Raw genomic sequence first — 57,671 nt, 5'->3', positions numbered from 1 at the left:
GCCTTGACTGTATCGATGATGAGCTGGAAAGAGAAAAAGTAACAGAAACGATTAAAGGTTCAGGAAAAGAAATTATTGAAATTTCTGAAGAGCAGATGCAGCAGTTTGCAGGAAATATGCTTCAGGTTCAAAACAAAGAAGGCGAGAAGTTCCTGGTGATGAGCCAGACAGCTTATCAGTCCTTATCTTCAGAACAGGTAGCTGCTATTGAAAAATACTGCGAAATCATCTATTCTGACTTGAATACCATTGAAGTAAATGGTGGAGGAAGCGCAAGATGTATGCTTGCTGAGGTTTTTCTTCCAAAAAAATAATATATTTACGAAAAAATTAATTGAACCCATTATCAAGTAAAGGTTTACATATTCTTCTGACTTTGGAAACAGAGTCAGAAGATTTGTTATTAGACAGCAAAGGTTTTCTGGCGTTTACAGAAGAAATTCTGAAAACTAAAGAGGTAGAAATTGTAGGAGTAACCAATCATATTTTTGAGAATGAGAGTTTTACTTCCGCAGTAATCCTGAAAGAGTCTCACCTTTGTATCCACACGTGGCCGGAATTTAAACAGCTTACTTTTGATGTTTTTCTTTGTAATTATACACAGGATAATACCTCAAAAGTAGAGCAGATTGCAGATGAAGTAGTTCAGTATTTTAAAGCTAAAACCATTCAGAAACACAAAATTTACAGATAAAAAATGCACTATGTCTGCCCAGCATGCGAATCAGAAAATACATTAGATCTCAATTTTCCTATCGAGGAATATGTTTGTAAAACCTGCTCTCATCTCATTGATGTAGCAGGAAATAAAAAGACTAAACATTTAAAAGTACCGACAGAAAACGTTGTCTTGGACGTCGGACAGAAAGGAAATATTGACGGTGTAGAATATACCGTTGTATCAATTGTTGTCAGAAAATACGGAAACAGTATTTTCTGGCGGGAATATTCTTTAAAAGACAGCAAAGAAAATGATGCTTTCCTGAGTGAGAGCGATGGGCATTGGGTTTTTCTGATCTCTATGCTTCCTGATGATTTTAAAGGTAAAGATTCTAAATTACCAACCTATCTTGGGAGAACTTATCGCTGGTACGAAAACACTCCATGCAGTATTGATGCTGCTGCCGGTTTTTTTGATGAACACCTGGATTTCAGCGTTGCAACCTATAAAGAATATGTCAACGGAACCCGTATGATCTCTCAGGAAAAGACGGCTAAGAAAAGCCAGTATTTCTACGGCGTTCACATTTCAAAGCATGATGTTAAAAGAGCTTTTAAAATAGCTCACATGCCGTATTATACAGGAGTTGGAATTGTTCAGCCTTATTATTTTGATATGAAACAGGCAGTAAACATTTTTTGTGTGGGCGCATTAATGATATGTCTGCTTCAGCTCTATGTGTATATCTCACGAACCAACGAAACCGTTTTTGCGGAGACCATCAATTTTGCTGATGTAAAAGACAAAGAAATGGTCAGTAAAAGTTTTACCCTTTCAGGAGGCTCAGCACCATTAAAAGTGAATGCATTTTCAGGTGTTGATAATTCCTGGGCTAATGTTCAGTTGAGTCTTGTGAATGAAAAGACTAACGAAATTGTCTATACATCAAAAGATATCGAACAATATCATGGTTACGAAGATGGGGAAAGCTGGTCAGAAGGAAGTCAGTCTGAAGAATTTAACCTTTGTGGAGTAAGTTCGGGACAATATCACTTTCTTATTTCAGCAGAAAAAGAAGGATCTTTATTACCTGCGTTTTCTGGTCTTCAGTCACCGGATTCAAGGATATTAATCTCCAGGGATAAATCAGGAACGGTAGAGGTAACCGATATCTATAAAGGACAGCCTATCACTTTCATAGACGGAAAGACTTTAGAAAAAGATACAACAGAATTGGGTAAACTGGTGAAAACATCTTTCGGAACTTCAAAAATAGACTCTCTGATTAATGTTGAGGGGCTAAGACTTACAACAGATGTTATTGCATCCAATAACGATATTAAGATTAAGGCAACCTGGCTTCCCGTTTCATTCTGGAACTTCGGATTCATTTTATTCATAATGATTGTACTCTTTATCGCAATGTGGATAGGAAGACATTTCTTTAATGTGAATAAATGGAAGAATAGTTCAAACACCCCATATGCCACATCATGATAACTAATATTTTACATTACATAAGACAAAACTGGATACTCTGTTTAATCGGAGGATTTTTCATGACCTGGTTTGTATACCTTACCTATCAGGGAAATCAGGTCTGCGATTGTGCCAAAACGGAAACATACCGGGACGGAACCACAAGAAGTCATTCCAGAGTAGGATTCTACAGATACTATCACAAATAAAAATATAAAAACTATGGACAACATCAATTTCTTACCAATACTAAACTCGGTTCTTTATTCATTTTTAGGAATCGCTATTTTGCTGGTGTGCTATTTCGTTATTGAAAAGCTTACTCCGGAGAAAACATGGCACGAGATCGCTCAGAACAAAAACATAGCACTGGCTATTGTATTCGGGGCATTTATCATCGGAATTTCAATGATTATAAGCGCGGCAATTCATGGATAAGAAGAGGATTCCTCTTGAGCTGCTTTTATTGTTTTCAGTATTCGTCATTGCTACATGTGGATTGATTTATGAGCTGGTGGCCGGAGCCCTGGCGAGCTATCTTTTAGGAGACTCTGTAAAGCAGTTTTCTTTCATTATCGGGGTATATCTCTTTTCAATGGGAGTAGGTTCCTATCTTGCGAAATTCATCAAAGGAAATCTTATTGATAAATTCATTGAGATCGAAATTCTGGTAGGAATCGTAGGCGGAATCAGCTCTGTTGTGCTGTTTATTTTATTTAATACACTCGCACATTTTGAAAGCGTTTTATACCTTTTTGTCTTTTTCACAGGCTGTCTTGTCGGAGTAGAAATTCCGCTTCTGATGAATATTCTGAAAGACAGAGTTCAGTTTAAAGATTTAGTTTCAAATGTCTTTGCATTCGATTATATCGGAGCTTTACTGGCATCGATTCTTTTTCCATTGGTTTTGATTCCAAAGCTTGGGATTGTAAAGACACCTTTGTTTTTCGGATTGATCAATATCTCTATTGCGATATTCCTGTGCTATTATCTTACAAAAGAATTGTCAAAACCGTTATCCCTCAAAGTAAAATCTATCGCGGCATTTACATTCTTGCTGGGACTTTTCTTTTTCTCTGATACGATTCTGTCTTATTCTGAAGAAAAACTATATGGCGAAAATGTGGTTTATACCAAAAGTTCACCCTATCAAAGAATCGTTTTAACGAGAAATACACACGAATTCCGTTTATATTTAAATAACAACTTACAGTTTTCTTCCACCGATGAATACCGTTATCATGAAGCTTTAGTACATCCTGCAATGTCTATGGCAAAGAATATTGATAATGTCCTGATTTTGGGAGGTGGTGATGGTTTTGCAGCCAGAGAAGTATTGAAATACAAAGACGTTAAAAAAGTAACTCTTGTGGATCTTGATGGGGAAATGACTCAGTTTTTCAAGACGAATGAAACCATGCGCAGGCTCAACCAAAATTCTTTTTCCAATCCAAAAGTAGAGATCATCAATAAAGACGCTTATATTTGGGTAAAAGACAGCAAAAAGAAATTTGATGTCATTATCATCGACTTTCCGGATCCGTCCAACTATAGCTTAGGAAAACTATATTCCTTACAGTTTTATAAAGAACTGGAGAAGCTGACAACACTTGATACTAAAATTGTGGTTCAGACCACATCTCCGTATTTTGCTCCGAAATCTTTCTGGTGTATTGAGAAAACAATCAATCAGATTTTTCCATTCACAGCTGCATATCATACCTATGTTCCGTCTTTTGGAGAATGGGGATTCTCAATGGCTTCATTTGAGCCCATCAACAACAGAGTCTACAGAAAGCTTCCCGGCTTAAAATACTATGATTACAACTTTTCACAGATGTCTTATTTTAATAAAGATATGAAAGTGAAAGATGTAGAAGTTAACCGTCTGGATAACCAGATATTAGTCCGTTATTTCGATGAAGAGTGGGGGAAAGTACAGTAGAAAGGATTTTCTTAAAACTATATTTTTAGGTAGCCTTATGCTTCCCTTTTTGCAGTATTGCGGAAAGAAAGTAAAAGCTTTGTTATTGAAAATTACCGGGACAAACCATGTTCTTGGCCATAAGTTATGGGCAAAAGATTTTCCACAGTTTTCAGAAGTTATCCACACAAAATATCTTATCGTAGGTGGTGGGATTTCCGGACTTTCGGCATGCAGATTCTTCAGTCAGAATAATGAACAGGATTATCTTCTCCTTGAAATGGAAAACCATCTGGGAGGAAACTCTTCCAACGGGCAGAATTCATTTTCAAAATTCCCTTTAGGAGCACATTATTTACCCTTGCCTAATAAAGAAAACCTAGAAATAATAGATTTCCTGAAAGAATGCAAAATCTGTCTGGGAATAGAAGAAAACGGAGAACCCATTCTTGATGAATACCAAATGACTTTCCCACAGCAGGAAAGACTTTTTTATAAAAACTCCTGGCAAAATGATATTGTGCCTCAAAGAGGAATTTCGGCAGAAACACAACAGGAGCTTAGTCGCTTTTTCAAGCTGATGGATGATTTTCGCGTAAAGAAAGATCCACAGGGGAAATACTGGTTTGCCATTCCCGTACATGATTCCAGCAGAGAAGATGAGGTTGTAAAACTTGAAAAAGTAATATTCAAAGATTGGCTTAAGGAAAATAACTACCAGTCGGAAGAACTTCTCTGGTTGCTGGATTATTCCTGCAGAGACGATTTTGGTTTAGGAATAGACTATGTTTCAGCTTGGGCAGGTATTCATTATTTTGCCGGAAGAAAAAACAACTGGAGCACGAAATATAAAGATCAGGTTTTCACATGGCCGGAAGGAAATGCAAGACTGGCAAAACATTTTTCAAAATACACAGAGGGAAAGCATATGCCCGGAAATCTTGTTTTTGATGTAAAAATCAATGATAAAGTTGAAGTATTGAGTTTTGATAATGCTCAAAAGAAAACCAAAAAGATCATTGCAGATAAAGTATTGTTTGCATCACCTCAGTTTGTGAATGAAAGAATTTTTAATCAAAAAAGAGCATCATCATTTCACTATGTGCCGTGGCTTTTAACAACGATTACGTTAAAGAATGAATTTGGCGGAGATGAAGAACTGGCCTGGGATAATGTGATCTACGGTACTTCCGGATTGGGTTATATCTTTGACCAACATCAGAATCTGAACCAGATTATAGGTGAAAAAGTAATTACTCATTACAAGAGTTTCTCAACGGCAGATTGCAAAAAAGCGAGGAAAAAACTGTATGCTATGAAAGAATCTGAACTTAAAACTTTAGTTTTGGATGATTTGAAGAAAGCCCATCCATTGATAGAAGATTTCATCCTGGAAATGCAGTTTCATAAAATAGGACATGCGATGATTGCTCCGGTTCCCAATCAGATTTTTGGTGAAGAAACCAAAGCTGCGAAAGAACCTGTAGAAGGAAAAATTTTCTTCGCTCATTCCGACCTTTCCGGAATATCTATTTTTGAAGAAGCCTTTTATCAGGGAATCCGGACAGCAGGACAAATGATACAATAATACAATGAAACAGCCGTGGATACATAATGCAAAAACAGACTGGTGGTTTATTTTATCACCACCTTTCCTTGTATTGCTTGTTATTTTTCTTTTTCAGAAACAGATTCAGGAGCTGGAAAATCATTATTCCTTTTACACATGGCTTTTCCTGATCGTTTTTGTGGATGTAGCTCATGTATATTCTACGCTGTTCAAAACGTATTTCGTAAAGGGAGAAATACAGAAAAATAGACTGCTTTATCTCGGAATTCCTGCGATAAGCTGGATTTTGGGCATCATCCTGTTTCAATTTGGGAGTCTGACCTTCTGGTCGGTACTGGCATTGATAGCTGTTTTTCATTTTATACGCCAGCAGTATGGCTTTATGAGAATCTATGCCCGGTTTGAACCGAATAACTGGAGCAAAAGAATAGATGAGGTGGCTGTTTATTCTGCCACTATTTATCCGATGTTGTACTGGTTTAAAACTCCTCGTGCCTTTACCTGGTTTGTCAACAACGAGTTTGACTGGCTTCAAAATCTTCCGGACTACGTTCCTTTAATTACTGTAATCTATTTTACCATTCTGATTATTTGGATTATTAAAACTGTTGTCGAAGCTTTTAAAACAAAAAATATTAACATTCCAAAAACAGCACTGATCACCGGAACTTTCCTTTCCTGGTATTTTGGGATTATCTACTTTAATAATGATCTTCTGTTTACTTTTCTGAATGTGGTTTCTCATGGAATTCCCTATATCGCATTGATCTACATCCGGGAAATACAACAAAAAGAAAATCATCAGATGAATTGGATGCTGATTTTTAAATCTTTTTCAGGAATCCTTTTGTTCATAGGCGTTCTTTTAAGCTTTGCTTTCCTGGAAGAATTTTTATGGGAAACTCTGGTGTGGAATGAACATTTTTCCCTGAATATAATTGTTTCAGAAAAATGGATTCAATTTCTGATTCCGTTGTTAGTTGTTCCGCAACTCACTCACTATTTGCTGGATGGCTTTATTTGGAGAAAACCCAAAAAAGTTACCTAACTTTGTCTCAATCTTTAAAATCTAAAAATGAGACAATATTTTCTGTCACTGGCAATCTTTCTCGGAATGATTGTGGGTGCTCAGCAGAAAACATTCTGCAATCCCATCAATATCGATTATGGTTATACCCCTTTTGAAGTTTTTTCCAAACAAGGGAAACATCGTGCTACAGCAGATCCGGTGATTGTTAATTTTAAGAATAAACTGTTTCTTTTTTCTACCAATCAGGAAGGATACTGGTACAGTGATGATATGCTGGACTGGAAGTTTGTGAAAAGGAAGTTTTTAAGAGATAATAAATATATCCATGATCTTAATGCTCCGGCGGTATGGGCAATGAAAGATACTCTGTACGTCTATGGTTCTACCTGGGAACAGGATTTTCCGATCTGGAAAAGTACAAACCCCACCAAAGATGACTGGAAAATTGCAGTGGATACTTTAAAAGTAGGAGCGTGGGATCCGGCATTCCATTATGATGAAGATAAAAATAAACTCTATTTGTACTGGGGTTCAAGTAATGAATGGCCATTACTGGGAACAGAAGTGAAAGTAAAAAATCTTCAGTCCGAAGGTTTTGTAAAGCCAATTATTAAACTAAAACCTGAGGATCACGGATGGGAACGTTTCGGGGAATACAATGATAATGTTTTTCTTCAGCCTTTTGTAGAAGGGGCGTGGATGACGAAACACAACGGGAAATACTATATGCAGTATGGCGCTCCGGCAACAGAATTCAGTGGATATTCTGATGGAGTATACGTAAGCAAAAGTCCTTTGGAAGGTTTCGAATATCAGCAGCATAATCCATTCTCTTATAAACCGGGAGGTTTTGCCAGAGGAGCAGGACACGGAGCAACATTTGAAGACAATTATAAAAACTGGTGGCATATTTCCACCATTTTTATCTCTACCAAAAATAATTTTGAAAGAAGGCTGGGAATCTGGCCTGCAGGGTTTGATAAAGACGATGTGATGTACTGTAACACGGCTTATGGAGATTATCCTACTTATCTTCCGCAGTATGCACAGGGGAAAGATTTTACAAAAGGTCTTTTTGCCGGATGGATGCTGTTGAATTATAATAAACCGGTTCAGGTTTCATCTACATTGGGTGGTTATCAGCCCAACTATGCTGTAGATGAAGATATCAAAACGTATTGGAGTGCCAAAACAGGAAACTCCGGAGAGTGGTTTCAGACGGATCTTGGAGAAGTGTCTACGATCAATGCCATTCAGATCAATTATGCAGATCAGGATGCGGAGTTCATGGGAAAAACCTTTGGAAAAATGCATCAGTATAAAATCTATGGTTCTAACGATGGAAAGAAATGGAATGTGATTGTGGATAAAAGCAAAAACACAAAAGACGTTCCTCATGATTATGTAGAACTTGAACAACCAGCAAAAGCCCGTTTCCTTAAAATGGAAAATCTGAAAATGCCTACCGGAAAATTTGCATTAAGTGGTTTCAGAGTGTTTGGAAAAGGAGCAGGGAAACAGCCAGCAAAAGTAGAAGGTTTTGTGCCTTTAAGAGCTGATCCGAAAAAGTATGGTGAAAGAAGAAGTATCTGGATGAAATGGCAGCAGAATCCTGAAGCAGATGGCTATGTAATCTATTTCGGAAAAACTCCCGATAAATTGTATGGAAGCATTATGGTCTACGGAAAGAATGAATATTTCTTTACTGGGGCAGACAGAACAGATGCCTACTACTTTCAGATTGAAGCTTTCAATGCGAATGGTGTTTCTGAAAGAACAGCTGTTGCAAAATCAGAATAAATCAAATTAAAATATAAAAAAATGACACGTTTTGAAAAATCAGGACGTGTTATTTTTTATAAAATTATCTTCTAAATAAAAAAATCCGCTGAAAATAATCAGCGGATACCGTAAGAATAATTGAATATGAAGAAAGATAATTCTTTACTTTGTTCTGCTTTTAATAGCATCTGAGGCACCTTCGATGTCTCTTACCTTTTTCACTTTCTGGTTTCCGAAATTATAGGTAAGACTTACTGTTAAGCTTCGTGGATATTGATTTTGGTGGATGTAATTGTAATTTCCATTAGACTGATAATCTTCAATGTCAACAATGTTTGTTCTTAAAACATCAGTCACATTCACAGCGAAGGTCCAGTCATTCCATGTTTTTTTTACGCTTAGGTCCAAACTGGCTAAACTTTTAACCAATCCTAACTCAACCTGTTGTTTGTCTATGAAGAAAAAGTTAACACCAAGAAACCACGTTTTATTTTTATCAAGACGAACCGTATTATTGGTTTGAATTAAAAGACTTGTAGATCTTCTGTTATTACTATATTCTACGAGCTCTCCTTTATCATTTTTGAATCTATCTCCGGTGGTTGGATCTACTCCCAAACTTCCATTGTTGATATTGTGCTGAACACCGATATTGAAGTTTGTTGTCCAGTATTGTTTAAAAAGTGTTTTCTGGATTCCTACCAATGCAGACATTTCCTGTTTATTCCCGAAATTAGTACTGATATATCTTAATTCGTTTTTAGGCTTTGTATTTCCTTCCGGATCTACAGGATATCCCTGCAAAGGAACCTGGGTGATAACATCTTTAAAGAAGGTGTGATTTAAAATCAGGAAATAAGAGTTTTTATACATATAGGTTAGTTCCTGATTATAAGTAGAAGAGGCTTTTACAAAAGGATTATTTTGGGTATAATTTTCATCTGTCAGAATGCTCTTTACGGGGTTGATCTGCCAAAAAGTAGGTCTCATCATCCGGCTTGAAAAGGAATAGGAAATATTGTTTTTATCATTAATGCTGTAATTGAAACTTGCATAGGGAAGGAAGTTATTATAATTCCTTTTAATTCTTTGAAGTTCTGGGGTGGGAGCATTGTCGGAAGTTCCTAAACTATTGGTGATCTCATATCTGGCACCAATTTTTCCAGAGAATTTGTCAGAAAGTTTTTTTTCTGCTGTTACATAAAATCCGTAGATGTTCTCATCATAGATAAAGTGATTGGGTGCAGATTTGAATATTGGCGAAGGATCATAAATATAAGTATCATTTTTAGTGTCGTTATCGGTCTTGGTTTTATTATAATTCCCTCCCACCGAAAGTGTCAGATCGTTATTAAATTTCTGAATATAATCTACCGTTCCGGAGAAGTTATTGATAAGCTGAGGCAGATCTTGAAATACTTGTGACGTTCTTTTACCTATCTCTCTGTTTATATTGGAAGCAAAAGTTTGATTATCAATAAACTGAAATTTTTTATAATTCAGATAAGCGGCATTGACATTTAATTTACTTCCTAATGAATCTGTTTTTAATTCATAATTTAAATTTACAGAATTGTTATAGGATCTTGTATCCTTATTATTTTTTGACCAACTGTATTTTATCCCATTTTCATTGGTGATGGTATTAAACAGTTCTGCTGTAGAATTATAACCTTTATTAGCCCATGTATTCCAGGATAATGCCAGATTACTGTTATCTGTCAGCTGATAATCGAGATTTAGATATCCTCCTATATTTTTGTTGGGATTGTCGATATCTCCTGTTGATATATTTGAAGATTTGCTGTTACCGTTTTTTAAGGTATAAGTTTGGGCATTTATATTTTCACCTCCACTCAGGTTAGCACTTATTCCCAATTTCCCTTTTCTGTAATTAGCAGAAAAGCTTGCCTGGCTGGCATTATACTTACTTTGTGTATTAGACATTCTCATATTTCCATTGAGACCATCACTCATTTTTTTCTTTAAAATGATATTGATAATTCCATCAGATGATTCTGCCTGATACTCACTTCCCGGAACTGTAATCACTTCAATTTTCTGGATGTTTTCTGCCGGTGTATTTTTCAGAAACTGAACTAAAGATTCAGCGTCCATATTACTTTTTCTTCCGTTGATATAGATCAGCGCATTATTTTTTCCTGCGATTTTCAATGTTTTATCATCTGTAGAAGATAATAACGGAGTCTGCTTTAATAGATCAAAAGTGGTATTTCCTTTCGCCACAGGAGATGCTGCCACATCATATACAAAACGATCGCTTTGCTTTTTGAAAACCTGTTTTGTGATGGTAACTCCTTCTATATTTTTTGTTTTTGCCGTATCCGCTTTCTTTTCCTGAGCAAATGCACAAGTACCGAATACGATGGCCATTGACAAAATTATACGTTTCATGTTGTTTTTATTTAAGAGTGGATTGAGTGTATAAGTTTTATAGTTAGGTTCTTGATTTTACAGCATCGTTAGCTGATTTCATTTCCCTTGCTTTTTTCAGTTTCTGATTTCCGAAATTATAAGTAACTCCGATGCTCATTAACCTTGGATAATTGAAGTTGGTGATATTATTATATTTTCCATTAGGTTGTACTCCTTTAATGCTGTAGAAACTTTGATTAAATAAGTCACTCACTTCAGCTACAATCGTCCAGTCTCCTGCAATTTTTTTCAGACTTAAATCGAAACTTTGTCTTGCTCCTATTATTCCTCCTTCCATGGCGGTCTGGCTGGCAAAGAAGTAATTAATACCTAAGAACCAGTCTTTTTTAGAAGAAAGTCTGATGACATTATTGAGGGTTGCAGACATATTGTAGTTTTTAACATCAATGATGTAAGGATCTACCACTTCAGTTTCTCCCGGAACGGGCATAGAAGTTGGGTCTTCAAATACTCCGCCTTTGTAGGTAACATATCCTAAATTGACAGAATAGTTGGTCGTCCATATGTCTTTGAACCAGGATTTGTTCATTCCAAGAGTTAGGGCAATCTCCCTGTTTTTACCATAATTGGTTCTGATATATCTTAAGAATCTGGTAGTTTCCATAATTGGATTTCCTTTGATATCCTTTATGATTTTCCCCTCAGAATCTTTTTTAGGAGCTGTTACAGTTCCCTGCAATGGAATCAGGTCTGAAGCGGCTGCATCTTCTACCATGTTAAAACTAAGGTTGGCATAAAATGCATTTTTATACATATAATTCAGCTCTTGGTTATAATATTTAGAAGCCAGGATAAAGGGATTGTTCTGCGTATAATTGGTAGGAGTAAAGTAAGTTCTTGATGGATTCAGTTCCCAGAATCTTGGTCTTCTGATTCTGCTGGAAAAAGTATAGCTCAAATTATGGTCTGAACTGATGGCATAATTTAAATTCAGGTAAGGCAGAAGGTTGTTGTAATTTCTTTCAAATCCTGTTTTATCTACAATATCACCTGTACTTCTGGTCATTTCGTAACGCGCTCCTATTTTTCCGGATATCTTCTCAGTTAATTTTCTTTCATAGTTCAGGTAAATTCCGAGAATATTTTCTTTATAAATGAAGTGATTGGTTTGGTTGGGATCGATGATAAATTCCCCTTTTACTAGTTTATCCTGTTTGGTGTCGTTATCCGTGTTAGTGTGGTTATAGCTTATTCCCATCAGCCATGTAGCTCCTTTAGCTGTCTTTTTCAGATAATCAATATTGGCGGCGTAGTTATTAATGATTTGGGGTACAGCCTGATGCAATGCTGAATATTTATTGATCGTATCATTTGTTAAAGGAAAACTTTCATTGAAACTCACTTTATCTCTGTTGAACCATAGGTAAGAAACGTTTGATGTAAGTTTACTGCCCAGAGAATCTGTTTTCATCTCATAATTCAAATTGAAAGAATGATTTCTGGTCTGTGCATCCTCGTTATTGACCGTTCTGTTGTTTAATACTCCGTTTTGCCAGTTGGTAATATCCAGTACAGAATTGAAACTTTTGTTGTATCTCATGTTGTAAGAAAATCCAAGGCTGTGTTTTTTATTGATTTCATAATCAACATTGAAGCCTCCTCCAAAATTTTTGTTAGGATCATCATTGAACCCAAATGACTCATTTCTGAAAGTAGGATCACCGTTAGACAGCGTATATCTTTGTCTGTCTGTCCAGCTTCCCGTTCTGAAATTTGAGTTGCCAGACCATTTTCCCTGTCTGAAATTAAAAGAAGCTCCTGCATTGGGGTTATTGTAATATGCCTGCTCGTTCTGCATTTTCAACGTTCCGTTGTAGCCGTTGTTTTTGCTTTTTTTCATCACAATATTAATTACCCCTTCTTTAGATTCAACCTGGAATTCACTTCCGGGAACTGTAATGACTTCTATTTTCTGGATATCCTCAGAGGGAGTAGATTTCAGCATTTCAATCAATGCCTCAGAGTCCATATTGGTTTTCTTATTATTGATATAAATCACGGCATCATTTTTTCCCAAAATCTTCAGCGTTTTTCCATCAATACTGGAAATCATCGGAGTTTGCTTTAAAAGATTAAAGGTGTTGGTCCCTTTTGCGATAGATGAAGAAGCGACATCATACACCAAACGGTCACCTTGCTTTTTGAAAACCTGCTTCTTGATATTCACTGCATCAATAGCATTTACTTTCATACTGTCTTTTTTCTGCTGGGCAGTGATAAGTCCACCGAAAAATAGTGCTGCAATAAGAATTTGAGTCTTCATGATTATTCTTTTTTAATTAATAGCTTGTATGGTTTGTTATTTAACATTGCAAAGATATATAATAAATTTAGTATCATGCAATACAAAGTACTGAAAAATATTTTTAATTAAATTTAATTGATTGATTATCAGTTAATAAAAATTTAGTTAAAAATAATGATTGCTTGACCTTTCTGTATAATAAGACAAATAACAGATGTTAAATGTTACATGGAAGAAAGAAATTAATGAAGAATTTTAATTAAAAAAAAGAGAAAAACAATAAAATGTGCTGGTGATAGACTTTTATTATTAATTTAGTGAAAACTAAAAACTAATACCATATGCGAAAATTTTATCTATTATTTTTGTTGTCTATGTTGTTATTTTCATGTAAGAATGAATCTTTGCTAGAAATAGAAGACAACACTTCCAATTCAACATCCAATTATAATTTTGGAGCTACTACACAAAGAAATTTCCAGGGAGTTGTTCTTGATACAAACGGAATCCCGGTTTCCGGAGCAACAGTTACAATCGGAACAAGTACTGTTACCACCAATCTTAAAGGTTTGTTCACATTTAAAAATGCTTCGGTAAAAGAAAATTTTGCCCATGTAAAAGTGACAAAACCTGGCTTTGTAAATGCATCAAGAGTTTTAGTTCCTACCAACGGAATAAACAGAGTGAATATCATGATGATTCCGGCGACAACAACCTCTACAATTGCTACTGGTTCAACCTCTACAGTTTCACTACCCAACGGAACGAAAGTAAAATTCGATGGTAGCTTCAAAGATGCCAACGGAAATCCCTATTCAGGAAGTGTGAGCGTTGGAGTTTTTCACTTAACATCATCCGACCCCTATCTTAATGAGTTAATGCCAGGATCTTTTTTGGCAACCAACTCGGGAGGAAATGCCAGAATAATGGAAACTTTTGGAATGCTGCATGTACAATTAACAGGAAGTTCCGGACAGAATCTTCAGATTGCCAACGGTCATACTGCAGAAATTACAGTTCCAATAGATGCTGCACAGACTTCCAGCTCACCAGCCACAATCCCCTTATGGTCATATAATGAAGAGACCGGAATGTGGAAAGAAGAAGGGGCTGCAACAAAGATTGGAAATACCTATGTAGGAACAGTAAGCCATTTTTCGTGGTGGAATTGTGATGCACAGTTTCCACAGGCAACAATGAAAGTAACGGTGAAAAATTCCGCAGGACAGGTTTTACCTAATATTAAAGTAACTTTAAAGAGAAGCTCTCAATCCTATGAAACTTATGGAATCACAGATAATACAGGAACAGTGTCTGGAATTGTTCCGGCAGGGGAGATTCTTGCTTTAAATGTTTATGATGCCTGCAATAATGTAATGTATACTTCTAACGTTGGACCTTTTACGGCTGGAATGATAACAACTATTACAGATATTACAGTAAATCCTTCTACATCTACCAATTTTACGATTCAGGGAAGTCTCAAAACCTGTGCGAATACTGATGTTACTGATGGTTATGTAATATTGAGATCTGCTTTAAACACCAACTATTTCCAGTATTTATCAGTACCTGTAAACAGTACCGGAGGCTTTACATTCAATACGTATGCATGTACTGCAAATCCTCAGTTTACCTATGAGGGATTTGATGCCCTTAATTTACAAAGTACCAATGAAGTCACTTTCACGGCTCCATCTACCACAGTAAATTTGGGGAATATCATGGTTTGTAATTCTGTGAGTGAATTGATCAGTTATAAAATTGATAATCAGCCAACCGTTAATATAGTGGGATTGTTCAATGCACAATGGACAGGTCTTATACCTTCACCCATTATATCACCTAAACAATTGAGAATAAGTTCGCTGAATGCTGCAGGGCCATTTTTTTCTATGACTCAGAATAATATGTTGGGAGTTGCTGCAAGTTTTACTTCTAATTATGGGCTTGAATTTTCTGGAGGGGCTATTACAACCAATAATGGAAACCTCGTTGTCAATGTAAGTTCTTTTGGAGCGGTAGGAGACTATATTGATTTTACAGTTAATGGTACCTATACCGATAATTCAGGAAATCACACCTTCACGGCAACAGGGCATGTAAAACGGGATTTGTAATCACCATAAAAATAAAAAGGACCGAAATGGTCCTTTTTTTATGCAGTATATTTATTCTCTATCGAATCGTGCTAGTTTTTTATCTACCCAAACTGTTGCGAAAGGAAAGAATGCCGATAATAAGGCAAAAACAAAATCTTCATCATCCCAGTTATAAATTTTTCTTGCAGGAAGGCAAAGTAAAAGATAAAGGGTGAAAAATAATCCATGTAAGCTGCCAATAACGCTGATGAAGATAATAGAATATAAATTTTCATCATATCGGATCCAGATCATCGCAACACAGTACAGCAAAAGACATGAAACAGCTTCGGCAAGACAAATCTGCTTAAACCATTTGATAATTTTTTCCTGAGAATATTTTGAGAATATTTTTTCGATGAAGTCCATTTCTTAAATTATGAGGTGAGAGATAAAAGGTAAGAGTCTTTCTCTTGCTTTTAGTTTTAGCCTCTCATTTCTGATGTGCAAAATTACTTATAAAAACTACTACCATCCAAATATTCAAAAACTTCAGGTGGCAGCATTGGTCTTACATTTTTACCATTCTTAACCATATTCCGGATTTCCGTAGCAGAAAGTTCTATTACCGGAGCCTTGATCAGAGAGATATTTTCATGTTGTAAATATTCGGAATCTTTTTTCTCTCCTTCAAATACTCTTGGATACACAATAATATGATGATTTTTGATCAGCGTATCAGAGTTTTTCCATTTGTGAAGACTCTTAAGATTGTCTTCGCCCATGATCAGACTGAAAGAATAATCAGGATATTTTTCATGAAGATAAGTTAGTGTATCAATAGTATAGCTTGGCTTCGGAAGGGAAAACTCCACATTGGAAGCTCTCATATTAGGATAGTTCTTTACGGCAAGCTGTACCATATCAAGCCTGTTATGGTCATTCAGTAAAGATTTTTTGTCTTTAAAAGGATTTTGAGGACTTACTACAAACCAAAGTTCATCCATGTCAGAATTTTCCAGAATATAATTAGCCAGAATAAGATGCCCGATATGAATAGGATTGAATGATCCGAAAAATAAACCGATTTTTTTCATTTTTTGTTAGCTAATAGGTAGCGGATAGCAGGTAGCAGTAGTTTAGAATATCAATATTTTGATCAGAACTTTATATTTGTTCAGGCTTTTATTACCTGCAACCTAAATCCTGCAACTTGACTTACTCTCTAAATTTTACATCCTTAATATTAAGATAATGAGTTACATTGCCTTTCCAGTGATTTTCTTCCAGGGTAAAAGCAAGGTCGAAACTTTTATTTTTAAAATCCTCAACAAACTGTCCCAGCTTGAATCCGACACATTCAATATTTCGTCCTGTAGATTCCTGTCTGATATAAAACTTCAGGTGATTATTATCTTTTCCCATGGTTTTTACATACCCGGAAAGTTTCTGATCCGTTAACGTAAAAATAGGTTTCATATTATGAGGTCCAAATGGAGCCAGTTTTCTGTGGAAATTGATAAACTCTCTGTTGATTTCATCTACTTTAATCTCTGTATCAATCGTAATAGAAGGTTCTTTTTGATGATCCTTGATTTTTTCAGAAACAATTCTTTCAAATTTTTCCTTGAAAGCATCAAACTTATCCTTCTCCATCGAAAGTCCGGCCGCGGCATGATGTCCTCCGAATTTAAGGAAATATTCAGAACATAAATCAAGGGCTTCATGCACATCAAAATCAGAAACAGATCTTGCAGAAGCTACCATTTCCCCATTATTACCATCGGTAAAAACAAGCGTAGGTTTATAATAGGTTTCAATAAGCCTTGAGGCTACAATACCAATTACTCCTTTATTCCATTCGGGATGATAAACGATCGTAGTATGCTTGGTTTCCTGCTGGGATTCTATGATCTGATTCAGGGCAGAAAGAGTGGAATTCATATCCAGCTCACGCCTTTCATCATTAAGGTTCATGATATCATTCACAATCTGATTAGCATGTTTCAGATTGTCAGAAACCATAAGCTCTACAGCTGCTTTACCATGAGAAATTCTTCCGGCAGCATTAATTTTAGGAGCGATTTCAAAAACAATATTGGAAATTTCAAAATGAGAGAGTTTATCCTCAGGAATCAATAATCTTAAACCAAGATTTCTGGTCTTTCTGAGGGTTTTTAATCCCATTTTAGCCAGAACTCTGTTTTCTCCTGTCATCGAAACAATATCTGCAGCAATGGAGATCGCCAGAAGGTCTGTCAGTTCAAATAATTCTGCTTCCGGTAATTTATAAATGGTATTAAGTCCCTGGCAAAGCTTAAAACCTACACCACATCCTGACAATTCTTTGAAAGGATATCGGCAGTCGCTTCTTTTGGGGTCAAGTACAGCCGCAGCATTAGGAATCTCTTCACCCGGAAGGTGATGGTCGCAAATAATAAAATCGATGTCCAGATTGCTGGCATAGTTGATCATATCAAGGGCTTTGATTCCGCAGTCCAGAGCAATGATTAATGAAAAACCATTTTCTTTGGCAAAATCAATTCCTTCTGTGGAAATTCCATATCCTTCAGAATTTCTGTCAGGAATATAATAATCCAGATATTTTTTCTCAACAATTTTGCTGAGATAAAGGTACATCAAAGCAACAGCTGTGGTTCCGTCCACATCATAGTCACCGTATACCAATATTTTTTCTCCATTTTCAATAGCGGTAGCAATACGTTCTACAGCTTTTTGCATGTCTGCCATTAAAAACGGATTGTGTATATCGTTAAGGTTGGGTTTGAAGAATTCTCTGGCCTTTTGATAATTGTCAATTCCCCTTAGAACGAGGATTTTAGATTCAAAAGTACCAAAACCAAGTGACGAACTTAGTCTGTCAACAACTTCCTCATCGGGTTCAGGCTTGTAAATCCATTTTTGACTCATTTCACAAAAATAGGGAAAAAAGTTCTAAAAGCGTCTTTAAAAATCAGCAAATTAGATTTTAAAATGGATGGCATAAGTATGAGCAAAATTTATACTTGTTAGTTTAATTGATCATAGGAATTATATTTTTATTCATTTTAAAAATGATCTTTACAGGAAAATTATACTCTTTCAAACTATATGTATCACGCGTTTTTATGCTTGTTTTGTTTAAAATAAGCAGTAAGAACTTTCGGGTTTCTTTTCAATAATAAAAAAATAACATTCAAGACAGATATAGGAGAATTTTTGACTTAATAATTGTTAAAAAAGGTTATCTTCGTGCTCCAAATTTTAAATGACTATGAAAAAAATTACGCTAAGCCTTATGTTATTTGGGGCAATGTATTCGATCAATGCACAGAAAATTAACCTCGGAAAAGCTGCCGGAATGGTTTCAAATGGTGCAAAAGCCTTAACATTTACCAACGAAGATGCTATTAAATTATCCAAAGAATCAGTAGATTGGATGGATAAAAACAATCCTGTAGCAGGACCTAAAGACCCATACACTGTGAGACTGAACAAATTGTTCGGAAAACACAAATCTCAGGATGGTCTGAACTTGAATTATAAAGTTTATAAAGTAAAAGATATCAATGCGTTTGCCTGTGCAGACGGAAGTGTACGCGTATTCTCTTCATTAATGGATATCATGACTGATAATGAGTTGCTTGCTGTAATCGGACACGAAATCGGCCACGTAAAGAATCAGGATACCAAAGATGCTATGAAATCAGCTTACCTGAAAGCGGCTGCATTAGATGCTGCATCATCGGCTTCGTCAGCTGTAGCTACCCTTAATGAAAGTCAGGTAGGAAAAATGGCGAATGCTTTTTTAGACGCTTCACACAGTAAAAAGCAGGAGTCTGAAGCAGATACGTATTCATATGATTTTATGAAAGCTAATAAATATGATGTTGTGGGTGCTTATACAGCTTTTAAAAAGTTAGCTTTACTTTCAGAAGGAAGTACACAGACTAATTTTGAAAAGATGTTCAATTCTCACCCCGACAGCAATAAAAGAGCAGAATCTATCAAAAAGAAGGCAGAGAAAGAAGGTTTATGGAAGGATCCGGGAACTGTAGCTTTACCTACTGCTAAATTGACGAAATAATTATTTTATTTATTGTTTAAACGAAAATACCTCAAAGCATTGCTTTGAGGTATTTTTATATAGATTTTAATGTTGTTCAGATTATGAATACATTTTTTCTCTTAATTCTTTTACCTTTTTATCAGCAAGGTATTCGTCATAAGTCATTTCTCTGTCGATGATTCCGGTAGGAGTCAGTTCAATGATTCTGTTACAGACTGTTGAAAGCATTTCGTGGTCATGAGATGCCAGTAAAAGATTTCCTTTGAAGTTAGATAAAGAGTTGTTCAAAGTTGTGATACTCTCAAGGTCTAAGTGGTTGGTAGGTTCATCTAATAAAAGAACATTCGCTTTTTGAAGCATCATTCTACTGAACATACATCTCATTTTTTCACCTCCTGAAAGTACTTTACAAGATTTCAAAGCTTCATCTCCTGAGAATAGCATTCTTCCTAAGAATCCTCTTACAAATTCTTCGTGACGCTCTTCATCATTCTTTGTAAACTGTCTCAACCAGTCAACCAAACTTAGGTCTTCCTGGAAGAAGTTGGTATTATCCAACGGCATGTGAGACTGATTGGTAGTAACTCCCCATGCAACCGTACCTTTGTCCGCTTCTACATTTCCAGCCAGAATTTCGAAGAATTCTGTAATGGCCAAAGAGTTTTTGGAAAGTACAGCTACTTTATCTCCTTTTTTAAGATTTAAATCAACATTAGAGAATAATAATTCTCCGTCTTTCGTTTTTTCAAGACCTTTTACATCAAGGATCTGATCTCCAGCTTCTCTCTCCATTTCGAAAATAATAGCAGGATATCTTCTTGAAGAAGGCTTAATATCGTCAATATTTAATTTGTCGATCATTTTCTTTCTTGCAGTCGCCTGTTTAGCTTTCGCTACGTTAGAACTGAAACGTGCAATGAAGTCCTGAAGTTCTTTTTTCTTCTCTTCAGCTTTCTTGTTGGCCTGAGCTCTTTGTCTTGTTGCCAATTGAGAAGCCTGATACCAGAAAGAGTAGTTACCTGTATATAGGTTAAGTTTAGAATAATCAAGGTCACCGATGTGTGTACAAACCGTATCAAGGAAGTGACGGTCGTGAGATACAACAATTACCGTATTTTCATAATCAGCAAGGAAGTCTTCCAACCATGAGATGGTGTCAATGTCAAGGTCGTTGGTAGGCTCATCCAGAATCAATACATCAGGGTTCCCGAAAAGTGCCTGAGCCAAAAGAACTTTTACTTTGTCTTTGTTCTCAAGTTCACTCATCAACTGCCAGTGCATATCATCCGTGATTCCTACGTTAGAAAGCATAGTCTGAGCATCAGATTCTGCAGTCCAGCCACCCATTTCATCATAAATTACACCTAGTTCACCGGCTTTAATACCGTCTTCGTCAGAGAAATCTTCTTTTGCGTATAACGCATCCATTTCCTCTTTTATCTCAAATAATTTCTTATTACCTCTTAAAACAGCTTCAAGAACAGTAAACTGATCGTAAGCAAAGTGATCCTGCTCCAAAACTGACATTCTTTTCCCTGGTTCCAGAGATACATGCCCTGTTGTAGGATCCTGCTTTCCTGTTAGTATTTTCAGGAATGTAGACTTTCCCGCACCGTTTGCTCCGATGATCCCGTAGCAGTTTCCTTTGGTAAACATAATATTTACCTCGTCAAAAAGAACTCTTTTCCCGAATTGTAAAGATAAGTTAGATACTGTTAACATATAGTTTTGTAAATTTGGCGCAAAAATACGAAAAGAATTTGGGTATTTTGTAATAATATAATAGTCAAGTTTTTAAATGTATGGTATTTTTTATATATTTCATTAACGAAATTTTAAAATGATGAAGATTGAGAAAACAGTTAGCATATTAAATAAAAGAGCCCGTTTTGAATATGAAATTCTAGAAGAATACGAAGCCGGAATGGTTTTGACGGGTACGGAAATAAAATCTTTACGTTCATCCAAAGCATCCATTACAGAATCCTTCTGTCAGTTTATTGATGGGGAATTGTACATCATCAACATGATGATTGATGAGTATAAATTGGGAACTTTTTACAATCACAAAACAAAAAGGGAACGGAAATTGCTCTTGCACAAAAAAGAATTACAAAAACTTGAAAAAAAGTTAAAGGATGCTGGGAACACCATAATACCTTTAAAATTATATATCACTGACCGAGGGAAAGCAAAGGTGCTGATAGCGCTTGGTAGAGGGAAAAAACTTTTCGATAAAAGAGAGGCGATAAAAGATAGAGAAAATAAACGGAACCTCGACAGAATATTAAAGAAAAGTTAAAAATCATTTGAAAAACTTTGTATATAAAGAAAAATTATATTTATTTTGCATTATCAATTATTTAATCATTTAATTCTATGAAAAATCTAAAATTAGGAATTTCAGCATTGGCGCTTACTGTTGCCTCTACTGTTTTCGCACAGACTACCAACAATCCGTGGTTAATCGGAGTTGGTGCTCATGCTGAAAACCACGTAGCAGCAAGAGGTAACTTCAGTAATACGTTCTCTGCTAACAATTTGACAAAAAGTATGTTCAATGTGAACAACTTTTCTATTACACCTCCACTATCTAAGTTAACAGTTGCTAGAAACGTTGGAAAAGGTTTAGTAATTGACTGGCAAACTTCTGTTGGAAATGTTGAAAACAAAAGATTCAACATGGGGAAAGAATTTTTCCTAATGACAGGTCTTGGTTTCCAGGCTCACGCTGCAGGTCTTTTATGGAACGAAGAATCTTGGTTTGATCCATATTTAAGAGTTGGTGCTAACTACTTAAGACATGACTATACAGCTATTACTTTCCCTAGAACATCTGTTGACGCTAACGGTAATCCAATCGAAAACGTAACTAATGGTAAGGATGGTAACGAAAACGGTAAAGCTAATCACTTTACTGTAGCTACAGGTGCTGGTGCTAACTTCTGGGTAACTAAGAACTTCGGTCTTGGTGTTCAAGGAGATTATGTATCAACTCCAGGTGACAAATCTACTGTTGCTAACTTCTGGCAAGCTTCTGCTTCTATCTTATTCAGATTTGGAAACAGAGACAGAGATAAGGATGGTATCCTAGATAAAGATGACCTTTGTCCAGATACTCCAGGTTTACCAGAATTCCAAGGATGTCCTGATACTGACGGTGACGGAGTTCCAGATAAAGATGATCAATGTCCAGAAGTGGCTGGTCCAGTTGAAAACAACGGATGCCCTTGGCCAGATACAGACGGCGATGGTGTAATCGACAAAGATGATGCTTGTCCTACAGTAGCAGGTCCTGCTGAAAACAACGGTTGTCCTTGGCCAGATACAGACGGTGATGGTATCTTAGATAAAGATGATGCTTGTCCTACTGTTCCAGGTCTTCCTGAATACAACGGATGTCCAGCTCCTAAGAAGCCAACTGCTGTTGTAGCTACTGAAGCTCTTAAAGATATCTTATTTGATTTCAACAAAGCTACAATCAGACCTCAGTCTAACGATAAATTAGACAGTGCTGCTAAGATCATCAAAGATGCTCCAGCTGAAAACTTCGTAGTAGTAGGTATGACAGATGCTAAAGGTGCTGCTGCTTACAACTTGAAACTTTCTAAACAAAGAGCTGCTGCTGTAGTAGGTGCTTTAGAAGCTAGAGGTGTAAACCCTGCAACATTGAAATCTATCGGTATCGGTTCTCAGGAAGCTACTGTTCCTGCAACTGCAAGTGATGCTGAAAGACAACAAGACAGAAAAGTTATCGTAAGAGCTATCTCAGGTGCTGAGTGGGATACTTACAAGAAAAATGACTTAACTGTAGCTAAACCAGCTAAAAAAGCGGTTAAGAAAGGTGCTAAAAAAGCTCCGGCTAAGAAAGCTCCAGCTAAAAAGAAAAAATAATTAATTTTTCTAAATAATGAATACCTCCAATTTGATTGGAGGTATTTTTTTTTTGTTGACTTTTGAGTAATTTTGTTGGAAATTTAAAAATTAAAATGGGAAGAGCATTTGAATATAGAAAAGCTTCTAAAATGGCCAGATGGGACAAGATGGCCAAAACATTCTCTAAAATTGGAAAAGATATTGCTTTAGCGGTAAAAGCTGGTGGAACAGATCCGGAATCCAATCCTGCATTGAGAAGATGTATCCAAAACGCAAAAGGGGCGAATATGCCTAAGGATAATGTTGAAAGAGCCATTAAGAAAGCGAGTGGTGCAGATGCAGAAAACTATGAAGAAATCACTTATGAAGGTTATGGGCAAGGTGGTGTTGCTTTTTTTGTAGAATGTACTACAAACAACACAACAAGAACTGTAGCTAACGTAAGAGCTGTTTTCAATAAGTTTGACGGTAACCTTGGTAAAAATGGTGAACTGGCATTTATTTTCGATAGAAAAGGAATTTTTACCATAGATTTAGCTCAAATCAAAATGGATTGGGATGATTTCGAAATGGAAATGATTGATGGGGGTGCAGAAGATGTAGAAAAGGATGAGGAGGAAGTAATGATTACTACAGCTTTTGAAGATTTTGGTTCTCTATCTCACAAATTGGATGCGCTTGGAATTGAAGCAAAAAGTGCAGAGCTTCAAAGAATTCCAAACAATACAAAAGAAGTAAACGCAGAACAGTTCAAAGCTAATATGAAAATGCTTGAGCGTTTCGAAGAGGATGATGACGTGCAAAACGTTTACCACAATATGGAAATCACAGAAGAGCTGATGAACTCTTTATAAAAAATAACATAGCATTCATATACAGTTAATTTTCAATTAGTTTCTTTGTACAAAACTATGAAAAGAAACGTTGAATTAGTTGTTATATCGGATGTTCATTTGGGAACTTATGGATGTAAGGCTAAAGAATTGTTGAGATACCTCAATTCTATCCAGCCTAAAACGTTAGTTTTAAACGGTGATATTATTGATATCTGGCAGTTTAAAAAGTCTTACTTCCCTAAACCTCATTTGAAGGTAATCAGAAAGATTCTTTCACTGGCTACCAAAAACACAGATGTCTATTATATTACAGGCAATCACGATGAAATGTTTCGTAAGTTCACAGATTTTGAACTGGGAAAACTTAAAGTCTGTAATAAAATCTGTCTGAATATAGACGAGAAAAAAACCTGGATTTTTCACGGAGATGTTTTCGATGCATCCGTCCAGCACTCAAAATGGATCGCCAAACTTGGCGGAAAAGGCTATGACCTTCTTATCATAATCAATAATGTTGTAAATTGGTTCTTAGAAAAAATGGGTAAAGAGAAATACTCGTTTTCCAAAAAGATCAAAAACAATGTGAAAAAAGCAGTAAAATATATCGGTGATTTTGAACTTACGGCTTCTGAGCTGGCTATTGATAATCATTATGATTATGTCGTTTGCGGACATATCCATCAACCGCAGATCCGTGAGGTCGTTAATAAAAAAGGATCCTGTACTTATCTGAATTCCGGTGACTGGATAGAAAATCTCTCTGCTTTAGAATATCATGATAAAGAATGGAAGATTTTTTATTACGATGAGCATAAGCATTTACTGAAAGATGATGAAGCGGAAGAAATCCCGGAAATGGATAATTCTGCACTTTTAAAAATTGTAACCAACTTTTCCTAAATGAAGATTTTGTATGCATTCCAGGGTACTGGAAACGGACATGTTGCCAGAGCACAGGAAATCATTCCTCTTCTCAAAAAACATGTGTCTGTTGATACCTTGATCAGTGGACATCAATCGCAATTGAAGGCTGATTTTGATATTAATTTTCAACACAGAGGTATTTCTCTTCTTTATAATAAAACAGGCGGTTTATCCTATCGGAAAACATTTACAGAAAATAAATTCTTTGAAGCCGCTAAAACAATCAGAGAACTAGAACTTTCACAATATGATTTAATCATCAATGATTATGAACCATTGACGGGTTGGGCTTCCAAGCTGAAAAAACTTCCGATGATAGAACTCAGCCATCAGGCTTCTATGAGTTTTCCTGAAACACCCAAACCAGAGAAAAAAGATTTTCTGGGAGAAATGATTTTAAAATATTATGTTCCCAGTGAAAGGAAAATAGGGTTTCATTTTGAAAATTATCATCCACAGATTAAAAAACCTGTAATCAGGAGAAAGATCAGAAATCTTAATCCTTACAAACAGGGATATTATCTTGTTTATCTGCCTAGTTTTGCAGATGAGAATATCATTAAGGTTTTAAGAAAAATTCCTGTAGAATGGAAAGTGTTTTCAAAATACAGCAAAGTACAGGTAAAGGTCAAAAATATAGAAGTATTTCCTATTGATGAAAGCCAGTATCTGAAATACTTTGAAGGCTGTGACGGAATTTTGTGTAATGCAGGTTTTGAAAGTCCGGCAGAAGCATTATTTATGGATAAGAAACTATTTGTGATTCCTATCCACAATCAATATGAACAGGAATGCAATGCATGTGCTCTTGACAAAATGGGAATCCCCAATTCCAAGGTTTTAAATCTTCGGGAAATTATGGAGTGGGTAGCTTCAGATCATCATCTCAGAGTAGATTATCCGGATGATATTGAAGATATCCTTCTCAATGAAGTTTTAATTCTTTAAAAAGATATCGTCCACATCACTCATTCTCATCATTACAGATCTGGCATAGGAACAGTGCGGGTATACTTTCCAATTGTTTTCTCGGGCAAATTTGATAGCTTCTTCCACTAAAAATTTTCCCATTCCCCTGCCTTCAAATTCCGGGTGTACCAATACGAAAGAGATAATGAATTTATGATCTTCCGGGAAAATAGTATACGTAAGTCTTCCTACTTCTTTTGTTTCATTATTTAACGTAAGAACTCCACCGTTTCCGGATTTATTGTTTTCAAATTTCATAAGGATAAAATTAAAAATTTGTTATTATCGTTGTTCCGATATTTTTATACGTTCTTTAAGCTCGTGAATTTCCTTTTTCAGAAGGTTAATATATTCCTGCTGGTTTTGAAAAAGAAAATATGGAATGTTATAAAAGTAATTATTGCTAGCTGAATAATTACCAGAGTTATTGTCGTAATTATTCACCTGATAATTGGCTAGATCATCCTCTTTTATATCCTCTACAGAAGTGTTCAATGCTTTTGCCATACGTCCCCATTCTTCGTCTGAAATCTTAATTTCACCCTTTTCTCTTCTTTGGTATTGTGATTGGGTCATATGCAGTATTTTGGCCATACATTCCTGTGTGTATTCTTTCTCCTTACGAGCTTTGATGAGTTTGTTTTTGATCATTTTTGTGTTTTTTATGTTGACACAAATATAATATTTTATGGATTAGATAGATATAAAAAACACTCGAGCCCATATCTTTTTTACAATCTGCTTTTTATTACCAAAGAAGTATTATTTAATAACTATAATTACTCTTTATGGGCTGAAATCACATAAAATTCACATAAAAATCAAAGATGTAATTCATAACTGTTTGATATATTTGAAATAGTAAAACAACACAAAGCAATTTTAAAAAAAATTATTATGAGAAAAATTAAATTACAAAAGGTACACCTTCATGATGCAAAACCATTATCCAGAACAGAATTGAAAAACGTTTTTGGGGGAAATACCCCAACATCTCCAGGAGGAGGGGACAAAGATTGTGTTCTTAATTGGATTAAATGCCCTGGACAGGGACTTGCTAGGGTAGGTACCGCTCAACAAGGCTTAGTATGTTGCTAATGTATTAGTGTGGAAAAAATGTTAAAATACATTTTACTATTCTATTCGACAGTTGTATTTTGTCAAAATACAACTGTCTTGTATGAATTGAAAAAGAAATGTAATGACATTTCTATAGGAGCTGTTGTTGACAAGAAATATTACAAAGGATATACTACTTTAGTAGAAAATAAAGGAGAATATCCTCTTCAAGGTAAACTGAATTTAAAAGTTAACAGTAATTTTCCATTACCTTATTCTTTTATTTGTGGTAATAGCGACCAAAGTTTTAAGCCATCTGCTTTATTTACTGTTTCTAAAGAAAAATTGAGATTCAAGCTAGATAGTATTGAGATGTTTATGCCGGTACTACCTTTAAAGGATAAAAGTTCAGTTTTGCTTGATGATCAATATAAATTTAATGCTTCTTTTTCAAAATTATTGAATATCTTTTATAATAAGGAAGAAGATAATTTGAAATTGGAATCGTTGTTAGTAGAATACTCTAAAGAGAATTGTGACAGCTATATGCTGTTCTGGACATTAGTACAGCATTTTCAATTTAGGGGTTTCAGAGAAGCTTATTTTCAATCTTTTAAGAATTTATCTCCTAAAATTAGAAATTCAGAATATGGAAAAATGTTCTATAACGATTTAATAAATTCTCTTAGTTTATCTGAAAAGTCAAAATTTCCGGATTTACAATTTCAAAACAAAGCAATATTATCTTCTTTAGGAAAAAGCTATACTCTTGTAGAGTTTTGGTTTTCACATTGTAAACCATGTTTAGAAGAAATCCCTGTTTACAAAAAAATATATTCAAAATATAAAAATAAAGGCTTCGAAATGTTTAGTATTTCTACAGACCGGTCACAAGATATAAAAAAATGGAAAGAAGTTATTAGGGAGGAGAAGATGGATTGGTCTCAATTATTAGACGAAAATGGAATTGAGTCAAAAAAGTATAGTATAAACACATTTCCTACTACATTTATTTTAGACTCCAATGGATACATTATTAAAAAAAATGTTTCTTCTAAAGAACTTGAAAAATTTTTAGAAAAAAACCTGAAATAATTTTCCTTTCGATTCACATTTTATTTAGATATCTAATAATAAAAATATAAACTAAAATTAAAAAGAAACAGCTTCTAAAAGCTCATTCATGTACATGATACATAACTATTATTGTTTTATATATTTGAAATGTTAAAAACAACACAAAGCAATTTTTTAAAAAAATTATTATGAGAAAAATTAAATTACAAAAGGTGCACCTGCATGATACAAAACCATTATCCAGAACAGAATTGAAAAACGTTTTTGGGGGATCTGTCCCAACATCTCCTCAGTACAATGACGGAAGCAGTTACATGTGCTGTAACCGTAATGGTTGTAGTACATGTGTAAATAATGCTATACCAGCATGTGTTGAAGGAGCTTGGCCAGTTCCATGTTAATTTGATAAATGTGGTAAGGGGTAAATGATCTGATTTCCCCTTACCTTTGTAAAATTTTAAATAAATGAAAAATATTCTTTTTTTTCTCCTTATCATTATAAATATTAATGCTCAAAATAAGAGATTTGTATATGACTATCAATTTGTTTCCGATTCTACAAAACACTCAGAAATAAAATCTGAAACCATGTATCTGGATATTGAGTCAAAAGGGTCAGTCTATTATAGCAGTAGTGCTTATGTGAATGATTCAACTATGATTGCTGATGCAAAACTGGGAAAAATGACTATGCCTGCTGAAGGAAAAATTAATGAGCGTGTATGCAAAAGTTACCCTGATTATAAAACTTTTCTTTCTACAAAGTTCTATATAGAAAAATATAAAGTTTTAGACGAAAGGCAGCAAAATTGGAAAATACAGAAAGAGAAGGATAAAATATGCGGTTTTAATGTCCAAAAAGCCAGCCTGGATTTTGCGGGAAGAAAATGGATAGCTTGGTTTACCACAGAAATTCCAATTCAAGATGGACCTTATAAATTTCATGGATTACCTGGTTTAATTTTGAAAATTGAAGATGAGACGAAAAGCCATTATTTTCTATTGAAGAGTGTAAGGGTATTATCTAACAATACGGTTTATCCTAATATTGATCAATCGAAAAAAGAAATAGAAATTAATCAAAAGAAATATGTGAAATTATTTAAAGAATACAGACAAGACCCAGTGAAGGATTTAAAACAGTTATTAATTGAAGGGAAAATGGTGAGTTATACCGACAGATCCGGAAATATAGTTACTCCTTCACAAATAATTAAAAATTTAGAATCTGAGCGCAAGATGATGATTTTAAAGGACAATAATATTATAGAACTTGACTTATTACACTAATTTTCTTTCAGTTAAAGATAAGATAATTCAATCAAATTTTATTTTGAAGAAACAGTAACAGTTGAAACTTAATATAATCCGATGGAGTTAGATATGGTCGTTAAATACTCAAAAAATGATATTCCTTTCAGCACAACCAGATGACACTTACTTTATATGGCAGCTGGAAATACAACTGAGAAACTTTCATTCCTTAGGGATTTTAAAAGAAAGAATTCATATTGTGATTGGTTATCACCCTAAAGTAGGGTTAAAGCCTGATTTTAAAGTATTCATTCATAATAATCAGGATTTTGCTCTTTTTTTTCTTTACCCGGATACGAGGAAAAGGAAAAAATACCTTTCTTCCATAAGGCCACATTTGTTGAAAAAACATTGGAAACAATTTCCATTCCTGGAAAATCAGTGTGTTTTTTATCATGATTCTGATATTCTGTTAAGCAGAATTCCTGTTATTGATATACATAATGCTATGAATTATGTTTCCGATACACGCTCTTACCTGAACTGTCAATATATTACCTCAAGAGCAGATACTGATCTTTTGTATAAAATAGCTGAATTGGTAGGAATTACGGCAGAGAAAGTCTTTAGAAATGATGATCATGTGGGTGGAGCCCAATATCTTTTGCATGATATATCCTCTGAATTCTGGGATAAAGTAGAGGAAGATTCTGAAAATATTTTTAATTTACTTACTGAGTTTAATACAAAAGAAAAGCAGAAAAAAATAGATCTCCCGGATTATCTGCCAAAAGAAATCCATGCATGGTATGCTGATATGTGGGCTGTACTATGGAATTTATGGCTTTTTAATAAAGAAATCCGGATACATGAAGAAATGAATTTTTCATGGCCCACATGTCCTATTGAATATTGGGAGATCAACCCAATCCTTCATTATGCTGGTGAACATACAGATAAAAAACAATTTTTCTATAAGAGAGATTATGTACATTATGCTCCATGGTATGATGAAAATTTAGATTTTATTCCTGATACAAACTGTAGTTTCCCAATTATAGAACTTATAAAAAAAAGAAGAGAAGAATGTGATGCTCAAAGACTGGAATTAAGGAATAGTACATTTTATTTTATGGAAGATATTGGAAAGAAATATTTTGATAAATATTTTGTCACCAGAGAAAATCAGAACATTATTGAAATCTTCAATTCTGTAATAATTCCTGAAAATTTAGTAAAGGAGATAGATACTCTATTAAAAGATGAAAGTTATACAGAAATACAATTTACTAAAGTTTATATAGTAGACCAGCTCTTTACAGAAGCTTTTAAAAAAGTGTTGGATGTTATGATTTTAGAACTAAATAATGGTAAATTTTCCTTACATGATACAGGCTGCATTATAAAAGTTAAAGAAAGTTATAATACAACCCCTCTTAGAATTACTAAAGAAATCTATCTTTTACAATGAATGTTGGTTTACTAAATGGCTTGTCAGGAGAAGTTCTCCTGCTATTTTTAAATAAAGATAAAGCTTGTCATAAAAAAGGTCTGGCTTTGCTGAATTTTATTGCTGAAAAAATATTTTCTTGTAAAGATTATAGTTTTGAAAATGGGATTGTAGGATTCAGCTGGCTAATCGCTTTTTTGCATCAGAAAAAATACTTGAACATTAACAGCGATGAAATTTTAGAAGATGTGGATGATCAGGTTTACAAAATAACATTTGCTGATCTTGGACAAGACGAACCAAGTATTGATAAAATATTGGGTTTAGTCAACTATTTTTTGATCAGACATAGGAACAGCAATGTGGGAGAAAATTATTACAGGAAATTTGCTCATTCGGAATGTCTAAATTTACTCTTCAATTATCTTATAACTTATATTGAAAAATGTATTCGTAATACTCATATTACACCCTATGATTTTAACTGTTGCTGTAAAATTTTACTGAAGTTGGGATATAGTACTGAGTATATAAGCTTTAAAAATGTAAATGATCAGTTAATTGAATTTCATATTCATTTTATTCTTTTTTATGAGGCAAAAAGCATAACATCAAAAGACTTTGAAAACGATATATATACAGAAGGATTGCTGTACCTTCTTTTGTCTGCGAAACAAAAAAAGTATGAAATTCTCGAGCAAAGACTTCTTTATATAGGCCAAAAAGCAGGGAAATTATTTCTGCAGCATTTTATGTACAAAATATATTCTAAGGAAAAATTTGATTATTCTTTATTAGAAGTTAAACAATTATTGTTTATACTCACTAATTATCTTTCCCCGTATAATAGTTGTAGTCTTTGATAATAATATTGATAAACTGCCTTTCCGTCATTTTCGTAGCATCTATTTCCAGTTTCAGAATGCTTTTGATTTTTTCGGATAGTTTATTGATGATTTGTCGGTCATCTACTTTCAGAGCTTTGGTATAATTGTCTTTGATGATTCTCATGTCATTATCACTCAAAGCAATTACCTGAGGGAAAGAAGGGACATAATTTTCATGGATATTCTCCAGGATTGTATGAGAAATATTGATGTTGTTTTTTAGAGATATTACAGCTGTTCCGGAAGCAATGTCACCCAGACGCTGGTTATTTTTAGAAACAATCATAGAAATAAGTCCTATCACTCCGGCAAATGAAACATCTACAATTCTGAAAACCCAACGGATCATATAATCTGCGAAGCTGGCCTGGTAACCGTCGATCTTCACTACTTTTATTTTCATCACTTTTTTTCCGGGAGTCTGACCTTCCATCAGGCTTTCCAATACAAGAGGATAAATATAGATGGGAAAAGTAAGAATAAGATATACAGCCCGTATAGACCAGTCATCAAGGCCATCTAATAGGTATCCCAAATCGAAAATATTGAAGAACAGATACAGGATAATTACCACATAAGCAATCCTGATCAGTAGATCAATAATGAAGGCAAGCATCCTTTCTCCTACGCCTGCAATATTAAAATTAATATTTACATTTTGTGAGGTATTTATCGCAATTTGAGACATATTTTTTATTATTTTAGCCTTAACAATTATGAGAGAAGTTTATTTCATTAAACAAAATAAAGAAAAATGGTTGGGAATAGAACAGGTTATTCAAGGGAAAATTAAAAAAAATCCTGATGACCTGTCTTCACTGTATATAAACCTGATCAATGATCTTTCTTTTGCCCAGACTTATTACCCCAAAAGTAACACCACCGTTTATCTGAATCATTTATCTGCCCAGATTTTTCAGAAGATTTATAAAACCAAAAGGGTAGAGGAGAACAGACTGGTTTACTTTTTTAAAACAGAAGTTCCGTTGTTGATGTATCAATATCGGAGATATCTGATGTATGCATTTCTCTTTTTCATTTTATTTACATCAATCGGAGTACTTTCTGCCATTTATGATAAAAATTTTGTGAATATTATTCTGGGTGAAGGGTATGTAAATGAAACCGTTGAAAATATTAAAAATAATAATGCGGTAGGCGTTTATCAGAGTGGGAGCACTTGGGGAAGCACCATCGGAATTATCTTTAATAATATTCAGGTTGGAGCAAAATTATATATTTACGGAATTGCCGGAGGAGTGGGAACATTGTTTGCATTGCTTTCGAATAGTGTGATGCTGGGAGCTTTTCAATATTTCTTCTATGATTACGGAGCATTGAAAGAAAGTGCAAGAGGAATATGGCTTCACGGAGTTTTTGAAATTTTTGCCATGGTGGTAGAAGCGATGTGTGGATTGATTCTGGGTGCATCTATTTTATTTCCGAGAACATTTTCAAGATTTAACTCGTTTAAAAAAGGATTTAAAGATTCATTTAAAATATTTTTAAGTACTGTTCCTTTCACTATTTGTGCAGGGATTATAGAAGGGTATGTTACCAGACATGCATTGAAGATGCCTTTAATTTTGAACCTGATCATTATTTTGGGTTCACTGGCCATCATAGGATTCTACTATTTTGTATATCCGTCTATTGTCTACAAAAAAACTAATCAACAAATCCATGATACAATTTTATAAAAAAAGAGATTTTGGAACTTTTATCAGCGATAGTTTCAATTTTTTCAAATTATACGGAAAGAATTATTTTAAAAACTATATTCTGATCAATGGCTTGCTTTTGATCTTAATGGTAACTGTTGTCATTTTCGGATATAAAGAACTTTTTTCACAGATATTCGGATCCAATTTGGGAGGTGAAACCTATTATTTTGAACAGTATTTTTCTGAAAACTCAGGAATGCTGATTACAGTGGGATTATTGACTTTCCTGCTTTTCATGGTTCTGATGATTGTCAATTATCTGTATCCGGTTTTTTACTTAAAAAGAATTGCACAGGGTGCTGAAAAGATAAAGACAGATGAAATTCTGAGTGATTTTAAGAACAATGCCGGAAGAATTGGAAAACTGTGCCTTGGGATGATCTTTATTGTTACCCCTGCGATTTTATTTGTGGTAGGTTTTTCTTATATCCTGGTTCTTATTATTATCGGATTCTTTCTGATCCTGCTTCTTTATCCAACGATATTTAATTTTACTACCTTTCTGATGTATGATTATTTTAATTCGGACAGAGGTTTCTGGGGAAGCTTGAGCTATGCTTTACGTTCTCAGTTTTCTTATCCGAATGGCCGTGAGAAATCACCGTTCTGGAAATATTGGGGCTCTGCATTTGTGATGTTTATTATTATTTATATGATAACATCTATATTCACATTTATCCCCATGATGTTCTTTTACGGATCGCTTCTTACTTCTACACCGGACGGAAATTTTGAGCAGAATCCTTTTACCGGAGCTGCCGGAATTGTGTTTTTTGTATTCTATGGATTTTCTATGTTGTTTTCATTTTTTCTTTCAAACCTGATGTATGTGAATGCAGGATTGATGTATTATGACAGCAGAACAGATCTTCACCAGAAAGTTGAATTGGCAGAAATAGACACGATTGGAATCAATGAATAAAATTCTTTTTTTCATACTGCTTTTTTTCTCGCTTGGGCTGGTTAAAGCTCAGGACGATAATCCTGCTTCTTCTGATGATCTGGTAGATTCATTGTATACCACCGGACATTACAGAAATATGCTACGTGCAGATTCTGTGCTGATGAAAAATCCGGTATCGGAGAATGAAGTGTATCCAAAAACATTTAAAGAAAATATTCCGTCAAGATATAAAGGAAATGAATTTGACTATTCCGTATCAAAACCGAGAGAATCTTTCTTTCAAAAGCTGATGCGAAAAATCAATCAGATTATACAGAGTATTTTTGGGGAAACAGCATTCACTAAGTCGGCAGAGCTGACCACGATCCTTATTCGTCTGTTTGCGATTATTCTTGTAGGTTTTCTGTTGTATTTCATCATTAAGTACATCATGGGAAAAGACGGTAATTTTATTTTTGGTAAAAAGAATAAAAAGCTGGATCTCAATGTGCAGGAACTTCATGAGAACATCCATGAAATCAATTTCCCTGAAAGTATTGCGAAATTTGAACACGCAGGAGATTACCGTTCTGCAGTTCGTTACCAATTCCTGTTTGTTCTTAAAAAACTGAGTGACAAAAAACTGATCAACTGGAATCCGGAAAAAACAAATAAGGACTATGTCTCAGAGTTAAAAGCTCCTCTCCTGAAGGATGATTTCTCCAATCTGTCTTATATCTTTGATTATGTCTGGTATGGCGAATTCAGAATTGAAGAAGAAAGCTATCAGAAATTTAAAAATCAGTATCAGGCATTTAAACCATAACAATAGTAACCATGAATAAAACTTTCAAAACATATGCTGTAATTTTCGTCATTGTGATGATTATTCTGGCGTTGCTTGAAGTTAACAAAAAAGAAACAACAGACTGGCGGAAGAATTTTGATATCAATGAGAAGTCTCCGTTCGGACTATTTGTTTTTAATAATGAAGCCAAAGATCTTTTTAAAAATAACCTGAAGAAGATTGAACAGGTTCCTTATGAATATTACAGCCAGCATAAAAAGGGAGCTCACAATATTGTAGTCATTGAAAATAACCTTGACGGTGAGTCATGGAAAAAAATCCTGGCTCAGGTATCTGAAGGCTCAGATGCATTTCTGATGGTAGCCCGTATGCCTAAAGAAATTTCAGACAGTATCGGATATTACGATTCCGAAATCTCTTTTGAAGAAGAAAATGTACTGAAACTTACCGATAAAAAATTTCAGAATGATTTTATTACATTAGATAAATTTCCATCGGGTAGAGGATTTTCATTCATTAAACCTAAAGTGGAAGTACTGGGGAAAACAGTTGAGAAAAAGAATACAGATCAGGCCAATTTCATTAAAGTGAAGTTTGGGAAAGGATACATCTATGCTCATACGGAACCTCTTTTCCTGACGAATTATTATCTTCTGAAACCCGGCAATGTAAAATATGCACAGGATGTGTTTTCATATCTTCAGGATAGAGAAACCCTTTGGTTTGTATCCAACAAAAGTTCTGAATCACGCTTTTTCATGAGATTTATATTGTCAAATCCGCCTTTAAAATATGCATGGTGGGTGTTTTTAGGAGGACTTATTCTTTTTATTTTCTTTAATGCAAAAAGAAAACAGAGAATAGTTCCTGTAGAAGAGCCATTAAGAAATACTTCCCTGGATTTTGTGAAAAGCATTGGAAATCTGTATCTTCAGGAAGGCGATTTTCATGATATGATGGCCAAGAAGGCACAGTATTTTCTGAACAAAGTGAGAATGGATCTGTTGATAGATACTCAGAATTTAGATGAAGAGTTTGCAAAAAAATTACATCTGAAAACCGGGAAACCCGTAGAAATGATCAGTGAAGCAATAGCACTTATCAAAAAAGCTCAGGATCCTTACGCCAGTGTAATGAAGGAAGACCTTACAAGGATCAATAAGCTCCTTGATGAAATACTTAAATAATATAACAATAGAATAACCTAATGATATAAAGCCGATCAATGTTATAATCACTATTCACAGGAAGGGATACAATTATACATTATAGGGCAAGAATGATAAATTAATTTTATTATGGAAAACTTTGATAACCCCAATATAGAAAACCAAAGCGCGATCAATCTTAATAAACAGGAAGAACAGTTTCAGTCGAGAATTGATATGATTGAACTTCGTGCGAGTTTAGAGAAAGTAAAATCTGAGATCGGAAAAGTAATTGTAGGACAGGAGAAGATGATTGAACATCTTTTAGCGGCCTTACTTTCCAACGGACACGTACTTATTGAAGGGGTGCCGGGAGTAGCGAAAACAATTACAGCAAAATTATTAGCCAAGACCATTGACGTAGGGTTTAGCAGAATTCAGTTTACTCCGGATCTGATGCCTTCCGATATTTTGGGAACTTCCGTATTCAACGTGAAAAACTCAGAATTTGAATTCAAAAAAGGACCTATCTTCTCCAACTTTATCCTGATTGATGAGATCAACAGATCACCTGCCAAAACACAGTCTGCATTATTTGAAGTAATGGAAGAAAGACAAATCACAATGGATGGTACGCGTTATACAATGGACGAACCTTTCCTTGTCATCGCTACACAAAACCCGATTGAACATGAGGGAACATATCGACTTCCGGAAGCTCAGCTGGACCGTTTTCTATTCAAAATCAATGTAGGATATCCTAACCTTGAACAGGAAATTGCGATCATTAAAAATCAGCACGAAAGCAAAAAAGAAGATAAAACAGAAGGGATCAACCGTGTGATCAGTGCAGAACAGTTGAAAAACTACCAGCAGCTGGTAAAAGAAATCATTGTGGAAGCTCAGCTGATGGAATATATTGCTAAGATTATCATCAATACCAGAGAAAACCAGTTCTTATATCTGGGAGCATCTCCAAGAGCTTCATTGGCGCTTCTTACAGCTTCAAAAGCATTTGCAGCAATAAGAGGAAGAGATTTTGTAACCCCTGAGGATATTAAAGAAGCAAGCTACGCTGTCTTAAGGCACAGAGTAATTGTATCTCCTGAAAGAGAAATGGAAGGTCTTACTGCAGATGAAATTATCCGTCAGATTTTAGATGGAATAGAAATACCGAGATAGGTGTTATGGAGTAGATAGTAGGTGGCAGGTAGCAGTTGATAGTGAGTGAATGCTTAAGTAGTTACAAAATTATTATATGGCAAATTTTAAAGAGCTTTTAGTTTGGCAGAAGTCTATTGATTTTGTTACAGATATGTATAGGCTTACTGAAACCTTCCCCAAAGCCGAAATCTACGGATTAGTATTACAAATCAGAAGAGCTGCTGTTTCTATCCCTTCCAATATTGCTGAAAGAAACTCGAGGCGAAGCAAACCTGATTATCTACAATTTTTAAAAATAGCAAGAGGCAGTTGTGCAGAGGTGGAAACCCAATTAATAATTTCAAAAAATCTTGGGTTTTTTAGTGAGGATGATTATTTAAAACTAAATCAGGAAATTATAGAAATATCCAAAATGTTGAACGGACTTATTAATTCTCTACAACAATAATGATTGTAAAAAAGCTAATAAACGACCACCTAAAACCTTTCACCTGCAACCCGCCACCTAACTAATGAAAAACTTATACATCAATACACGTTTCTTTTTTACACTCATCGGAGTGGGGATTCTGTATGTCCTTGCATTTTTCTTTCCGGTGCTGATGTGGGCAGCCCATATCGCACTCCTGATTTGCTTTCTGGCAGCAATGGTAGATTTTCTGTTGCTTTTTAATCAAAAGAATGCATTGCAGGTTCAAAGAATTCTCCCGGAAAAATTGTCCAACGGAGATGAGAATTTTGTGAAAATTGATATTAAAAATAATTATAGTTTTACCATACACACTAAGATTATTGACGAAATTCCGTTCCAATTTCAGAAAAGAGATTTTCTGATTGAAAAACAGATCGCTTCCGGAGCAAATACATTTTTTCAATACACATTGGAGCCTAAAGAAAGAGGAGAATATCATTTCGGAGGTCTGAATGTGTATGCATCATCACCTTTGGGATTCATCTCAAAAAGATTTATTTTCCAGAAAGATGCAATGTTGCCTGCTTATCCTTCTTTTATTCATCTCAGAAAATATGAGCTGATGGCTATTCAGAGTGAATTTTTATTAGGAGGAATTAAGAAAGTCAGAAAGCTGGGACACACTATGGAATTTGAGCAGATCAAAGAATATGTTCCCGGAGATGATATCAGAACGATCAACTGGAAAGCAACCTCCAAGACGAACCGTCTCATGGTAAATCAGTTTCAGGATGAAAAATCACAGCGTATTTTTATGCTGATTGATAAAGGAAGAACCATGAAAATGCCTTTCAACGGGTTAAGTTTACTGGATTATTCCATCAATGCTACGATGGCATTGTCTCATATCATTTTGAGAAAAGGGGACAGAGCCGGAATGATGACTTTTTCCAAGAAAGCCGAAAATAAAATTGCTGCTGATAATAAATCCGGACAGCTGAAGAAAATCTCAGAAGCACTTTATAATATTAAAACAGATTTCTTTGAAAGCGACTTCAACCGTTTATACCAGGATGTAAAATATTCCATTAACCAAAGAAGTTTAATTCTGCTTTTCACCAATTTTGAAACGTTGGATGGACTGAACCGACAGTTAAAATATCTTCGTGGAATTGCGAAAAACCATTTGCTGGTTGTTGTATTCTTCAAAAACTCAGAACTGCAGACACTGATCAACAAAAATCCTGAAAATATGCAGGAAATTTATGATGAGATTATTGCTGAAAAATTTGAATTTGAAAAGAAACTGATCATTCAGGAACTCCGCAAATATGGAATTTATACGGTCTATACACTTCCGGAAAATTTGAATATCGATGTTATCAATAAATATCTGGAGATAAAAGCGAGAGGAATTTTATAACTTTGTAGAAGCAATAAGCAAATAAACAATGAAAATTACACTTAACAGAATAAACGACGATTTTTTATTTGAATGTACCAACGCTCAGGGAAATTCTATTCTTTTGGATAATACTTCCCAGCCGGGAGCAAAAGGAGTTTCTCCTATGGAAAGTGTACTGATGGCAGTAGCGGGCTGCAGCGGAATTGATGTAGTTTCTATTCTGAAGAAGCAGCGTCAGGAAATCAAAAGTTTTCAGGCAGAAGTAGAAGGAGAAAGAGTGCAGGTAGAAGATGCAAAACCTTTTAAATCTATTAACGTTAAGTTTCTTCTGGAAGGAGAAATTGATCCTAAAAAAGCATTAAAAGCTGCGGAACTTTCTTTTGAAAAATACTGTTCTGTATCAAAAACTTTAGAACCGAATGTAGAAATCGGATACGAAGTATATGTGAACGGAGAAAAAATTTAATCTCTTATTTAAAAAAAATAGAAAAAGCCGGATGATTCATCCGGCTTTTTTATTACTCATTACCAATTACTCATTGCTTATTAAAAGGTAAGTCTTGGTTTTATCAATTTTGCCACGGTGGCTGTCCATCCCGTTTGGTGAGAAGCACCTACGCCACGGCCATTATCTCCATGGAAATATTCAAAAAACGTAATATAATCTCTAAAATGTTCATCATAATTGAACTTTGGATTACCTCCGTTGAAAGCTCTTTGCCCATGTTCATCCTTTAAAAATAGAGAGCAAAGTCTTTTGCTGATGTTTTGAGCCACTTCATCAAGGTTTCTTTTATCACCGCTTCCCGTTGGGAGTTCTACTTTCAGGCTGTTGCCATAATAATAATGAAAGCGCTGCAGACTTTCAACAATCAGGAAATTGATTGGAAACCATATCGGGCCACGCCAGTTGCTGTTTCCGCCAAACATTCGACTGTCACTTTCTGCAGGAGTGTAGTACACCATATTTTCAGATCCATGTACAGAGAAGACAAAAGGATTTTCCTCATATACTTTAGACATAGCCCGTATTCCATAAGAACTCAGGAACTCATTTTCATCAAGCATTCTGGTCAGAACCTTTGTCAGTCTGTTTTTTCGGAGGATGCTCATCAGGTGTTTTCGGCCGTGTCCTTCCTCGTCCCAGTGGGAAACCAGTTTGGTTAATTCCGGCTTGTTCTTTAAGATCCATTCCATTCGGGTTCTGAAATTCGGCATCTTTTCCAGTAAGCGGTGGTCTACAATCTCAACAGCAAACATAGGAATCAAACCGACAATACTTCTTAATTTTAAAGAAACACTGTCTCCATTTCCTAGCTGTAGTACATCATAGAAGAATCCGTCTTCTTCATTCCAAAGTCCTTTTGTTCCCTCACCCAGGTTTTCCATAGCTTCAGCGATATAAAGATAATGTTCAAAAAACTTGATCGCCATATCTTCATAAACCTGATAATATTGGGCAAGCTCCATTGCAATACGCATCATATTCAGTGCATACATCGCCATCCAGCTTGTTCCGTCTGCCTGTTCAAGATGTTGGCCGTCTTTTAATTCCATATTCCTGTCAAAAGCTCCGATATTATCGAGACCAAGGAAACCTCCACCAAAGATGTTTTTCCCATTTTTATCCTTTCGGTTTACCCACCACGTGAAATTAAGAAGCAGTTTCTGGAATACTTTTTCTAAGAATAATAAATCCGGTTTTCCGTTAGCTTTTTCATCAATTTTGAAAACACGGAAGCATGACCACGCATGTACAGGCGGATTCACATCACTCATATTCCATTCATAGGCAGGAAGCTGTCCGTTAGGATGCATGTACCATTCCTTAGTAAGGAGCAAAAGCTGTCCCTTGGCAAATTCTGCATCGATGATCGAAAATGGAACACAGTGAAACGCCAGATCCCACGTAGCATACCATGGATATTCCCATTTATCAGGCATAGAAATAATATCCTTATTGTGGAGATGATTCCATTCTGTATTTCTTACATATTCGTTGAAATTTCTTGGCGCTTCAAAGTTGGGATCCCCTTTCAGCCATTTTCCGATATTATAATGATAGAACTGTTTATTCCAGAGAAGTCCTGCAAAAGCCTGTCTCTGAACATTTCTTTCATCCTCATTCACGGTATCATTCTGAATGTCTTTATAAAACTCTTCCGCTTCCGCCTCTCGCGTATTGAATATTTCATCAAACTTTTCAAAAGGCGCATCAGCTTCATCCGGACATAATCTGAATTCAAAAACTTTGGATTCCCCAGCTCCAATAAGCTCATCAATCAGAAAAGAAGCTTTTGTTCCCTTTTTTTCAGGATTTACCGTATTGGCTTTATGAGTAATGAAATTATTGATTCCATCTTTGAAATAAGTATTTTCAGCTGCAGGAGCTCCGTAAAGCTTAGAATTATTAGTTTCATTATCACAAAATACGCTTTGTGCATTGGTATTTCGGGAATAAAGTTTTTTGATCGAAATACTGTCGTGTCCAATATTGATGCTTCCGTCATGAGAAGCATTGATTTCTGCTTTATAGGTATTGTATCCCCATTTCCAGTTGTTTCTGAACCATACAGTTGGTGCTACCAGAATAGGTGCTTCATGCTGACTTCGGTTACAGACCGTTACTCTGGCAAGAATATCGTTGTGATCGGCTTTGCAGTACTCTATAAAAATATCAAAATACTCATCATTATCGAAAATTCCGGTATCGAAAATCTCATATTCCGGTTCCTTTTTACTGCGTCTCCCGTTTTCTGCAACAAGGTCATCGTAAGGAAATTCATTGATTGGATATTTATACACCATTTTCATATAACTATGAGTAGGTGTATTATCCAGATAATAAAAGATTTCTTTGATGTCTTCCCCATGATTCCCCTGAGGGTTGCTCAATCCGAAGAATCTTTCCTTTACCATCTTATCTTTCTTGTTCCAGAATGAAAAAGCAAAACATAAAAGCTGCTTTACATCAGAAATTCCGGCAATACCTTCTTCACCCCAGCGGTAGGCATAGCTTTCAGCATTATTATGATTGGTAAAATTCCAGGCATTCCCGTTTGGGCTATAATCTTCGCGTACATTTCCCCACTGCCGGTTGCTTACATAAGGTCCCCAGTTTTTCCATTTGGTATCTTGTAATCTATCTTTTTCGGCGGTCATATCTCATCATTTTTCCATACGAAGTTAGTTTTTTTGAGAAGTAATTCCAATTTTTTTCATCTGAATAATTATTAATATACTCTTGAAATACTTGTATTTAAGGCCTTTTTTAAATATTAAAATAATTTTTTTTTGAAATTAAAAGAAAAGAACTACCTTTGCATCATTCGTTCATTCAAATATTGAAAATGTTATCAAGAAAGGTTGAGGGATTAGACCCTATGAAACCTTAGCAACCCTTTGCGCAAGCAAAGAAGGTGCTACGTTCTACCAAATAATTTTGGACAGATAACTTACTGAAGTTCTTTTCAGCCATTTCCTGTGGCATTTTCAATTGTATTAAAATTTAATAGAATTGAAAACAGAACTAAACTATATTAATCTTACGTATCAAACTTATTCCCAAAAGGAATACAATATCTCATTGAGCTATCAGCTTTTTGGGAAAGATCTGTTTACAGCCCCTATCATTTTAATCAATCATGCTCTTACCGGAAATTCAAACGTATCCGGAGAAAAAGGCTGGTGGAAACAGTTGGTAGGAAAAAATCAGATTGTAGATACTGATCAATATACTGTTCTGTGTTTTAATATACCCGGAAACGGATACGACGATTTTTTAATTGAAGACTATGAAGACTTCACGCCTTCAGATATCGCAGCGATATTTCTGAAAGGACTTGAAGTTTTACATATCAAAAATTTATATGCCATTATCGGAGGCTCTCTGGGAGGAGGGATTGCCTGGGAAATGCTTGCCAAGCAGCCGGATCTCGCAGAAATATTTATTCCTATTGCCTGTGATTACAGAACACACGATTGGCTTCATGCACAATGTCTGGTTCAGAAATTTTTATTGAATGATAAAGAAGAACCATTACAGAAAGCAAGAATTCATGCCATGTTGTGTTACAGAACTCCACAGTCACTCAATGACAGATTTCAAAACCAATATAACCAGGACAAACAACGCCTGGAATCAGAAGACTGGTTGGTTTATCATGGTAACGCACTAAACGAAAGGTTTAGTTTAAAAAGTTACAAACTGATGAACCATCTCCTTATGAATATCAACGTTGCTGAAGAAGCACTGGAGAACATACAGGCACGAATGCACATGATCTCCGTAGATACAGACTTATTCTTCCCGGCTTCAGAAATCCGAATGTGTTTTGAAAACTTAAAAGAGAAAAATAAGGATGTTTCTTATCACGAGATCCAATCTATACACGGGCATGATGCCTTCCTAATGGAATATCAACAATTAAATAATATCATTAAAAACATTTTATAGAAGTAATGAAAAATGCTAACGAAATAAAATTTTTGAAGAACAGATCAATCGTCAAATTTGAAGGAGAAGATTTCCTGGGAGAAATCGGGATTGACGGACGAATTTTTAAAGCGCTTACTTTAGCACGTATCAGTGTGGGCGTAATTTCTCAACAAGCCATAGAAAACGGAATTTCAATTCTGGTTCAGGAAAATGATGCAGAAAAAGCAGTAGCTTGTCTTATTGATGAATTTGAAGAAGAAAGAAAATCTGGAAAAGTTTCCCAGATCTACAGTATCAATAATGTTTCTGTGATTGGTTTTGTTGCAGAAGATTTCAATAAAGTCTTTGCAGAACTGGCAAGAAACAATGTTTTCCCATTGCTTTTGAATCAGGTAGCAGGAGAAAACAGAGTCAATATCGTAGTGACTTCTTCTCAGGATGAAAAAACAAGAAACATTATAGAATCTGAAATTTTCAAAAAACCAAAGACCGTTCATCTGGCTATCATTGGTCACGGAAATGTAGGAAAGACATTGATACAACAGGTTTTGGAATCTGCAGAAGAAATTAAAAAGCGTAAAAAAATAGACCTTAAAGTAGTTGCAGTAGCCAACTCTAAGAAAATTGCCTTCAACAAAAAAGGATTTGATGCCAATTGGAGTGATGAGGTTTTAACAGCAGAACATCCATCGAATGTTGAAGAACTAATCAACTTTTCTAATGAAAATCAACTGGAAAATCTGATCGTTGTGGATAACACAGCCAGTAAAGATTTTGTAAAGAATTATCACGCTTTGGCAGAAAACGGATTTGATCTGGTGTCTTCCAACAAAATTTTCAATACCCTTCCGATAGAAGAATACAGAAAACTAAGATATACGTTGAGTAAAAACAACAGACGTTATCTGTATGAAACCAATGTGGGGGCAGGTTTACCGTTAATTGATACCATCAAATTATTACATCTTTCAGGAGAAAATATTACAAGAATCAAAGGTGTATTCTCAGGAACGCTAAGCTATGTGTTCAACAATTTTTCTTTGAGAGACGATAAATTCTCAACCATCATCAATGAAGCTTTGGAAAAAGGATACACAGAACCGGATCCGAGAGAAGACTTATCAGGAAATGATGTAGCAAGAAAATTATTGATTCTGGCGAGAGAATTAGACCTAATCAATGAATTCGGAGATATTAATATTCAGAATCTTGTTCCGGAAAGCTTACTTGAAGTTTCAAAATCAGAATTCCTTTCAAGGTTGGAAGAACTGGATGAAGAATATCAGAAAATAAAAGAAAACCAGGAACCCGGACATGTATTGAGATATGTAGGTGATCTACACGGAGACTTACAGAAAGATAAAGGCGAACTGGATGTAAAACTGGTTTCTGTTCCTGCAACTTCCGCACTAGGACAGTTGAAAGGCTCAGATTCAATCTTTGAAATCTACACAGAAAGCTATGGAGAAAATCCAATTGTGATTATGGGAGCCGGAGCTGGTGCACAGGTAACAGCAAGAGGAGTATTCGGAGATATTTTAAGAGTAAGTGAAACTAAATAATTTGTACAAAGTAAAATGTACAATGTATTCATGAAGAATAGAGCAATGCAGAAGGATTTATTTAACGAAGTATAGAATAAGCAGCCGTAAAATACATTGTACATTATTAAAATTAAAACTATATGGAAAATTTTGAAACATCAGCAATAAGAACCCAAACGGAAAGATCTCAGTTTGATGAGCATTCTACGCCGCTCTATCTTACTTCCAGCTTTATATTTCAGGATGCGGAAGATATGAGAGCAAGCTTTGCTGAAGAAAAACCTAAGAATTTATACAGCCGTTTCTCTAATCCAAACGTAACCGAATTTACAGATAAGATCGCTAAAATGGAAGGGGCAGAAGCTGGATATGCCTTTGCAACAGGAATGGCAGCCATCTATTCTACATTTGCCGCATTACTGAATGCCGGAGATCATATCGTGAGCTGCCAATCAGTATTCGGATCTACACACACGTTGTTTACCAAATATTTCCCGAAATGGAATATCGAAACCTCTTACTTCAAAGCAGAAGATGCAGCGAATGTAGAGCAATATATTAAACCTAATACCAAGATCTTATATCTTGAAACACCTACTAATCCGGCTATTGAAATTCTTGATCTTGAGTTTTTCGGTCAGATCGCTAAAAAACATAACCTTATCTTTATCGTAGATAACTGTTTTGCAACGCCTTATCTTCAGCAGCCTATCAAATACGGTGCAGATATTGTGGTACACTCAGCAACGAAACTGATTGACGGACAGGGAAGAGTTTTAGGTGGAATAGCAGTAGGAAAAGAAGACCTGATCAGAGAAATTTATCTTTTTGCAAGAAATACAGGACCTGCATTGTCTCCTTTTAATGCATGGGTATTATCAAAAAGCCTTGAAACATTGGCAATCCGTGTAGAAAAACACTGTGAGAATGCATTGAAGGTAGCTGAGTTTTTAGAGAGTCATCCTAATGTAGAATTGGTAAAATATCCATTCCTGAAATCTCATCCGAGTTATGAAATTGCCAAAAAGCAGATGAAACTTGGAGGAAATATCGTAGCCTTTGAAATAAAAGGTGGAATAGAAGGAGGAAGAAACTTTTTAGATAAGATACAAATGTGTTCACTATCTGCCAACTTAGGGGATACAAGAACGATCGTTACACATCCGGCATCTACAACGCATTCCAAATTATCAGACGAAGAAAGAAATGAAGTAGGTATTACGGCAGGACTGGTACGTTGTTCAGTAGGATTGGAAAATGTGGAAGATATCATTGCAGATTTAAAACAAGCTTTGGATTAATTCAAATAGCAACTGGTCTTAGCCAAAATAGATTAAAATGAAAAATTCAGAACAATTATATAAAGCTTTATCCGAAAGAATTTTAATTCTTGACGGAGCGATGGGAACCATGCTTCAGAGATACAAATTCGAAGAAGAAGATTACCGAGGAGAGCGTTTCAAAAACTGGGAACATCCGGTAAAAGGAAACAATGACCTGCTTTCTCTGACACAACCTCAGGCGATAGAAGAAGTTCACAAGAAATATCTGGAAGCCGGAGCTGATATCATTGAAACCAATACGTTCTCAGGAACTACTATTGCGATGGCAGATTATCACATGGAAGATCTGGTATACGACCTGAACTATGAGTCAGCAAAAATTGCAAGAAAAGCCTGTGACGAGTATACTGCAAAAAATCCGGACAAACCGAGATTCGTAGCGGGATCTATTGGGCCTACGAACAGAACGGCGAGTTTAAGCCCGGACGTGAATGATCCAGGATACAGAGCCATCACTTTTGAAGAATTGAGAGTAGCTTACAAGCAGCAATGTGAAGCTTTGCTGGATGGAGGTTCAGATATCCTTCTGGTAGAAACCATTTTTGATACTTTAAATGCAAAAGCTGCTTTATTTGCTATTGATGAACTGCAGGACGAAAGAGGAATTAAGATCCCAATCATGGTTTCAGGAACCATTACCGATGCTTCCGGAAGAACTTTGAGTGGACAGACCGCAGAAGCTTTCCTGATCTCAGTTTCACACCTGAATTTACTAAGTGTAGGCTTCAACTGTGCATTGGGAGCGGATCAGCTGACTCCTTATCTTGAAACACTGGCTCATAATTCAGAATTCTACGTTTCAGCATATCCGAATGCCGGTTTACCGAATGCTTTCGGAAAATATGACGAAACTCCGGAAGATATGGCGAGACAGATCAAAGAATATGTAGAGAAAGGATTAATCAATATTATCGGAGGATGTTGTGGTACAACGCCTGAACATATTAAAGCGATTGCAGACCTGGTGGAGAAATATGAGCCAAGGAAATTGAAGAAATTTGTGTGATTTGATAGATTTTTTTAATTAAAATCAAAGATGAAGGCTGAAATATTAATGTTAACTTTAAGTAAACCACAAAGTTAAACATATGGAAAAGCCGATTTACTTAAAAGATTCCGAGGATGTCAGATTATTTAATGAGCTGAGAAAGAAAGTGAACCAAAGAGTAGAATCCATTTCTGAGAACAGAGATATCTACATTAAGATCAAGGCGGTACTTCTTCCACTGGTCTATATTGGTTTATATTTTCTGGCTCTTTTGAATGCCGAAAAGCATTGGATCTACATTCTGAGCTTTGTTTTAATGGGAATTTCTTTGGTTTTGATTTATTTAAACTTAATCCACGAAGCAGCCCATAACAACATTTATAAAAGTAAAAGATTAAACGGGTTGGTTCTTCACATTTTTGATTTTATAGGAGCCAATTCCTATATCTGGAAAAAAAGACATATCGCAAGCCATCACGCTTACCCTAACGTAGATGGATGGGACACGGATATCGAACAGAGCGGACTGCTTTTAATCGTACCGTGGATTAAAGCGAAAGGAGTACAGAAGTATCAGGATAAGTTTTTCTTTTTAGTCTATCCGTTGTATTTGTTCAATTGGATGTTTATAAGAGACTTTAGGGACTTCTTTGATAAGGAAAGGGTGATTTTAAAAACCCAGGGAAAAATACCCACCATTGAAAAAGTAAAAATGATAAGCTATAAGCTGTTCTATTTCTTTTATCAGATTGTGGTTCCTGTAATGTTCTTTAAAGTATCAATAGGATTGGCTTTAGGAGCGTGGTTTTTACAGGTGATATCAGCAAGTATTTTTGCATTGTTTGTTTTACTGCCTTTGCATCCACTTCCTGATAATGCTTTTCCAAAATTAAATAAAGAGAATGGTCTTCCATTCAGCTGGCTTCGTCACCAGTTTGAAGTGACCAATGATCTTAAAGAAAATAACTGGTTGGTAAGAAATATGTTGGGAAATTTCAATTTTCATGTGGCCCATCACCTGTTTCCAAACTACAGTTATATGTATTACAATGAAATTACAGAGGAAATAGAGGAATTTGCTAAAGAACATGATTTAGCATACAAAAGATTTCCACTGATTACAGCTTTAAGTAAGCATAGGGATTTATTGAAGCAGAATGCCAATAATGCCTACTATATTTTAGAAGAATAAAATGAAGTATTTAAGATTATCAGGCCTCGAGCCTCTTATCATAACGCCGGAGAGTAATTTCATCAACGTTGGTGAAAGGACAAACGTTGCCGGTTCCAAAAAATTTCTAAGGCTGATCAAAGAGGAGAAATTCTCTGAAGCCTTAGATATTGCCCGCCATCAGGTAGAAGGAGGTGCCCAGATTCTGGATGTTAACTTTGATGATGGATTGATCGATGGAAAAGCATCGATGATCAAATTTCTGAACTTAATTGCCTCAGAGCCGGATATCGCAAGAATTCCAATCATGGTAGACTCTTCCAAATGGGAAATCCTGGAAGCAGGTCTTCAGGTAGCTCAGGGAAAATGTGTAGTGAATTCTATCAGCTTAAAAGAAGGTGAAGAAGAATTTATCAAACATGCCAAGGCCATTAAAAGATATGGAGCTGCAGTCATTGTCATGGCGTTTGATGAGGTAGGGCAGGCTGATAGTTTTGAACGAAGAATTGAAATCTCAAAACGTTCCTATGATATCATGGTAAATCAGATTGGTTTCCCTGCAGAAGATATCATTTTCGACTTAAATATCTTTCCGGTGGCAACTGGAATGGATGAGCACAGAAGAAATGCCATCGATTTTATTGAAGCAACACGCTGGGTAAGACAAAACCTTCCATACGCATCAGTGAGTGGAGGAGTGAGTAATGTTTCTTTCTCTTTCCGTGGAAATGATACGGTGAGAGAAGCCATGCACTCCGTATTTCTTTACCATGCGATTCAGGCAGGAATGAACATTGGTATTGTGAACCCGGCAATGCTGGAAGTGTATGATGAGATCAATAAAGAATTACTGGAGCTTGTAGAAGATGTCATTCTGGATAAAAGAGAAGATGCAACAGAAAGACTTCTTGACTATTCCGAAAAACATAAATCAGTTAAGAAAGAAAAAACCGAAGACTTAGAATGGAGAAACAATCCTTTGCAGGAAAGAATTACTTATGCTCTGGTAAAAGGAATTGACCGTTTCATTGAAGAAGATGTAGAAGAAGCAAGACAATTGGCAGAAAGACCGCTACATGTCATCGAAATTAATCTGATGACCGGAATGGGAGTCGTAGGAGATTTATTCGGAAGCGGAAAAATGTTCCTTCCTCAGGTAGTGAAGTCGGCAAGGGTAATGAAAAAGGCGGTAGCTTATTTACAACCTTTTATTGAAGCAGAAAAAGACGGATCGAGACCTGCTAATGGTAAAGTCTTAATGGCAACCGTAAAAGGTGATGTTCATGATATCGGTAAAAATATTGTGAGTGTTGTTCTAGGTTGTAACAACTATGAAATCGTCGACCTTGGAGTGATGGTTCCTGCTGAAAAGATTATACAGACCGCTATTGAAGAAAAAGTAGACGTTATAGGATTGAGCGGACTTATTACGCCAAGTCTGGATGAAATGGTCTATATCGCTTCAGAATTAGAAAGACAAAACTTAGATTTTCCTTTATTAATTGGTGGTGCTACAACTTCAAAAGCGCACACTGCAGTGAAAATCGATTTAAAATATAAAAATGCCGTTGTTCACGTAAATGATGCCTCAAGAGCTGTAAATGTTGTGAGTTCATTATTAGGTGACAGAAATAAAGAATATGTTTCGGATTTAAAGAATGACTATTCCGATTTCAGAGAAAAATTCCTGAACAGGCAAGTGGATAAAGATTATGTCTCCATTGAAGAAGCAAGAGAAAATCATTTTAAAATTGATTGGGAAAACGAAGAAATATTCACTCCGAATACAATAGGAATAAAAGTCATCGAGAATCAGGATTTAAGAGAACTTCTTCCTTTCATCGATTGGTCTCCGTTTTTCAGAAGCTGGGATCTTCACGGGAAATACCCGAATATCTTAGAAGATGAGGTAGTGGGTGCTCAGGCGAAAGAACTGTTCAAAGATGCTCAGATTATTTTAAAAAGAATTCTGGATGAGAAACTGTTGACGGCAAAAGCCATCTTCGGAATTTTTAAAGCCAATTCCAATGAATCTGATGATATCTTAATCTTTGATGAAGATAATAATGAGCAGGCGAAGTTTTTAACCCTTAGACAGCAGGCTCAGAGATCAAAAGGAAAAGACTATTTAGCTCTGAGTGACTTCATCGCCCCTCAAAGTTCCGGAAAAACTGATTACGTGGGAGCATTCTGCGTAACCACCGGATTTGGAACTGATGAACTGTCTGCAGAATATGAAAAAGCCAATGATGATTACAATTCCATCATGGTAAAAGCCCTTGCAGACCGTTTTGCCGAAGCCTATGCCGAATTTTTGCATAAAAAAGTAAGAACAGAATACTGGGGATATGCCAATCAGGAAACTTTAAGCAATGAAGAGCTTATTGCCGAAAAATACAAAGGAATCCGTCCGGCTCCAGGTTATCCGGCTTGCCCTGACCATCTGGAAAAGAAAACCATCTGGGATCTATTAAAAGTAGAAGAAAATACAGGTGTTTTCCTTACAGAAAGCCTTGCCATGTTCCCTACAGCATCTGTTTCCGGATATTATTTCGGAAGCCCGCATGCCAAATATTTCGGATTAGGAAAAATTACAGAAGACCAGCTTAAAGATTATGCAGCAAGAAGAGGTTGTAGCATCCAGGAAGCGAGAAAATGGTTGTCACCAAATTTAGCAGATTAACATTGACATGAAGATAACAGAACACATTAAAAATGCAAATGGAAAAACTTTATTCTCCTTAGAAGTTGTTCCGCCACAGAAAGGAATCGGGATTGAAGACCTCTATACCAATATAGATCCGTTGATGGAGTTCAAACCACCTTTCATTGACGTGACGACATCCAGAGAAGAATACATTTATCTGGACAAAGGAAATGGCTTGATGGAACGCCGTATTACAAGAATGCGCCCGGGAACACTAGGGATTTGTGCAGCGATTCAACATAAATATAATGTAGATACAGTACCACACCTTCTTTGCGGAGGTTTTACAAAAGAAGAAACAGAATATCTTTTGGTAGACTGTATGTACCTTGGAATTGATAATGTAATGGCCTTGAGAGGAGATGCCATGAAAGGACATCAGTATTTTGAACCTACTCAGGGAGGACATGCCAGTGCAATGGATCTGGTGAATCAGATTAATAACCTGGGAAGAGGGAAATATCTTCATAACGAAGAACAGGTTTGTGATGAGTTGAACAAATTCTGCATCGGTGTAGCCGGATATCCTGAAAAGCATATGGAAGCCCCTTCTATGAATTATGACCTCAAGTGGCTGAAACAAAAAGTAGATGCCGGAGCAGATTATATCGTTACCCAAATGTTTTTTGACAATAAAAAGTATATAGAATTCGTTCAGAAAGCAAGAGAAATGGGAATTACAGTTCCAATCATTCCGGGAATTAAACCGATTGCCACAAAGAAGCACTTGAAAATCCTGCCACAGGTATTCAAAATAGATCTTCCTGAAGAACTGATCAATGAAGTGGAAAATGCAAAGAATAATGAAGCTGTAAAGCAGATCGGAATAGAGTGGTCCATCGCTCAATGCAAAGAATTGCTGGATTTCGGAGTTCCTGTTCTGCACTTCTACTCCATGGGAAAGAGTGATAATATTAAAAAAGTAGCCGGTGAGCTATTCTAATAAAAGTACCAAAATGAAGGAACCCTGCTTTAAAAAGCAGGGTTTTTATTTTTTAATCTGATACAGAATTAATTTTAAAGATAGAAGACATGAAGAAAGCCGTAGGCTATACACCCGCTTAGAAAGAATCGACTTTGTTGATTCCATCTTTGCTTCCTCAAAAATATAACGACAGTAAATAAAAGCTTTGCGTCAAATACCCTAAAGCATCCAAGAAAAATTAAACTTCCATCATCCTTACTCTAAAGACCAGTATGTCTCTCAAACTCCTTACTCCTGTCAAATAAGTATCTATAAGTAGCAAGCTTTCGCGTAACCGTTGTGTCAAGAGCTTCTGCAATCTTAATCATTTTAGGATTAAAATCACCAATCCACTGTAGCTCCGTAATCGTAAAGTCCGTATGTTTTCTCAAATGTTGAGTTCCTTCCCAGATCATATATCCGTCAATACCTTTCTTCTGCCATTCAGGGACAACACCGAAAACAAGTCCCACCATTTTTTCATTCTTTTTAAAACGCTTTAAAAACAAAAATTTAAGCTTTTCAAAAATTCCGAATTTTCCATTTAGATATTTAAACCACTGGTTGAGGTCTGGCATATTGATCCACATCGCAATAGGGGTGTCGTTTTCATATACAAACCATGAAATATGCTCATTGATAATAGGTTTCATAGTGTTGAACATCTTCAGAACTTTTGCTCCCTCAAGATGCTTTCCTTCCCCATGAGAAGCCCATGCTTTATTATAAACTTCTGTAAAGTCCCTGGCAAACTTGGGCAGATTATTCTTTTTCATAGGTTGGGCTGAGATCGCAGGGTTTCTTCTGTTCTTTTCATGGGCAATCGTAAAGATCCTCGACACTTCCGCAAAAACAGGTCTGGTAAAACAAAGCTGCTCAAAATAAATCTGAAAACCATAATTCTCAAAAAGATGTTTGTAATAAGGAAAGTTGTAATTCATTCCGAACAAAGGTTCGGCAAAACCTTCAATCAAAAGACCCCAGAACTTATCCCGTTCCCCAAAATTAATGGGTCCATCCATCGCCTCCATTCCTTTTTCCTGAAGCCAGTTTTTGCAATGGTCAAAAATAAAATGGGCCGTTTCCTGATCATTGATACAGTCGAAAAAACCTATTCCTCCCGTAGGTTGCTTTTGCTCATAACAGCCGTTGACAAAAACAGCTACTTTCCCAACGGTGTTGCCATTCTTTTTAAACAGAAACCTTTTACATTCTCCGTTTTTAAAGAATTTATTCTTGGCAGGATCAAAAATCTCCTCAATATGTTTATCTAAAGGACGGATATAATTTTTGTCGTGTTGATAAAGGCGGGCCGGGAATTCCAGAAATTCCCTTTTATGGAGTTGGTTTTGTACTTCTTCGACAATAATCATATGTTTTTTTATCAGAAATGGCTATAAAAGATAATGTTTTTCATCTTATTTGAAATAGACAAAAAGATATTATCCGTATTTTTGCTGCAAATTAAATAAAAATGGTTGATTTTACTGATAACGACGATGATATTTTCACTGGAAAAGAACATACGCCTATAAGGGAAGATGCTTTTGATAAATCGCCACAGGAAAAAATTGAAAAAATTACTGAGCTTTTTGGTGAGATTATGGAAACGCTGGGAATGGACATGACAGATGATTCTCTGAAAGACTCTCCAAGACGTGTTGCCAAAATGTATGTGAACGAGATCTTCGGAGGACTTCTTCCTGAAAACAAACCAGGAATCTCCACGTTCTCCAACAAATACAAATACCGTCAGATGTTGGTAGAGAAGGATATCACCGTATATTCTTTCTGCGAACACCACTTTTTACCCATCATAGGAAGAGCACATGTTGCTTATATTTCTAATGGGGAAGTGATTGGTCTTTCAAAAATTAACAGAATTGTAGATTACTATGCGAAAAGACCACAGGTTCAGGAAAGACTTACCATGCAGATTGTAGATGCTTTGAAAGAAGCTTTGGGAACAAAAGACGTAGCGTGTATTATTGATGCAAAACACCTTTGTGTAAACTGCAGAGGAATAAAAGATACGGCAAGTTCTACCATTACTGCAGAACTAAGTGGTATTTTCAGAACAAACCCTATTACAAGACAGGAATTCTTACATTACGTAGGAAGCCATGCAAAACTGGATTAAGAAATAATGAATTACCAGATTCTTAGAAATATTATCGATGCCGAGCTTCAGAGATTTCAAAGTATCACTGAAGAAGAATGGTCACATAAGGGTTCTTCAGAAAAATGGTCCAAAAAAGAAATTATTGGCCATCTTTGTGACAGTGCTTTTACAAATATCCGTAGATTTGTTGTGACACAATATAAAGAGAACGAAAATATTGTATATGACCAGAATTTTTGGGTAAAAGCTCAGAACTATCAGAATGTTCCTACCTCAGATCTTATTGATCTGTGGAAATCTTTGAACTATCAGATTGTTCATATCGTAGAAAATATCCCGGACGAAGCATTACAGAGAACCTGTGATACGACCAAAACAGAACCTCGGGTCTATACATTGGAGTTTATTATCGATGATTATGTAGATCATTTACAGCATCATTTAAAAGCGATTTAATTATGATAAAATTTAAAAAAGTTTCGGATAAGATTTTTATCACAACGATTATTTGTTGTGACAAAAGTAATTTTTAACTCAATTTTGAATCTTTAAAATCATTAAATCTTTTAACTTAAAAATAAATGCAATTAAAAATATATAACTCGCTTACAGCAGAAAAAGAAATATTCAAACCTATCTTAGAAGGAAATGTCGGAATGTATGTCTGCGGACCTACAGTGTACAGCAATGTACATTTAGGGAATGTAAGAACTTTCCTTTCTTTCGATTTTATCTATCGTACCCTGATGCATTTGGGGTATAAAGTAAGATATGTAAGAAATATTACTGATGCAGGTCACCTTACCGATGATGGAAATGTTGATAACGACAGATTCGTAAAACAGACCAGACTTGAAAAACTGGAACCTATGGAAATTGTACAGAAGTATACCGTAGATTTTCACAAAGTGCTGGATATGTTCAACTTACTCCCTCCAAACATCGAACCTACCGCTACAGGACACATTGTAGAGCAGATCGAGTTAACTCAAAAACTGATTGAAAGAGGCTTTGCTTACGAAAGCAACGGTTCAGTATACTTTGATGTTTTGGAATACAACAAAAGAGGGCTGAACTATGGTGAACTTTCAAAACGTAATATAGAAGAACTTTTCGCCAATACCAGAGACCTTGACGGGCAGGGAGAAAAGAAAAACCCACAGGATTTTGCATTGTGGAAAAAAGCATCCCCAGCCCACATCATGAGATGGAATTCCCCTTGGGGAGAAGGTTTCCCGGGATGGCATCTTGAATGTACTGCAATGAGTACAAAATATCTGGGTGAAACATTCGATATCCATGGAGGAGGAATGGACCTTAAATTCCCTCACCACGAATGTGAAATTGCACAAGGGAAAGCTTGCAACGATGCTGCGCCGGTAAATTACTGGATGCACGCCAATATGCTTACGATGAATTCTCAGCGTATGAGCAAATCTACAGGAAACTATATCCTTCCGATGCAGTTGGTGACAGGAGATAATGACTTCTTTGAAAAACCTTTCCACCCTTCAATTGTACGTTTCTGCTTCCTGCAGGCGCACTACAGAAGTGTTCTGGATATTTCAAATGATGCCATGATAGCCAGTGAAAAAGGATTTATCAGATTAATGGAAGCAGTGAAAGTATTGAATTCTATTACTCCAGATGATACCAAACAATCCGGTTTCAGCCTGAAAGAGTGGAAAGATAAAGCCTATGAAGCATTAACAGATGATTTCAACTCACCAATCCTGATTGCTCACTTGTTTGAAGCGGTGAAATACATCTTTGCTTTAAACGATGGTAAGGAAACGATCTCAACAGATGATCTTGAAGATTTGAAAACTACACTCAATGCCTTTATCTTTGATGTTCTTGGACTACAGACCGTAGAAGAGAATAACAATGAAAAGCTGGATCAGACCCTAAAAGTTTTGATCGAATTGAGAAATCAAGCAAGAAAATCAAAAAATTTCGAACTTTCAGACCAGATCAGAGATAAACTGCTTGCAGAAGGTATCGAATTAAAAGATGGAAGAGACGGAACATCATACGTTCTGAACTAGACAATATAACTTCGTTTTATCCCCATTCCGTAGGAGTCCCACATATTTAGGATTCTTACGGAATGTTTTTTTTATCCCTTTTAGAGAATATATCCGTATTTCAGATTCTGTCTCTTTGTCCTTCACTTCCGCACCCATACTCAAACTCTATTACTCTCCAACCCTCGAACTCTCCAACTCTCCAACCCAATTAGGAGCTAATTCCTGCTATCCATTTCTACTCCTCGCACCGAGGCTTTTCCACGCTCCAACCCCCAGCTGCGGGGTAACCATTTCTATCAGGGCTAGGGAAGGAGTTGTAAATGATGAATGATGAGTTATGAATTATAAATTATGAGTTTCGGGTTATTGAGTTGCGAGTTTCGTGTTTCCAGGTAGAAAAGGAACCTTGCTGATTTCTATGGAAACAGGTTATTGAGTATCAATCTCTATTCCCATTGTGTCATTCCTGAGGAATTCAAACTTCTTTACGAGAGTCTTAAAGGAAGTAAAATGACAGTATAATGTCTAAGGCCTTTTAGCATTTAGTATTAGCAGTGTCATGCTGAGCAGAGTCGAAGCATTTTAATTATGGGTATAGGAGTTAAATCTTATTACTCTATATACTATCTATACTCTTTAGCATTTCCCATCCTTCCCATTCTATATATAATAAAGTAGGAATCCCTTCTCTGTGTAAATCTGCGAGATCTGTGGGCAATTATCACCCCGCAAATAAACAACAATCTCCCTTCATTATATATATGACTTTCTATCAATAGGAACGGGCTTTAGCCCGTTTAGTAAAAAATAACTCCTTCATTCGGCTTTAGCCAAAACTTATATATAGGCTATTAATATAAACAAAGCTCTACTATATAATATATATACCTTATTTTGATCAATGGTCATCACCCCAAAACCCCACATCTCGTCCCCCGAATCATCCCTCTCACCCTCTCCAACACTCCAACACTCCAACTCTCCAACTCTCCCACGTTCTCACCCAACCCTCCAAACAAATGTTTAAAATTTTTCACCCTGCCTTCCAGTGTATTAGGATAAAATATGGTTTCAATATGAAATTTATGTTAAATAAAGTTGCGTGGTGTATGGGAAGTTTCTATCTTTGCCCCACTGAAAAACGAAAGACATTCAGTAGCGCAGAAGCGCCTTTAGAAAGGCAGAAACAT

The 57,671-nt window shown here is 35.7% G+C and carries 50 protein-coding genes and 1 riboswitch (1 of these 51 running past the window's edge); of the genes, 39 read left to right on the top strand and 11 right to left on the bottom strand.

Annotation, left to right across the window (positions count from 1 at the left end; translation table 11 throughout):
• The 9 genes in view from ctlX to ACMA47_RS08715 are tightly spaced (at most 37 nt apart) and all read left to right on the top strand, a layout consistent with a single transcriptional unit that may run on beyond the window.
• On the top strand, window positions 1–314 hold the 3' portion of the coding sequence (gene ctlX, locus ACMA47_RS08755) for a citrulline utilization hydrolase CtlX (protein ID WP_413929500.1). Its footprint begins 610 nt before the window's first position; 314 of the gene's 924 nt are visible here — the last part of the coding sequence; its start codon lies beyond the left edge, outside the window; its stop codon occupies window positions 312–314.
• Between the two features lie 20 nt (window positions 315–334).
• Window positions 335–694 carry an S-adenosylmethionine decarboxylase family protein gene (locus tag ACMA47_RS08750; protein WP_413929499.1) on the top strand — a complete coding sequence of 120 codons (360 nt, stop codon included), beginning with the start codon at window positions 335–337 and terminating at the stop codon, window positions 692–694.
• A gap of 3 nt (window positions 695–697) precedes the next feature.
• Entirely contained in the window at window positions 698–2,158 is a 1,461-nt protein-coding gene (locus ACMA47_RS08745; RefSeq protein ID WP_413929498.1) for a DUF4178 domain-containing protein, read from the top strand.
• Window positions 2,155–2,349 carry a hypothetical protein gene (locus ACMA47_RS08740; protein WP_413929497.1) on the top strand — a complete coding sequence of 65 codons (195 nt, stop codon included), beginning with the start codon at window positions 2,155–2,157 and terminating at the stop codon, window positions 2,347–2,349. The genes ACMA47_RS08745 and ACMA47_RS08740 overlap by 4 nt, the downstream gene beginning before the upstream one ends.
• A gap of 13 nt (window positions 2,350–2,362) precedes the next feature.
• Window positions 2,363–2,578 (top strand): DUF350 domain-containing protein, encoded by a 216-nt coding sequence (locus ACMA47_RS08735; protein WP_062673653.1) that lies wholly within the window; start codon window positions 2,363–2,365, stop codon window positions 2,576–2,578.
• Complete coding sequence (locus tag ACMA47_RS08730; protein ID WP_413929496.1) at window positions 2,571–4,085, top strand: polyamine aminopropyltransferase; 1,515 nt, start codon at window positions 2,571–2,573, stop codon at window positions 4,083–4,085. Before ACMA47_RS08735 ends, ACMA47_RS08730 begins: the two co-directional genes overlap by 8 nt.
• 37 nt (window positions 4,086–4,122) lie before the next feature.
• The gene (locus tag ACMA47_RS08725; protein WP_413929495.1) at window positions 4,123–5,652 is read left to right on the top strand and encodes an NAD(P)-binding protein; all 1,530 of its coding nucleotides are present in this window, start codon (window positions 4,123–4,125) and stop codon (window positions 5,650–5,652) included.
• Between the two features lie 4 nt (window positions 5,653–5,656).
• The gene (locus ACMA47_RS08720) at window positions 5,657–6,682 is read left to right on the top strand and encodes a hypothetical protein (protein WP_413929494.1); all 1,026 of its coding nucleotides are present in this window, start codon (window positions 5,657–5,659) and stop codon (window positions 6,680–6,682) included.
• 27 nt (window positions 6,683–6,709) lie between these two features.
• Window positions 6,710–8,464, top strand: a complete 1,755-nt coding sequence (locus tag ACMA47_RS08715) for a discoidin domain-containing protein (protein WP_413929493.1) — start codon at window positions 6,710–6,712, stop codon at window positions 8,462–8,464.
• A 144-nt stretch (window positions 8,465–8,608) separates the two neighbouring features.
• On the opposite strand, the gene ACMA47_RS08710 is transcribed toward ACMA47_RS08715, so the two are convergent.
• Window positions 8,609–10,861, bottom strand: a complete 2,253-nt coding sequence (locus ACMA47_RS08710) for a TonB-dependent receptor domain-containing protein (RefSeq protein WP_413929492.1) — start codon at window positions 10,859–10,861, stop codon at window positions 8,609–8,611.
• Window positions 10,862–10,904: 43 nt separating this feature from the next.
• Window positions 10,905–13,166 (bottom strand): TonB-dependent receptor domain-containing protein, encoded by a 2,262-nt coding sequence (locus tag ACMA47_RS08705; protein ID WP_413929491.1) that lies wholly within the window; start codon window positions 13,164–13,166, stop codon window positions 10,905–10,907.
• 386 nt (window positions 13,167–13,552) lie between these two features.
• Here ACMA47_RS08705 and ACMA47_RS08700 point away from each other — a divergent pair, with 386 nt between their 5' ends.
• The gene (locus ACMA47_RS08700; RefSeq protein WP_413929490.1) at window positions 13,553–15,268 is read left to right on the top strand and encodes a carboxypeptidase-like regulatory domain-containing protein; all 1,716 of its coding nucleotides are present in this window, start codon (window positions 13,553–13,555) and stop codon (window positions 15,266–15,268) included.
• Window positions 15,269–15,319: 51 nt separating this feature from the next.
• Here ACMA47_RS08700 and ACMA47_RS08695 read toward each other — a convergent pair whose 3' ends face one another.
• The 3 genes from ACMA47_RS08695 to recJ form a co-directional block, all read right to left on the bottom strand.
• Window positions 15,320–15,658 (bottom strand): DUF3817 domain-containing protein, encoded by a 339-nt coding sequence (locus ACMA47_RS08695; protein WP_253316313.1) that lies wholly within the window; start codon window positions 15,656–15,658, stop codon window positions 15,320–15,322.
• Between the two features lie 83 nt (window positions 15,659–15,741).
• The gene (gene nadD / locus ACMA47_RS08690; protein ID WP_413929489.1) at window positions 15,742–16,326 is read right to left on the bottom strand and encodes a nicotinate (nicotinamide) nucleotide adenylyltransferase; all 585 of its coding nucleotides are present in this window, start codon (window positions 16,324–16,326) and stop codon (window positions 15,742–15,744) included.
• A gap of 121 nt (window positions 16,327–16,447) precedes the next feature.
• Complete coding sequence (gene recJ / locus ACMA47_RS08685) at window positions 16,448–18,160, bottom strand: single-stranded-DNA-specific exonuclease RecJ (protein ID WP_413929488.1); 1,713 nt, start codon at window positions 18,158–18,160, stop codon at window positions 16,448–16,450.
• A 343-nt stretch (window positions 18,161–18,503) separates the two neighbouring features.
• On the opposite strand from recJ, the gene ACMA47_RS08680 reads away from it, so the two are divergent.
• Complete coding sequence (locus ACMA47_RS08680) at window positions 18,504–19,316, top strand: M48 family metallopeptidase (protein WP_079243833.1); 813 nt, start codon at window positions 18,504–18,506, stop codon at window positions 19,314–19,316.
• Window positions 19,317–19,397: 81 nt separating this feature from the next.
• Here the strand turns inward: ACMA47_RS08680 and ACMA47_RS08675 are convergent, their stop codons facing one another.
• Window positions 19,398–21,020, bottom strand: coding sequence for an ABC-F family ATP-binding cassette domain-containing protein (locus ACMA47_RS08675; RefSeq protein WP_034694751.1), 1,623 nt, complete (start codon window positions 21,018–21,020; stop codon window positions 19,398–19,400).
• A gap of 121 nt (window positions 21,021–21,141) precedes the next feature.
• Here ACMA47_RS08675 and smpB point away from each other — a divergent pair, with 121 nt between their 5' ends.
• From smpB to ACMA47_RS08650, 5 genes are all read left to right on the top strand, one after another.
• Complete coding sequence (gene smpB / locus ACMA47_RS08670) at window positions 21,142–21,600, top strand: SsrA-binding protein SmpB (RefSeq protein WP_034694839.1); 459 nt, start codon at window positions 21,142–21,144, stop codon at window positions 21,598–21,600.
• A gap of 77 nt (window positions 21,601–21,677) precedes the next feature.
• Window positions 21,678–23,192: an OmpA family protein gene (locus tag ACMA47_RS08665; RefSeq protein ID WP_413929487.1), complete on the top strand. Its 1,515-nt coding sequence runs from the start codon at window positions 21,678–21,680 to the stop codon at window positions 23,190–23,192.
• A 95-nt stretch (window positions 23,193–23,287) separates the two neighbouring features.
• A complete protein-coding gene (locus tag ACMA47_RS08660; RefSeq protein WP_034694756.1) occupies window positions 23,288–24,028 on the top strand; it encodes a YebC/PmpR family DNA-binding transcriptional regulator in 741 nt (246 codons plus the stop codon).
• Between the two features lie 57 nt (window positions 24,029–24,085).
• Window positions 24,086–24,910, top strand: a complete 825-nt coding sequence (locus tag ACMA47_RS08655; RefSeq protein ID WP_034694759.1) for a UDP-2,3-diacylglucosamine diphosphatase — start codon at window positions 24,086–24,088, stop codon at window positions 24,908–24,910.
• On the top strand, window positions 24,911–25,882 hold the full coding sequence (locus ACMA47_RS08650) for a glycosyltransferase family protein (protein WP_413929486.1): 972 nt from the start codon (window positions 24,911–24,913) through the stop codon (window positions 25,880–25,882). It begins immediately after the preceding gene.
• On the opposite strand, the gene ACMA47_RS08645 is transcribed toward ACMA47_RS08650, so the two are convergent.
• On the bottom strand, window positions 25,871–26,161 hold the full coding sequence (locus tag ACMA47_RS08645; RefSeq protein WP_062673684.1) for a GNAT family N-acetyltransferase: 291 nt from the start codon (window positions 26,159–26,161) through the stop codon (window positions 25,871–25,873). The genes ACMA47_RS08650 and ACMA47_RS08645 overlap by 12 nt on opposite strands.
• A gap of 24 nt (window positions 26,162–26,185) precedes the next feature.
• Entirely contained in the window at window positions 26,186–26,554 is a 369-nt protein-coding gene (locus ACMA47_RS08640) for a helix-turn-helix transcriptional regulator (protein ID WP_413929485.1), read from the bottom strand.
• 246 nt (window positions 26,555–26,800) lie between these two features.
• On the opposite strand from ACMA47_RS08640, the gene ACMA47_RS08635 reads away from it, so the two are divergent.
• From ACMA47_RS08635 to ACMA47_RS08615, 5 genes are all read left to right on the top strand, one after another.
• Window positions 26,801–27,001 carry a hypothetical protein gene (locus ACMA47_RS08635; RefSeq protein WP_413929484.1) on the top strand — a complete coding sequence of 67 codons (201 nt, stop codon included), beginning with the start codon at window positions 26,801–26,803 and terminating at the stop codon, window positions 26,999–27,001.
• A gap of 18 nt (window positions 27,002–27,019) precedes the next feature.
• Entirely contained in the window at window positions 27,020–28,057 is a 1,038-nt protein-coding gene (locus ACMA47_RS08630; RefSeq protein WP_413929483.1) for a peroxiredoxin family protein, read from the top strand.
• Window positions 28,058–28,504: 447 nt separating this feature from the next.
• The gene (locus tag ACMA47_RS08625; RefSeq protein ID WP_413929482.1) at window positions 28,505–29,329 is read left to right on the top strand and encodes a GLPGLI family protein; all 825 of its coding nucleotides are present in this window, start codon (window positions 28,505–28,507) and stop codon (window positions 29,327–29,329) included.
• 115 nt (window positions 29,330–29,444) lie between these two features.
• Window positions 29,445–30,764 (top strand): hypothetical protein, encoded by a 1,320-nt coding sequence (locus ACMA47_RS08620; RefSeq protein ID WP_413929481.1) that lies wholly within the window; start codon window positions 29,445–29,447, stop codon window positions 30,762–30,764.
• The gene (locus ACMA47_RS08615; RefSeq protein WP_413929480.1) at window positions 30,761–31,606 is read left to right on the top strand and encodes a hypothetical protein; all 846 of its coding nucleotides are present in this window, start codon (window positions 30,761–30,763) and stop codon (window positions 31,604–31,606) included. The genes ACMA47_RS08620 and ACMA47_RS08615 overlap by 4 nt, the downstream gene beginning before the upstream one ends.
• Here the strand turns inward: ACMA47_RS08615 and ACMA47_RS08610 are convergent.
• Complete coding sequence (locus tag ACMA47_RS08610; RefSeq protein WP_413929479.1) at window positions 31,569–32,318, bottom strand: RDD family protein; 750 nt, start codon at window positions 32,316–32,318, stop codon at window positions 31,569–31,571. The two genes, ACMA47_RS08615 and ACMA47_RS08610, sit on opposite strands and share 38 nt — an antisense overlap.
• 28 nt (window positions 32,319–32,346) lie before the next feature.
• Here ACMA47_RS08610 and ACMA47_RS08605 point away from each other — a divergent pair, with 28 nt between their 5' ends.
• The 8 genes from ACMA47_RS08605 to ACMA47_RS08570 all read left to right on the top strand — a co-directional run bounded on the left by ACMA47_RS08605 (window position 32,347) and on the right by ACMA47_RS08570 (window position 39,640).
• A complete protein-coding gene (locus tag ACMA47_RS08605) occupies window positions 32,347–33,330 on the top strand; it encodes a stage II sporulation protein M (protein WP_413929478.1) in 984 nt (327 codons plus the stop codon).
• Window positions 33,314–34,276 (top strand): DUF4013 domain-containing protein, encoded by a 963-nt coding sequence (locus ACMA47_RS08600; protein ID WP_413929477.1) that lies wholly within the window; start codon window positions 33,314–33,316, stop codon window positions 34,274–34,276. The genes ACMA47_RS08605 and ACMA47_RS08600 overlap by 17 nt, the downstream gene beginning before the upstream one ends.
• Window positions 34,269–35,063 carry a DUF4129 domain-containing protein gene (locus ACMA47_RS08595; protein ID WP_413929476.1) on the top strand — a complete coding sequence of 265 codons (795 nt, stop codon included), beginning with the start codon at window positions 34,269–34,271 and terminating at the stop codon, window positions 35,061–35,063. The genes ACMA47_RS08600 and ACMA47_RS08595 overlap by 8 nt, the downstream gene beginning before the upstream one ends.
• An 11-nt stretch (window positions 35,064–35,074) precedes the next feature.
• A complete protein-coding gene (locus tag ACMA47_RS08590; protein WP_413929475.1) occupies window positions 35,075–36,232 on the top strand; it encodes a hypothetical protein in 1,158 nt (385 codons plus the stop codon).
• A gap of 111 nt (window positions 36,233–36,343) precedes the next feature.
• Window positions 36,344–37,375 (top strand): AAA family ATPase, encoded by a 1,032-nt coding sequence (locus ACMA47_RS08585; RefSeq protein WP_413929474.1) that lies wholly within the window; start codon window positions 36,344–36,346, stop codon window positions 37,373–37,375.
• Window positions 37,376–37,451: 76 nt separating this feature from the next.
• A complete protein-coding gene (locus ACMA47_RS08580) occupies window positions 37,452–37,805 on the top strand; it encodes a four helix bundle protein (protein ID WP_413929473.1) in 354 nt (117 codons plus the stop codon).
• A 64-nt stretch (window positions 37,806–37,869) separates the two neighbouring features.
• A complete protein-coding gene (locus ACMA47_RS08575; RefSeq protein ID WP_413929472.1) occupies window positions 37,870–39,192 on the top strand; it encodes a DUF58 domain-containing protein in 1,323 nt (440 codons plus the stop codon).
• A gap of 28 nt (window positions 39,193–39,220) precedes the next feature.
• Window positions 39,221–39,640 (top strand): OsmC family protein, encoded by a 420-nt coding sequence (locus tag ACMA47_RS08570; RefSeq protein WP_002983375.1) that lies wholly within the window; start codon window positions 39,221–39,223, stop codon window positions 39,638–39,640.
• An 80-nt stretch (window positions 39,641–39,720) separates the two neighbouring features.
• Here the strand turns inward: ACMA47_RS08570 and ACMA47_RS08565 are convergent, their stop codons facing one another.
• Window positions 39,721–42,336 (bottom strand): MGH1-like glycoside hydrolase domain-containing protein, encoded by a 2,616-nt coding sequence (locus tag ACMA47_RS08565; protein ID WP_413929471.1) that lies wholly within the window; start codon window positions 42,334–42,336, stop codon window positions 39,721–39,723.
• 188 nt (window positions 42,337–42,524) lie between these two features.
• Window positions 42,525–42,631: riboswitch (SAM riboswitch) on the top strand.
• Window positions 42,632–42,691: 60 nt separating this feature from the next.
• On the opposite strand from ACMA47_RS08565, the gene ACMA47_RS08560 reads away from it, so the two are divergent.
• From ACMA47_RS08560 to metF, 7 genes are all read left to right on the top strand, one after another.
• Complete coding sequence (locus ACMA47_RS08560; protein ID WP_413929470.1) at window positions 42,692–43,630, top strand: alpha/beta fold hydrolase; 939 nt, start codon at window positions 42,692–42,694, stop codon at window positions 43,628–43,630.
• Between the two features lie 5 nt (window positions 43,631–43,635).
• Window positions 43,636–45,174, top strand: coding sequence for an ACT domain-containing protein (locus ACMA47_RS08555; RefSeq protein ID WP_413929469.1), 1,539 nt, complete (start codon window positions 43,636–43,638; stop codon window positions 45,172–45,174).
• A gap of 122 nt (window positions 45,175–45,296) precedes the next feature.
• On the top strand, window positions 45,297–46,457 hold the full coding sequence (locus ACMA47_RS08550) for an O-succinylhomoserine sulfhydrylase (protein ID WP_413929468.1): 1,161 nt from the start codon (window positions 45,297–45,299) through the stop codon (window positions 46,455–46,457).
• Window positions 46,458–46,494: 37 nt separating this feature from the next.
• Entirely contained in the window at window positions 46,495–47,505 is a 1,011-nt protein-coding gene (locus ACMA47_RS08545) for a homocysteine S-methyltransferase family protein (protein ID WP_413929467.1), read from the top strand.
• Between the two features lie 82 nt (window positions 47,506–47,587).
• Window positions 47,588–48,679: a fatty acid desaturase family protein gene (locus ACMA47_RS08540; RefSeq protein WP_413929466.1), complete on the top strand. Its 1,092-nt coding sequence runs from the start codon at window positions 47,588–47,590 to the stop codon at window positions 48,677–48,679.
• A gap of 1 nt (window position 48,680) precedes the next feature.
• Window positions 48,681–51,341 (top strand): methionine synthase, encoded by a 2,661-nt coding sequence (metH, locus tag ACMA47_RS08535; protein WP_413929465.1) that lies wholly within the window; start codon window positions 48,681–48,683, stop codon window positions 51,339–51,341.
• 7 nt (window positions 51,342–51,348) lie between these two features.
• Entirely contained in the window at window positions 51,349–52,308 is a 960-nt protein-coding gene (gene metF, locus ACMA47_RS08530; RefSeq protein WP_034694800.1) for a methylenetetrahydrofolate reductase [NAD(P)H], read from the top strand.
• A 242-nt stretch (window positions 52,309–52,550) separates the two neighbouring features.
• Here the strand turns inward: metF and ACMA47_RS08525 are convergent, their stop codons facing one another.
• A complete protein-coding gene (locus tag ACMA47_RS08525) occupies window positions 52,551–53,702 on the bottom strand; it encodes a hypothetical protein (RefSeq protein WP_413929464.1) in 1,152 nt (383 codons plus the stop codon).
• 101 nt (window positions 53,703–53,803) lie between these two features.
• Between ACMA47_RS08525 and folE the strand changes: the two genes are divergently transcribed.
• From folE to cysS, 3 genes are all read left to right on the top strand, one after another.
• On the top strand, window positions 53,804–54,469 hold the full coding sequence (gene folE / locus ACMA47_RS08520) for a GTP cyclohydrolase I FolE (RefSeq protein ID WP_034694807.1): 666 nt from the start codon (window positions 53,804–53,806) through the stop codon (window positions 54,467–54,469).
• A gap of 6 nt (window positions 54,470–54,475) precedes the next feature.
• Entirely contained in the window at window positions 54,476–54,907 is a 432-nt protein-coding gene (locus tag ACMA47_RS08515) for a DinB family protein (protein ID WP_413929463.1), read from the top strand.
• A 125-nt stretch (window positions 54,908–55,032) separates the two neighbouring features.
• Window positions 55,033–56,499, top strand: coding sequence for a cysteine--tRNA ligase (gene cysS / locus ACMA47_RS08510; protein WP_413929462.1), 1,467 nt, complete (start codon window positions 55,033–55,035; stop codon window positions 56,497–56,499).
• Window positions 56,500–57,671 lie beyond the last annotated feature (1,172 nt).

This window comes from Chryseobacterium sp. T20, assembly GCF_047345655.1.
GTDB lineage: Bacteria > Bacteroidota > Bacteroidia > Flavobacteriales > Weeksellaceae > Chryseobacterium.
Note: the sequence above shows the minus strand (reverse complement) of the source record. Positions and strands in the feature narration are given on the sequence as shown.

Coding starts and splice junctions, on each gene's coding strand:
- ACMA47_RS08745 (WP_413929498.1), top strand. CDS start 698: ATGCACTATGTCTGCCCAGCATGCGAATCAGAAAATACATTAGATCTC.
- ACMA47_RS08740 (WP_413929497.1), top strand. CDS start 2,155: ATGATAACTAATATTTTACATTACATAAGACAAAACTGGATACTCTGT.
- ACMA47_RS08735 (WP_062673653.1), top strand. CDS start 2,363: ATGGACAACATCAATTTCTTACCAATACTAAACTCGGTTCTTTATTCA.
- ACMA47_RS08730 (WP_413929496.1), top strand. CDS start 2,571: ATGGATAAGAAGAGGATTCCTCTTGAGCTGCTTTTATTGTTTTCAGTA.
- ACMA47_RS08725 (WP_413929495.1), top strand. CDS start 4,123: ATGCTTCCCTTTTTGCAGTATTGCGGAAAGAAAGTAAAAGCTTTGTTA.
- ACMA47_RS08720 (WP_413929494.1), top strand. CDS start 5,657: ATGAAACAGCCGTGGATACATAATGCAAAAACAGACTGGTGGTTTATT.
- ACMA47_RS08715 (WP_413929493.1), top strand. CDS start 6,710: ATGAGACAATATTTTCTGTCACTGGCAATCTTTCTCGGAATGATTGTG.
- ACMA47_RS08710 (WP_413929492.1), bottom strand. CDS start 10,861: ATGAAACGTATAATTTTGTCAATGGCCATCGTATTCGGTACTTGTGCA.
- ACMA47_RS08705 (WP_413929491.1), bottom strand. CDS start 13,166: ATGAAGACTCAAATTCTTATTGCAGCACTATTTTTCGGTGGACTTATC.
- ACMA47_RS08695 (WP_253316313.1), bottom strand. CDS start 15,658: ATGGACTTCATCGAAAAAATATTCTCAAAATATTCTCAGGAAAAAATT.
- nadD (WP_413929489.1), bottom strand. CDS start 16,326: ATGAAAAAAATCGGTTTATTTTTCGGATCATTCAATCCTATTCATATC.
- recJ (WP_413929488.1), bottom strand. CDS start 18,160: ATGAGTCAAAAATGGATTTACAAGCCTGAACCCGATGAGGAAGTTGTT.
- ACMA47_RS08680 (WP_079243833.1), top strand. CDS start 18,504: ATGAAAAAAATTACGCTAAGCCTTATGTTATTTGGGGCAATGTATTCG.
- ACMA47_RS08675 (WP_034694751.1), bottom strand. CDS start 21,020: ATGTTAACAGTATCTAACTTATCTTTACAATTCGGGAAAAGAGTTCTT.
- smpB (WP_034694839.1), top strand. CDS start 21,142: ATGAAGATTGAGAAAACAGTTAGCATATTAAATAAAAGAGCCCGTTTT.
- ACMA47_RS08665 (WP_413929487.1), top strand. CDS start 21,678: ATGAAAAATCTAAAATTAGGAATTTCAGCATTGGCGCTTACTGTTGCC.
- ACMA47_RS08660 (WP_034694756.1), top strand. CDS start 23,288: ATGGGAAGAGCATTTGAATATAGAAAAGCTTCTAAAATGGCCAGATGG.
- ACMA47_RS08655 (WP_034694759.1), top strand. CDS start 24,086: ATGAAAAGAAACGTTGAATTAGTTGTTATATCGGATGTTCATTTGGGA.
- ACMA47_RS08650 (WP_413929486.1), top strand. CDS start 24,911: ATGAAGATTTTGTATGCATTCCAGGGTACTGGAAACGGACATGTTGCC.
- ACMA47_RS08645 (WP_062673684.1), bottom strand. CDS start 26,161: ATGAAATTTGAAAACAATAAATCCGGAAACGGTGGAGTTCTTACGTTA.
- ACMA47_RS08640 (WP_413929485.1), bottom strand. CDS start 26,554: ATGATCAAAAACAAACTCATCAAAGCTCGTAAGGAGAAAGAATACACA.
- ACMA47_RS08635 (WP_413929484.1), top strand. CDS start 26,801: ATGAGAAAAATTAAATTACAAAAGGTACACCTTCATGATGCAAAACCA.
- ACMA47_RS08630 (WP_413929483.1), top strand. CDS start 27,020: ATGTTAAAATACATTTTACTATTCTATTCGACAGTTGTATTTTGTCAA.
- ACMA47_RS08625 (WP_413929482.1), top strand. CDS start 28,505: ATGAAAAATATTCTTTTTTTTCTCCTTATCATTATAAATATTAATGCT.
- ACMA47_RS08620 (WP_413929481.1), top strand. CDS start 29,445: ATGATATTCCTTTCAGCACAACCAGATGACACTTACTTTATATGGCAG.
- ACMA47_RS08615 (WP_413929480.1), top strand. CDS start 30,761: ATGAATGTTGGTTTACTAAATGGCTTGTCAGGAGAAGTTCTCCTGCTA.
- ACMA47_RS08610 (WP_413929479.1), bottom strand. CDS start 32,318: ATGTCTCAAATTGCGATAAATACCTCACAAAATGTAAATATTAATTTT.
- ACMA47_RS08605 (WP_413929478.1), top strand. CDS start 32,347: ATGAGAGAAGTTTATTTCATTAAACAAAATAAAGAAAAATGGTTGGGA.
- ACMA47_RS08600 (WP_413929477.1), top strand. CDS start 33,314: ATGATACAATTTTATAAAAAAAGAGATTTTGGAACTTTTATCAGCGAT.
- ACMA47_RS08595 (WP_413929476.1), top strand. CDS start 34,269: ATGAATAAAATTCTTTTTTTCATACTGCTTTTTTTCTCGCTTGGGCTG.
- ACMA47_RS08590 (WP_413929475.1), top strand. CDS start 35,075: ATGAATAAAACTTTCAAAACATATGCTGTAATTTTCGTCATTGTGATG.
- ACMA47_RS08585 (WP_413929474.1), top strand. CDS start 36,344: ATGGAAAACTTTGATAACCCCAATATAGAAAACCAAAGCGCGATCAAT.
- ACMA47_RS08580 (WP_413929473.1), top strand. CDS start 37,452: ATGGCAAATTTTAAAGAGCTTTTAGTTTGGCAGAAGTCTATTGATTTT.
- ACMA47_RS08575 (WP_413929472.1), top strand. CDS start 37,870: ATGAAAAACTTATACATCAATACACGTTTCTTTTTTACACTCATCGGA.
- ACMA47_RS08570 (WP_002983375.1), top strand. CDS start 39,221: ATGAAAATTACACTTAACAGAATAAACGACGATTTTTTATTTGAATGT.
- ACMA47_RS08565 (WP_413929471.1), bottom strand. CDS start 42,336: ATGACCGCCGAAAAAGATAGATTACAAGATACCAAATGGAAAAACTGG.
- ACMA47_RS08555 (WP_413929469.1), top strand. CDS start 43,636: ATGAAAAATGCTAACGAAATAAAATTTTTGAAGAACAGATCAATCGTC.
- ACMA47_RS08550 (WP_413929468.1), top strand. CDS start 45,297: ATGGAAAATTTTGAAACATCAGCAATAAGAACCCAAACGGAAAGATCT.
- ACMA47_RS08545 (WP_413929467.1), top strand. CDS start 46,495: ATGAAAAATTCAGAACAATTATATAAAGCTTTATCCGAAAGAATTTTA.
- ACMA47_RS08540 (WP_413929466.1), top strand. CDS start 47,588: ATGGAAAAGCCGATTTACTTAAAAGATTCCGAGGATGTCAGATTATTT.
- metH (WP_413929465.1), top strand. CDS start 48,681: ATGAAGTATTTAAGATTATCAGGCCTCGAGCCTCTTATCATAACGCCG.
- metF (WP_034694800.1), top strand. CDS start 51,349: ATGAAGATAACAGAACACATTAAAAATGCAAATGGAAAAACTTTATTC.
- ACMA47_RS08525 (WP_413929464.1), bottom strand. CDS start 53,702: ATGATTATTGTCGAAGAAGTACAAAACCAACTCCATAAAAGGGAATTT.
- folE (WP_034694807.1), top strand. CDS start 53,804: ATGGTTGATTTTACTGATAACGACGATGATATTTTCACTGGAAAAGAA.
- ACMA47_RS08515 (WP_413929463.1), top strand. CDS start 54,476: ATGAATTACCAGATTCTTAGAAATATTATCGATGCCGAGCTTCAGAGA.
- cysS (WP_413929462.1), top strand. CDS start 55,033: ATGCAATTAAAAATATATAACTCGCTTACAGCAGAAAAAGAAATATTC.